This window comes from Arthrobacter sp. 05L421 (assembly GCF_056397785.1).
Window position 1 is genome coordinate 1 of record NZ_JBFTOC010000022.1, and the last position, 56,475, is coordinate 56,475.

43 protein-coding genes and 2 tRNA genes are annotated in these 56,475 nt (G+C 66.6%); 16 read left to right on the top strand and 29 right to left on the bottom strand.

All coding sequences use genetic code 11. The annotated features are described in order from the left end of the window. Positions 1-391 precede the first annotated feature (391 nt). Genes AC1DKQ_RS18955 through AC1DKQ_RS18965 form a run of 3 tightly spaced genes read right to left on the bottom strand, consistent with a single transcriptional unit; the run spans position 392 to position 8,002 of the window. Positions 392-4,126 carry a 1,4-alpha-glucan branching enzyme gene (locus tag AC1DKQ_RS18955; protein WP_476919833.1) on the bottom strand — a complete coding sequence of 1,245 codons (3,735 nt, stop codon included), beginning with the start codon at positions 4,124-4,126 and terminating at the stop codon, positions 392-394. Between the two features lies 1 nt (position 4,127). Next, complete coding sequence (gene treS, locus AC1DKQ_RS18960; protein WP_277526480.1) at positions 4,128-5,924, bottom strand: maltose alpha-D-glucosyltransferase; 1,797 nt, start codon at positions 5,922-5,924, stop codon at positions 4,128-4,130. 5 nt (positions 5,925-5,929) lie between these two features. Then, on the bottom strand, positions 5,930-8,002 hold the full coding sequence (locus AC1DKQ_RS18965) for an alpha-1,4-glucan--maltose-1-phosphate maltosyltransferase (protein ID WP_476919834.1): 2,073 nt from the start codon (positions 8,000-8,002) through the stop codon (positions 5,930-5,932). A 150-nt stretch (positions 8,003-8,152) separates the two neighbouring features. On the opposite strand from AC1DKQ_RS18965, the gene glgP reads away from it, so the two are divergent. Continuing rightward, the gene (glgP, locus tag AC1DKQ_RS18970; RefSeq protein ID WP_476886106.1) at positions 8,153-10,771 is read left to right on the top strand and encodes an alpha-glucan family phosphorylase; all 2,619 of its coding nucleotides are present in this window, start codon (positions 8,153-8,155) and stop codon (positions 10,769-10,771) included. A 6-nt stretch (positions 10,772-10,777) separates the two neighbouring features. On the opposite strand, the gene AC1DKQ_RS18975 is transcribed toward glgP, so the two are convergent. After that, entirely contained in the window at positions 10,778-11,134 is a 357-nt protein-coding gene (locus tag AC1DKQ_RS18975; RefSeq protein ID WP_476886107.1) for a barstar family protein, read from the bottom strand. Between the two features lie 22 nt (positions 11,135-11,156). Next, positions 11,157-13,271 (bottom strand): glycogen debranching protein GlgX, encoded by a 2,115-nt coding sequence (glgX, locus tag AC1DKQ_RS18980; RefSeq protein WP_476886108.1) that lies wholly within the window; start codon positions 13,269-13,271, stop codon positions 11,157-11,159. A 115-nt stretch (positions 13,272-13,386) separates the two neighbouring features. On the opposite strand from glgX, the gene AC1DKQ_RS18985 reads away from it, so the two are divergent. Continuing rightward, positions 13,387-14,190, top strand: a complete 804-nt coding sequence (locus AC1DKQ_RS18985) for a carbon-nitrogen hydrolase family protein (protein ID WP_476886109.1) — start codon at positions 13,387-13,389, stop codon at positions 14,188-14,190. Positions 14,191-14,638: 448 nt separating this feature from the next. Here the strand turns inward: AC1DKQ_RS18985 and rlmB are convergent, their stop codons facing one another. From rlmB to AC1DKQ_RS19015, 6 genes are all read right to left on the bottom strand, one after another. Continuing rightward, complete coding sequence (gene rlmB, locus AC1DKQ_RS18990) at positions 14,639-15,640, bottom strand: 23S rRNA (guanosine(2251)-2'-O)-methyltransferase RlmB (protein ID WP_476886110.1); 1,002 nt, start codon at positions 15,638-15,640, stop codon at positions 14,639-14,641. Between the two features lie 122 nt (positions 15,641-15,762). Continuing rightward, on the bottom strand, positions 15,763-17,211 hold the full coding sequence (gene cysS, locus AC1DKQ_RS18995) for a cysteine--tRNA ligase (RefSeq protein WP_476886111.1): 1,449 nt from the start codon (positions 17,209-17,211) through the stop codon (positions 15,763-15,765). Positions 17,212-17,327: 116 nt separating this feature from the next. Continuing rightward, positions 17,328-17,678: a hypothetical protein gene (locus AC1DKQ_RS19000; protein WP_476919835.1), complete on the bottom strand. Its 351-nt coding sequence runs from the start codon at positions 17,676-17,678 to the stop codon at positions 17,328-17,330. A gap of 104 nt (positions 17,679-17,782) precedes the next feature. Further along, positions 17,783-18,289: a 2-C-methyl-D-erythritol 2,4-cyclodiphosphate synthase gene (ispF, locus tag AC1DKQ_RS19005; protein ID WP_476919836.1), complete on the bottom strand. Its 507-nt coding sequence runs from the start codon at positions 18,287-18,289 to the stop codon at positions 17,783-17,785. Continuing rightward, positions 18,286-19,116 carry a 2-C-methyl-D-erythritol 4-phosphate cytidylyltransferase gene (gene ispD / locus AC1DKQ_RS19010; RefSeq protein ID WP_476919837.1) on the bottom strand — a complete coding sequence of 277 codons (831 nt, stop codon included), beginning with the start codon at positions 19,114-19,116 and terminating at the stop codon, positions 18,286-18,288. Before ispD ends, ispF begins: the two co-directional genes overlap by 4 nt. Before the next feature lie 209 nt (positions 19,117-19,325). Beyond that, positions 19,326-19,808: a CarD family transcriptional regulator gene (locus AC1DKQ_RS19015; protein ID WP_026266570.1), complete on the bottom strand. Its 483-nt coding sequence runs from the start codon at positions 19,806-19,808 to the stop codon at positions 19,326-19,328. A gap of 327 nt (positions 19,809-20,135) precedes the next feature. Here AC1DKQ_RS19015 and AC1DKQ_RS19020 point away from each other — a divergent pair, with 327 nt between their 5' ends. After that, positions 20,136-20,699, top strand: coding sequence for a hypothetical protein (locus tag AC1DKQ_RS19020; protein ID WP_476919856.1), 564 nt, complete (start codon positions 20,136-20,138; stop codon positions 20,697-20,699). A gap of 142 nt (positions 20,700-20,841) precedes the next feature. On the opposite strand, the gene AC1DKQ_RS19025 is transcribed toward AC1DKQ_RS19020, so the two are convergent. Together AC1DKQ_RS19025 and AC1DKQ_RS19030 are read right to left on the bottom strand one after the other, a co-directional pair. Further along, the gene (locus AC1DKQ_RS19025) at positions 20,842-21,522 is read right to left on the bottom strand and encodes a response regulator transcription factor (RefSeq protein ID WP_090583992.1); all 681 of its coding nucleotides are present in this window, start codon (positions 21,520-21,522) and stop codon (positions 20,842-20,844) included. Next, positions 21,519-22,751 (bottom strand): sensor histidine kinase, encoded by a 1,233-nt coding sequence (locus tag AC1DKQ_RS19030; protein WP_476919857.1) that lies wholly within the window; start codon positions 22,749-22,751, stop codon positions 21,519-21,521. Before AC1DKQ_RS19030 ends, AC1DKQ_RS19025 begins: the two co-directional genes overlap by 4 nt. Before the next feature lie 207 nt (positions 22,752-22,958). Here AC1DKQ_RS19030 and phoU point away from each other — a divergent pair, with 207 nt between their 5' ends. Next, positions 22,959-23,621, top strand: a complete 663-nt coding sequence (gene phoU, locus AC1DKQ_RS19035; protein WP_476886115.1) for a phosphate signaling complex protein PhoU — start codon at positions 22,959-22,961, stop codon at positions 23,619-23,621. 148 nt (positions 23,622-23,769) lie between these two features. On the opposite strand, the gene AC1DKQ_RS19040 is transcribed toward phoU, so the two are convergent. Next, on the bottom strand, positions 23,770-24,516 hold the full coding sequence (locus AC1DKQ_RS19040) for a phosphoglyceromutase (RefSeq protein WP_476886116.1): 747 nt from the start codon (positions 24,514-24,516) through the stop codon (positions 23,770-23,772). Positions 24,517-24,677: 161 nt separating this feature from the next. Between AC1DKQ_RS19040 and AC1DKQ_RS19045 the strand changes: the two genes are divergently transcribed. Further along, positions 24,678-25,526: a class I SAM-dependent methyltransferase gene (locus tag AC1DKQ_RS19045; RefSeq protein ID WP_476919838.1), complete on the top strand. Its 849-nt coding sequence runs from the start codon at positions 24,678-24,680 to the stop codon at positions 25,524-25,526. Positions 25,527-25,609: 83 nt separating this feature from the next. Here AC1DKQ_RS19045 and AC1DKQ_RS19050 read toward each other — a convergent pair whose 3' ends face one another. Further along, on the bottom strand, positions 25,610-25,963 hold the full coding sequence (locus tag AC1DKQ_RS19050) for a DUF2516 family protein (RefSeq protein ID WP_476886118.1): 354 nt from the start codon (positions 25,961-25,963) through the stop codon (positions 25,610-25,612). A 9-nt stretch (positions 25,964-25,972) separates the two neighbouring features. After that, a complete protein-coding gene (locus AC1DKQ_RS19055; protein ID WP_476886119.1) occupies positions 25,973-27,169 on the bottom strand; it encodes a trans-sulfuration enzyme family protein in 1,197 nt (398 codons plus the stop codon). An 87-nt stretch (positions 27,170-27,256) separates the two neighbouring features. On the opposite strand from AC1DKQ_RS19055, the gene tmk reads away from it, so the two are divergent. From tmk to AC1DKQ_RS19075, 4 genes are all read left to right on the top strand, one after another. Next, a complete protein-coding gene (gene tmk, locus AC1DKQ_RS19060; protein ID WP_476919839.1) occupies positions 27,257-27,949 on the top strand; it encodes a dTMP kinase in 693 nt (230 codons plus the stop codon). Then, on the top strand, positions 27,946-29,088 hold the full coding sequence (locus AC1DKQ_RS19065; protein WP_476919840.1) for a DNA polymerase III subunit delta': 1,143 nt from the start codon (positions 27,946-27,948) through the stop codon (positions 29,086-29,088). Before tmk ends, AC1DKQ_RS19065 begins: the two co-directional genes overlap by 4 nt. Positions 29,089-29,148: 60 nt before the next feature. Beyond that, complete coding sequence (locus AC1DKQ_RS19070; protein WP_476919841.1) at positions 29,149-30,735, top strand: alpha/beta hydrolase; 1,587 nt, start codon at positions 29,149-29,151, stop codon at positions 30,733-30,735. A gap of 114 nt (positions 30,736-30,849) precedes the next feature. Next, a tRNA-Thr gene (locus tag AC1DKQ_RS19075) sits at positions 30,850-30,922 on the top strand. Between the two features lie 395 nt (positions 30,923-31,317). Here the strand turns inward: AC1DKQ_RS19075 and AC1DKQ_RS19080 are convergent. Then, entirely contained in the window at positions 31,318-31,686 is a 369-nt protein-coding gene (locus AC1DKQ_RS19080) for a hypothetical protein (protein ID WP_476919842.1), read from the bottom strand. Between the two features lie 186 nt (positions 31,687-31,872). On the opposite strand from AC1DKQ_RS19080, the gene AC1DKQ_RS19085 reads away from it, so the two are divergent. Then, entirely contained in the window at positions 31,873-32,592 is a 720-nt protein-coding gene (locus AC1DKQ_RS19085) for a ZIP family metal transporter (protein WP_476919843.1), read from the top strand. 126 nt (positions 32,593-32,718) lie between these two features. On the opposite strand, the gene AC1DKQ_RS19090 is transcribed toward AC1DKQ_RS19085, so the two are convergent. From AC1DKQ_RS19090 to AC1DKQ_RS19100, 3 genes are all read right to left on the bottom strand, one after another. Beyond that, entirely contained in the window at positions 32,719-33,015 is a 297-nt protein-coding gene (locus AC1DKQ_RS19090) for a hypothetical protein (RefSeq protein WP_476886125.1), read from the bottom strand. 221 nt (positions 33,016-33,236) lie between these two features. Continuing rightward, positions 33,237-34,853, bottom strand: coding sequence for a cellulase family glycosylhydrolase (locus AC1DKQ_RS19095; RefSeq protein ID WP_476919844.1), 1,617 nt, complete (start codon positions 34,851-34,853; stop codon positions 33,237-33,239). Positions 34,854-35,273: 420 nt separating this feature from the next. After that, the gene (locus AC1DKQ_RS19100; protein ID WP_476919845.1) at positions 35,274-35,747 is read right to left on the bottom strand and encodes a hypothetical protein; all 474 of its coding nucleotides are present in this window, start codon (positions 35,745-35,747) and stop codon (positions 35,274-35,276) included. A 93-nt stretch (positions 35,748-35,840) separates the two neighbouring features. Between AC1DKQ_RS19100 and AC1DKQ_RS19105 the strand changes: the two genes are divergently transcribed. Both AC1DKQ_RS19105 and AC1DKQ_RS19110 read left to right on the top strand, forming a co-directional pair. Next, positions 35,841-36,914, top strand: a complete 1,074-nt coding sequence (locus AC1DKQ_RS19105; protein WP_476919846.1) for a hypothetical protein — start codon at positions 35,841-35,843, stop codon at positions 36,912-36,914. A gap of 39 nt (positions 36,915-36,953) precedes the next feature. Further along, positions 36,954-37,187 (top strand): hypothetical protein, encoded by a 234-nt coding sequence (locus AC1DKQ_RS19110; RefSeq protein ID WP_476886129.1) that lies wholly within the window; start codon positions 36,954-36,956, stop codon positions 37,185-37,187. Positions 37,188-37,267: 80 nt separating this feature from the next. Here AC1DKQ_RS19110 and AC1DKQ_RS19115 read toward each other — a convergent pair whose 3' ends face one another. The 7 genes from AC1DKQ_RS19115 to AC1DKQ_RS19145 all read right to left on the bottom strand — a co-directional run bounded on the left by AC1DKQ_RS19115 (position 37,268) and on the right by AC1DKQ_RS19145 (position 43,978). Then, positions 37,268-38,113, bottom strand: a complete 846-nt coding sequence (locus tag AC1DKQ_RS19115; RefSeq protein WP_476886130.1) for an aldo/keto reductase — start codon at positions 38,111-38,113, stop codon at positions 37,268-37,270. A gap of 159 nt (positions 38,114-38,272) precedes the next feature. Further along, positions 38,273-38,740 carry a hypothetical protein gene (locus AC1DKQ_RS19120; protein WP_476919847.1) on the bottom strand — a complete coding sequence of 156 codons (468 nt, stop codon included), beginning with the start codon at positions 38,738-38,740 and terminating at the stop codon, positions 38,273-38,275. A 7-nt stretch (positions 38,741-38,747) separates the two neighbouring features. Then, the gene (locus AC1DKQ_RS19125; RefSeq protein ID WP_476919848.1) at positions 38,748-39,425 is read right to left on the bottom strand and encodes a bacterial proteasome activator family protein; all 678 of its coding nucleotides are present in this window, start codon (positions 39,423-39,425) and stop codon (positions 38,748-38,750) included. A 172-nt stretch (positions 39,426-39,597) separates the two neighbouring features. After that, positions 39,598-39,789, bottom strand: a complete 192-nt coding sequence (locus tag AC1DKQ_RS19130; protein WP_377987145.1) for a YbdD/YjiX family protein — start codon at positions 39,787-39,789, stop codon at positions 39,598-39,600. A gap of 13 nt (positions 39,790-39,802) precedes the next feature. After that, positions 39,803-42,157 carry a carbon starvation CstA family protein gene (locus tag AC1DKQ_RS19135; protein ID WP_476919849.1) on the bottom strand — a complete coding sequence of 785 codons (2,355 nt, stop codon included), beginning with the start codon at positions 42,155-42,157 and terminating at the stop codon, positions 39,803-39,805. 133 nt (positions 42,158-42,290) lie between these two features. After that, positions 42,291-42,827 (bottom strand): PadR family transcriptional regulator, encoded by a 537-nt coding sequence (locus tag AC1DKQ_RS19140; protein WP_277526513.1) that lies wholly within the window; start codon positions 42,825-42,827, stop codon positions 42,291-42,293. Positions 42,828-42,994: 167 nt separating this feature from the next. Beyond that, positions 42,995-43,978, bottom strand: a complete 984-nt coding sequence (locus tag AC1DKQ_RS19145) for an NAD(P)H-quinone oxidoreductase (RefSeq protein ID WP_476919850.1) — start codon at positions 43,976-43,978, stop codon at positions 42,995-42,997. A 163-nt stretch (positions 43,979-44,141) separates the two neighbouring features. On the opposite strand from AC1DKQ_RS19145, the gene AC1DKQ_RS19150 reads away from it, so the two are divergent. Then, positions 44,142-44,229 (top strand) — tRNA-Ser (locus AC1DKQ_RS19150). A gap of 192 nt (positions 44,230-44,421) precedes the next feature. Here AC1DKQ_RS19150 and AC1DKQ_RS19155 read toward each other — a convergent pair. Next, positions 44,422-45,012, bottom strand: coding sequence for an endonuclease domain-containing protein (locus AC1DKQ_RS19155; RefSeq protein WP_476919851.1), 591 nt, complete (start codon positions 45,010-45,012; stop codon positions 44,422-44,424). A 656-nt stretch (positions 45,013-45,668) separates the two neighbouring features. Here AC1DKQ_RS19155 and AC1DKQ_RS19160 point away from each other — a divergent pair. Further along, positions 45,669-46,472 (top strand): VOC family protein, encoded by an 804-nt coding sequence (locus tag AC1DKQ_RS19160; RefSeq protein WP_476919852.1) that lies wholly within the window; start codon positions 45,669-45,671, stop codon positions 46,470-46,472. Positions 46,473-46,863: 391 nt separating this feature from the next. Then, a complete protein-coding gene (locus tag AC1DKQ_RS19165; protein WP_476919853.1) occupies positions 46,864-51,435 on the top strand; it encodes an ExeM/NucH family extracellular endonuclease in 4,572 nt (1,523 codons plus the stop codon). Positions 51,436-51,664: 229 nt separating this feature from the next. Here AC1DKQ_RS19165 and AC1DKQ_RS19170 read toward each other — a convergent pair whose 3' ends face one another. Next, positions 51,665-53,905 carry an FAD/NAD(P)-binding protein gene (locus AC1DKQ_RS19170; protein WP_476919854.1) on the bottom strand — a complete coding sequence of 747 codons (2,241 nt, stop codon included), beginning with the start codon at positions 53,903-53,905 and terminating at the stop codon, positions 51,665-51,667. A gap of 84 nt (positions 53,906-53,989) precedes the next feature. Between AC1DKQ_RS19170 and AC1DKQ_RS19175 the strand changes: the two genes are divergently transcribed. Next, on the top strand, positions 53,990-56,269 hold the full coding sequence (locus AC1DKQ_RS19175; protein ID WP_476919855.1) for a prolyl oligopeptidase family serine peptidase: 2,280 nt from the start codon (positions 53,990-53,992) through the stop codon (positions 56,267-56,269). Positions 56,270-56,475 lie beyond the last annotated feature (206 nt).

The following is a 56,475-nucleotide window of genomic DNA, read 5'->3' on the forward strand; positions in this document are numbered from 1 at the left end:
CACCACGGGATGGCGCAACCTGGTCAATTCAACCAATTCAATACAATAAATTGGTATCAACAAACTTGGCACACTATTGAGTTCTCAAACAACAGACACACCCGGCACCACCACAACCACTACAGTCAAGGATCGCTCCGGAGCAACTTGTCAAACTTACCCGGCCGCTTCACCCTAGTCAAATCGGCGTTCCAAACTCAGCTTGCCATTGGCTTCTGGGTTTTTGTGGCCGTTCAACTCCGGGGAGCAGCGCGGAAATAAACTCTACCACCACTTCGCGTGGCTGACAAAGCAGCCTGGAAGAGGGTGCAGAAAAGCCCGGAATCACGCGGATTCCGGGCCTCTACGGACCTGCTTCGGCGCCACCCGCCCGGTTACCCGGGCGCTCCCCCTAGCCCAGCGGCTTGAAGTACGCCGCCCCGAGCGGAGGCAGGGTCACGACGAGTGCGGCCGGCTGCCCGTCGAGGGCGTCCTTCGTTGCAATCAGGGTGCCGGCGTTCCCCACCCCGGAACCGCCGTAGCTGGCGGCGTCGGTGTTGAGCACTTCCTGCCATTCGCCGGCCGCCGGAACACCCAGGAGGTAGTCCGTGTGCGGGCCGCCGGAGAAGTTCACCGCGCAGACAAGCGGGTTGCCGTCCGCATCGCGGCGGATGAACGTCAGCACGTTGCGGTCCGAGTCTCCCCCGTTGATCCACTGGAAGCCTTCGGGTTGGTTGTCCTGCTCGTACAGGGCCGGCGTGGAACGGTAGAGCTCGTTGAGGTCCTTGGTCAGCAGCTGCATGCCCTTGTGTGCCGGGATGTCCGCCAGCCACCAGTCCAGGCCGTACTGCTCCGACCATTCCGCTTCCTGGCCGAATTCTGTGCCCATGAAGATCAGCTGCTTGCCCGGGTGGGCCCACTGATATCCCAGGAAGGCGCGCAGGTTTGCCAGCTGCTGCCACCGGTCACCGGGCATCTTGCGCAGCATGGAGCCCTTACCGTGCACAACTTCGTCGTGGCTGATCGGCAGGAGGAAGTTTTCCGTGAAGGCATAGACCATCGAGAACGTGATGGTGCCGTGGTGCCACCGGCGGTTGTACGGGTCCTCGGCCATGTACTTGAGCGAGTCGTGCATCCAGCCCATGTTCCACTTGAGGCCGAAGCCCAGGCCGCCGCCGCTCGTGGGGGCGGTGACGCCGGGGAATGCGGTGGATTCCTCGGCGATCATGACCGCGCCAGGGTGGGTCTTGTAGACGGTGGCGTTGACCTCCTGGAGGAAGGAGATCGCTTCTAGGTTTTCGCGGCCGCCATAGCGGTTTGGCTGCCATTGCCCCTCTTCGCGCGAGTAGTCGAGGTACAGCATGGAGGCGACGGCGTCCACGCGCAGTCCGTCGATGTGGAACTCCTCGAGCCAGTACAGCGCATTGGCCACCAGGAAGTTGCGCACCTCCGTGCGGCCGAAGTCGAAGATCAGCGTGCCCCAGTCCGGGTGTTCGCCCAGGTTCGGATCGGCGTGCTCGTAGAGGGCTTCGCCGTCGAACCGGGCCAGAGCCCATTCGTCCTTCGGGAAGTGCGCCGGGACCCAGTCCAGGAGGACGCCTATCCCGGCCTGGTGGAGTTCGTCGACGAGGTGGCGGAATTCGTCCGGGTGCCCGAAGCGCGAGGTCGGTGCGAAGTAGGAGGTGACCTGGTAGCCCCACGAGCCGCCGAAGGGGTGCTCGGCAACGGGCATGAATTCCACGTGGGTGAAGCCCAGCCACTTGACGTATTCGACCAGTTCCTTGGCCAGTTCCTTGTAGCCCAGTCCCACCCGCCACGAGCCGAGGTGGACCTCGTAGACGCTCATGGGCGAGTTGTGCGGATCGCGGGCAGCGCGGGCGTCCATCCACTCGGCGTCCTTGAAGACATAGGAGGGCTCAACCACGCGGGATGCCGTCAGCGGGGGGACCTCGGTCCCGAATGCCAGCGGGTCCGCCTTTTCCACCCAGTATCCATGCCGTGTCCGCAGTTCAAACTTATAGCACGCCCCTGCTACAACCCCCGGGATGAAGACTTCCCACACGCCGGTGGAACCCAGGGAGCGCATGGAGTGTTCGCGGCCGTCCCAGCCGTTGAAGTCGCCCTTGACGCGCACTGCCTGAGCGTTCGGGGCCCAGACGGCGAAGGACACGCCGTCGACGTCGCCCAGCGAGGACTTGTAGTGCTGGACATGCGCGCCCAGCACATCCCACAGGCGTTCGTGCCGGCCCTCACCGATCAGGTGAAGGTCCACTTCGCCAATGGTCGGCAGGTAGCGGTAGGGCTCGTCCATGACCTGCGGCTCGTGGTCCTTGTACGTCACTTCGAGCCGGTAATCCGGCACGTGGCCGTGCTCGAGCGGTTCCATCACGGCCACCCACACGCCGCCCGATTCGTGCGTCATGGGCGTGGTGCCCGCCGACGTCACGACAGAAACTTCTTCCGCCAGGTGCTTGACTGTCCGGATCGTGACGTGGCCGTGGTCGTCAAGGTGGGCGCCCAGGACCGAGTGGGGCGCGTGGTGTTCGCCGCTGGAGACCCTCGCAAGGGTCTCGCCGTCCACGGGCAGTGGTGCGCCGGGCCGATCGATACGTGCTGATCCTGTCATTTTTATACCTTCCGCTGCGGCTTCGGCGGCGACGCCGGAACCTGTACTACCGAGGAGACGACGCGATGCATTCACCGGAATGGGGAGCCAGTCCGGCCTGTTCCTTAATTCGTAGATGACTTCGTAGAGGGCTTTGTCGAGCCACAGCGCCACAAAGAGCGGCGAGTCGCGGTCGATGCTGCCGGGGATGACTTCGGCGTAGCCGGCCAGGAAGGCCTCGGCGCAGTCATCCACCCAGGTTCCCGGCACCACGGCACCGGGATTTTCGCGGACGGCGGCGCCGGCGGCGTAGTCGAAGGACCGCAGCATGCCCACGACATCGCGAAGGGGGACGTCAGGGAAGTTGCGTTCCGAGATGGGGCGCAGAGGCTCGCCCTCGAAGTCGAGAATGGCCCAGCGCGGCGCGGCCCCGGGCTCGCCCGGGACGGTGCTGGCCGGGACAGTACTGGCCGGAACCTGCAGGATCTGCCCGAGATGGAGGTCGCCGTGGATCCGCTGGAGCGGTCCGGCACTGGTGCCTTCGAGCCGGCCGAGGAGAGCGTCCAGCGCTTCCTCGTACGGCCCGACGGCGTTGGACGCCTGGGCCCAGGACTCGCGGACACGCTGGGCTACTCCCGGAGCGATGTCCTGCCCCGGCGCAGTTTCGGCGGCTGTACCCAGTGCCTCGGCAAGCCTCCGGTGCACGGTGGCTGTTGCGGCGCCCAGCGCGTGGGCTTCGGCTGTGAACCCGGTTCCCCGGCTGGCCGCGTCCACGGCGAGCCCCCAGGCATCGAGCCCGCCGGCGAGGAATTCGTGCGCAACAGCGAGTTCGCCGCGGGCAGGTCGGGCGGTGCCCGACGGTTCCGTCACGAGGGCGGCCGCCGGAGTCTCCCACTCACCGGTTACCCAGCCAAGGGTTGCCGGGACCTCCTCGGTGCGCCCTGCGGTCAGCGCGGCACCGATTTCAACCTCGGGGTTCTGGCCTTCCGAGAGCACACGGAAGAACTTCACGATGGCGGCCGAGCCGCCGTCGTCGACTATCACTGAACTGTTCGATTGCTCGCCGGCGAGCACCTTGACCTTGCCCGTCGCGAACGGCAGGCGGTAGCCGGACTCCACCAGGTGGCCGGTGGCATTCCCCGACGGCGTGCTCACGCCGTGACGCATGAGCTCGAGCCAGGCGGCGACGAAGGCGGCGTCATGGACGCCGTCGTAGACCCACCGGTGCGCGGCATCAGCACGGCTGCCGGGAAGTTCGCCGATCAACGCGCGCTCTGCCCCCGGCAGGGGTTCCGGCCGGAAACTGAGCGGCACCTGGACGATGTCGGTCCGGCTGCCCCCGGGAGTGGGGTAGGACACCGCAACGAGCAACACCTCAAAGGCTGCCCCGCCGGGGACACCCTCGTCCGAGGCGGTCTCCAGGCGCAGGCTGCCCGCCGGCTCGAAGGTGAACTCGGCAGTCTTGACGGGGAACCATCGCTGGCGCGGCAGCCAGGCGCCAAGCAGTCCGCTCAGGGCCGGGGCAAGTGCTGGTCGAGTCATCTCAACCCTCAATGGACAGGACGGGCATCGCCTGCGTGAACGGTGATGCCGGGTTGGAGGCGGCGGACCGGATCCGCAGCCAGAAGAAATCGTGGCTGCCCAGGGTCAGTGTCAGGGTTCCGTCCTCGCCAATGCCCGGGAACGCCTGGCCGCCGAAGACGTCCCGGAGGCCCCTGCCGGCAAAGCTTGGCACGCGCAGCGTGGTCGCGACGGGATGCTGGGAGAGGTTGAAGGCGCACAGAATGGTCTCAGCGTCCGCCCCGGCGGCGTTGCCTTCCGGGAGCTCACGCAGGTAAGCGAGGACGACGTCGTGGTCAGCCTCCACGTGCTTGAATCCGCCCAGCCCGAAGGCGGGGTGGTTCTTGCGGACGCTCAGGATCTGCCGGGTCCAGCGCAGGAGTGAACCGGAATGGGCTGCCTCGGCCTCCACATTCGCCATGCTGTAGTTGTAGACCAGCGACTGGATCACTGGCAGGTACAGCTTGCCGGGGTCGGCGGCGGAGAACCCGGCGTTTCGGTCCGGGTTCCATTGCATCGGCGTGCGGACGGCGTCGCGGTCCTCGAGCCAGATGTTGTCCCCCATGCCGATCTCGTCCCCGTAGTACAGGAACGGGCTGCCCGGCAGGGACAGCAGCAGGGCATTGATGAGCTCAATTTCGGAGCGGGAGTTATCCAGCAGCGGAGCCAGCCTGCGTCGGATACCGATGTTGGCGCGCATGCGCGGATCCGGCGCGTACCAGCCGAGCATCGCGGCGCGCTCATCGGAGGTGACCATTTCCAGCGTCAGTTCGTCGTGGTTGCGCAAGAACGTTCCCCACTGGGCGCCTTCGGGGATGTCCGGCGTGTCCTTCATCGTCTCGATGATGGGGGCCGCCTTCTGGTCACGCAGCGCGTAGTAGAGGCGCGGCATGATCGGGAAGTGGAACGCCATGTGGCACTCCGGTTCCTCTTCGGTGCCGAAGTACTCCACCACCTCCGCGGGAGGCTGGTTGGCCTCAGCAATGATTACCCGGCCCGGATAGCTTTCATCGACCATCCGGCGCAACTGGCGCAGGAATTCGTGGGTCTGGGGCAGGTTCTCGCAGTTGGTGCCCTCTTCCTCGAACAGGTAGGGAATGGCGTCGGCCCGGAAGCCGTCGATGCCCTGGTCCAGCCAGAACCGCACGACGTCGAAGAGCGCGTCGATGACCTTGGGGTTCTCGAAGTTGAGGTCGGGCTGGTGGCTGAAGAACCGGTGCCAGAAGAACTGCCGGCGGATGGGGTCGAAGGTCCAGTTGGATTCCTCCGTGTCCACGAAGATGATGCGGGCGTCTTCATACTTCTCGTCCGTGTCGCTCCAGACATAGAAATCGCCGAACGGGCCGTCGGGGTCCTTGCGCGACTCCTGGAACCACGGGTGCTGGTCGGAGGTGTGGTTCAGCGGGAGGTCGATGATCACCCGGACGCCCCGGGCATGCGCCTCCGCCACGAGCCGTTTGAAGTCGCTGATGGTGCCAAACTCGTCCAGCACGGAGTTGTAGTCTGAGATGTCGTAGCCGCCGTCGCGCAGCGGTGACTGGAAGAACGGCGGGAGCCAGAGGCAGTCCACCCCCAGCCACTGCAGGTAGTCCAGCTTGTCGATCAGGCCGTGGAAATCGCCCGAGCCGTCTCCGTTGCCGTCGGCGAAGCCCCGGACGAGCACCTCGTAGAAGACCGCCTTGCGGTACCAGAGGGGATCGTGCTGGAGCCCTGGAGCGTTCAGTTCAAAGCTCCCCCTCGGGCTGAAGTGCTGGCTCGGGTTCTGCGGGCTGAAACTCACTGGCACTACCTCCGGATGCTAAGAACGTGAACGGGCTCGACGTGCGGGTCCAGGCGGACGTAGTTGTACTCCCCCCATTCCCAACTCTCGCCGGTCAGCAGGTCATCAACCATGAAGCGGCCGTTGTGGGTGAAGTTCTCCGGGTCCAGTTCCAGCGCCGGCAAATCCAGGGATACGGTGCTCTCCCGGGTGCCGTGCGGGTCCACGTTGACCACGACGATCAAGGTGTCCTTGGTCCCGTCCGGGAGGGTCTTGTGCTTGGAGTACACCACGGTGGAAGTGTCCGAGCTCTGGTGCACCGTCAGGTTCTGCAGGTCCCCGAGGGCCGGGTGCGCGCGGCGGATTGCGTTGAGCCGGGTCAGGTACGGAGCCAGGCTGCGTCCGGATTCGGCCGCCGCGTCCCAGTCGCGGGACTTGTACTCAAACTTTTCGTTGTCGATGTACTCCTCGGCGCCGGGACGTGCCACGTGTTCGTAGAGCTCAAAGCCGGCGTAGACGCCCCAGATGGGGCTCGCCGTCGCGGCCAGGGCGGCACGGATCTTGAAGGCCGCCGGGCCGCCGAACTGCAGGTATTCGGTGAGGATGTCAGGGGTGTTGACGAAGAAATTCGGCCGGAAGTAGGCCGCCGATTCGTGGCTGACCTCCTGGAAGTACGTCTCCAGTTCCTCCTTGGTGTTCCGCCAGGTGAAGTACGTGTAGGACTGCTGGAAGCCGGCCCGGCCAAGAGCGTGCATCATGGCCGGGCGGGTGAATGCCTCGGCCAGGAACACGACGTCGGGGTGCTTCTTGTTGACCTTGGCGATCAGCCATTCCCAGAACCACACGGGTTTGGTGTGCGGATTATCCACCCGGAAGATCTTGACGCCGTGGCTGACCCAGAGCATCACGATCCGGAAAATTTCGTTGGACAGCCCGGCGGGGTCGTTGTCGAAATTCAGCGGGAAAATGTCCTGGTATTTCTTCGGCGGATTCTCCGCGTACGCAATAGTGCCATCGACGCGGGTGGTGAACCATTCCGGGTTGCTTTGCACCCATGGGTGGTCCGGCGCTGCCTGCAGCGCCAGGTCCAAGGCCACTTCCAGTCCCAGTTCGCCGGCCCGGGCCACGAAGGCGTCGAAGTCCTCGAAGGTGCCCAGATCCGGGTGGATGGCGTCATGGCCGCCCTCGTGGGACCCGATGGCCCACGGCGAGCCGGGATCGTGCGGCCCGGCGATCAGGGTGTTATTCGGTCCCTTGCGGTGCTGGACACCGATCGGGTGGATCGGCGGCATATAGATGATGTCAAAACCCATGGCGGCGACGGCGTCGAGGCGCCGCGCTGCCGTGCGGAAGTTACCGGAGGTCCATTCCCCCGTCTCGTGGTTGCGCACGGCGCCTTCGGAACGCGGAAAGAATTCGTACCAGGAGCCGGACCCGGCCAGCGCACGCTCCACCAGCAGCGGGTAGGGCTCTGAAACCGTCACAAATTCCCGGATGGGCTGGCGTTCCACCACGGCAGCGACGTCGGCGCCGAAGCCGGCGGCGAGGCGCTCCTCGGGTGACCGGGAAGTATCGGAGAGGACGACGACGGCCATCCGCAGCGTTCTGCGGTCACCGGAGGGGCGCGAGGCGTCCTCGGAGGCCTCCGCCAGCAGTGCGGCGCCTTCGGCCAGCATCAGCTCGACGTCGATGCCGGCTTCCACCTTGACCTCGGCGTTGTGGTGCCAAGTGCCGTAGCGGTCGTGCCAGGCTTCGATGACGAAGGACCAGTTGCCGGTGGCGGGCGGGGTCAAGAGGCCTTCCCAGCGGTCCGTGCCCATCCCTCGTGGTCCGCGCGGCGGTGCGAGGCGGACTCGCTGCCGCTCTTTGCCACGGGGGTCGAGCAAAACGGCGCTGACGCCGAGCTGATCGTGTCCCTCCCGGAACGCTGTGGCTCCCACGACAATGGTTTGGCCCTCGACGGCTTTGGCGGGGAACTTTCCGCCCTCTACCGAAGGCTGCACGGCGGTGATCGGAAAGCGGCCAAATCGCAGGCCATCCGTGATCAGGGCCTTGGGCTTTTGCTTGGACACGGCACTGGTTCGCGAGTTATTTGTCACAGGCTCGACGTTATCTACAAAACGGCCAGAATGCTAAGCCCCCGAACCTTTTTGGGACGTTTCCGGTTCTGGCGGACCCATAACCGTCATTTACGGGAAAGAATCTTAAAGTCGTTCCGGGGCAACGACTTGTCCGTTAGTGTTTCGCTGGTGAAGGCAATCCGCAGATTTACTGTTCGAACCGTTCTCCCGGAGTCGATCCGGCCGCTGGCCCGGCTCGCCACCAATCTCCGGTGGTCCTGGCACCGGCCCACCCGGGAGCTTTTTGAGGGGCTCAACCCCGGGATCTGGGCGGAGAGCGCCCACGACCCCGTGACTTTCCTGGGCCTGGTCAGCCGGGAAGAGCTGCAGCGGCTCGCGGCGGACCAGGATGTGGTTCAGCGGGTCCATGCCGCGGCCGACGACCTCGACCGGTACCTGGAACAGCCGCGCTGGTACCAGGGCCTGGGCGACGGCGCCCCGGCATGCATCGCCTACTTCTCGCCCGAATTCGGCATCACCGAAGTCCTGCCCCAGTACTCCGGCGGCCTTGGCATCCTGGCCGGCGACCACCTGAAAGCGGCCTCGGATCTTGGCGTCCCGCTAATCGGCGTCGGTCTCCTCTACCAGGCCGGCTACTTTAAGCAGTCGCTCTCCCGGGACGCTTGGCAGCAGGAAACGTACCCGGTCCTCGACCCGGACGGTCTGCCCCTGACGCTCCTGCGCGAGGCCGCCCCGGACGGCAACGGCAAACCGATCCAGATCTCCCTGCCCCTCCCTCAGGGCCGCCGCCTGCTGGCGCACGTGTGGCGGGCCGACGTCGGGCGCGTTCCGCTGCTGCTTCTGGACTCCAACGTTCCGGGCAACGACGAAGCCGCCCGCGGCATCACCGACCGTCTGTACGGCGGCGGCGGTGACCACCGGCTCCAGCAGGAACTCCTGCTGGGCATGGGCGGGGTCAAGGCGCTGCGCGAGTTCCAGCGGCTCACGGGCGTCCCCGCGCCGGAGGTGTTCCACACCAACGAGGGCCACGCCGGGTTCCTTGGCGTCGAGCGGATCCAGGAATTGATGTCCGGCACGGCGCCGTTGAGCTGGGAGGAAGCTCTGGCCGCCGGGCGCGCGTCCACGGTCTTCACCACCCACACGCCGGTCCCCGCGGGGATCGACCGCTTCGAGATTTCCCAGATCCAGCACTTCTTCGAGGCCGGCCTCGCCCCGGACGTCCCGGTGGCAAAGATCCTGGACCTGGGCCGGGAAGACTTCGCCGACGGCAACCCGTTCGTGTTCAACATGGCCGTCATGGGACTGCGGCTGGCCCAGCGGGCCAACGGTGTGGCCAAACTGCACGGCGTAGTCTCCCGTGGAATGTTCTCGGCCCTATGGCCGGGCTTCGACCACTCCGAAATCCCCATCACCTCCGTCACCAACGGCGTGCATGTCCCCACCTGGGTGGACCCCCGGATCTCGGCGTTGGCGCGGGACCAGTTCGGCGCCGAGGCGGAGGCGCAGGGCCGCTGGGACCTGGCGTACAACGTCACCGACGAGGACCTGTGGGCATTGCGGCGCGAGATGCGGGTGTCCCTGGTCGAAGATGTCCGGCGCCGGCTCCGGGCAGCCTGGAAGAAGCGCGGCGCGGCCGACGCCGAGCTGGCCTGGACGGACTCCGTCCTGGACCCGGACATCCTGACCATTGGCTTTGCCCGCCGCGTGCCGACGTACAAGCGGCTGACCCTGATGCTGCGGGATCCCGAGCGCCTCAAGGCGCTGCTGCTGCACAAGACGCACCCCATCCAGCTGGTCATCGCCGGGAAGTCGCACCCGGCCGACGACGCCGGCAAAAAGATGATCCAGGACCTGGTCCGGTTCACCGACGACCCCGCCGTGCGGCACCGGATCGCGTTCCTGCCCAACTACGACATCGCCATGGCCCGGACCCTGTTCCCCGGCTGCGATGTGTGGCTGAACAACCCGCTGCGCCCGCTGGAGGCCTGCGGAACGTCCGGCATGAAGGCTGCCCTGAACGGTTCGCTGAACCTCTCCGTCATGGACGGCTGGTGGGATGAGATGTACGACGGCGAGAACGGCTGGGCGATCCCGACGGCCAACAACGACGCCTCCCCCGAAGAACGTGACGACATCGAGGCGGCGGCACTGTACGAGCTGCTCGAGACGCAGGTGGCACCGCGGTTCTACGGGCTGACCGTGTCCGCCGAGGCCGGAGCCGCCGGACCGTCCCAGCCCGGCCCGCAGAAGGTTCCCACCCACTGGGTGTCCATGATCAAGCACACCATGTCCCACCTTGGCCCGGCGGTCTCCGCGGAACGGATGCTCCGGGACTACGTCAATGTGCTGTACCGGCCCGCCGCAATCGCGGGACGCCACGCCGTGGCGGACAACTACGCGCAGGCCAAGGCGCTGGCGGCGTGGACGTCCCGGATCCGGACCGCGTGGCCGCAGATCCAGGTGGAACACGTCGACTCTGTGGGGGTTTCCGAGGACCCGCAGATCGGCGATCTGCTGCAGGTCAATGCGTACGTTGCCCTGCGTGAGCTCTCCCCGGACGACGTCTATGTTGAAGTGGCCTACGGCCGGGCCGGGGACACGGACGAGCTGACGGACATCACGGTCGCGGAGCTGAAGGCCGCCGAGGACCTCGGCAAGGGCCGGCATCTCTTCAGCGGCACGCTGGTGATCGACCGTTCGGGGTCCTTCGGCTACACCGTGCGCGTGCTCCCCAAGAATGAGGCGCTGGCCTCCAAGGCGGAACTGGGCCTGATCGTCAACGCCTGATGTCCTCTAAAGGCAGACGGCGATGACGTCCAGGCTCTTGCCGGCATAGCCTTCGGCGTCCTGCAGCGTTTCGCAGATGACTGCAAACGAGAGATCTGCGCGGAAGGCGGCAGGCACCTGCCAGATGAAGGTGACAGGGGCCTCGCCGTCGTCCGTCACCGCATCCGCGACGTCGTGCAGCGAATCGTGCAGGGCATCCAGGTCGGTGCCGTACTCATCGGGAATGTCCAGAAGTTCGCCGAACCTGTCCAGGACCCCTTGCTTGGTATCAGCGGCGGGGACCACCAAGGCGCGGCGGCCGGCGTCGCCGATTTGGGCCGTGAGTTCTTCGATGGTCCAGGTCTCGGCCGAATAAATCTTCATGGGGTCCTTAATCTCGAAATAATTACGTGCGGTAGATATTGATCGTGTTGGCCTGGACGAGGTCCCGTTCACCGGAGGCAACGCGGGCGCCCTGACGCCGGTCATGGAGTTCGGAGGTGGTCACGCGAAGCTCGAAGAGCCGGTGCCCAGTTCCGTCCTCGTTCCTCAGCTGCGGCAACGTGACCTTGACATCGTCGGCGCCGCCGTTGACCACCACGAGGCCGTCCACGTGCCCATCGTCGGAGCCGAGCAGGAGCTGGATCACCCGGTGGCCGGGGTCATGCCACGTGTCCGCTGACATCGGCTTGCCGTCCACATCGAACCAGTGGAAGTAGGACTGCTTGTCTCGCGCAGGGTAATCATGCGGCTGGCTGGCCAGGAACTCCTTGCGTAGCCGGATGACGCGCTTGGTGGTGCGCAGCATCGCATGGGATTCCGTGGTGCTGGTCCAGTCGATCCAGGTAATCGCATTGTCCTGGCAGTAGGCGTTGTTGTTGCCGTGCTGGGTCCGGCCGATCTCGTCCCCGGCGGTGATCATGGGTACGCCTTGGGAAATCATCAGGCAGGCCATCAGGTTACGCCGGCTTTGGGCGCGCCTGGCGAGGATATCGACGTCTTCGGTGGGGCCCTCGAAGCCGTGGTTGTAGCTTCGATTGTCGCCGTGGCCGTCCCGGTTCTGCTCGCCGTTGGCCTCGTTGTGCTTGCGGTCGTAGGCGGTTAGGTCGGCCAGAGTGAAGCCATCGTGGGCTGTGATCAGGTTCAGCGAGGCAAGCCGGGTCCGGCCCGAGGACTCGAACAGCCGGGCGGAACCAGAGAGAGCGTCCGCGAGGCGCGCCACCGGACCGCCGCTACCGCCGCCGTCGATCGCGGCGCGGTCGGCGAGCCAGAAGCTGCGGACGGCGTCGCGGAAGTGGTCGTTCCAGTCCACCCACCCGGCCGGAAACCGGCCGGTCTGCCAGCCGCCGTAGCCGACGTCCCAGGGTTCGGCAATCAGCTTGACCCCGGACAGGACAGGATCGGCGCCCACCGCGACGAGGAAGGGGTGCCGCGGATCGAATTCGTTGGCGCTGTTCCGGCATAGCGTGACGGCCAGGTCGAAGCGGAAGCCGTCGATGTGGAACTCGCTCACCCAGTAGCGCAGGGAGTCCAGCACCAGCTGCACCACGCGGGGTTCGCCAAAGTTCAGGCTGTTGCCGCAGCCTGTGGTGTCCACATACTTGCCGTGGCCGTCGTTGCGGTAGTACTGCATCTCGCCCAGGCCGCGGAAGTTCAGGGTGGGACCGTCCGTGCCGCCCTCGGCGGTGTGGTTGTACACGACGTCGAGGATGACCTCGAGCCCGGCGGCGTGCAGCAGCTTGACCATGCCCTTGAACTCGTCCTGGACTGCGCGGGCACCGGCGGCCTGGGCGGCCGCGGTGGCGTAACCGGGGTGCGGGGCAAAGAAGGCGGCTGTGTTGTAGCCCCAGTAGTTCGTCAGCCCAAGCTGCTGCAGGTGAGGCTCGTCCACATGGAAATGGACGGGCAGCAGTTGGATGGCCGTGACACCCAGGGAGACCAGGTGCTCGATCATGGCCGGGTGGGCCATCCCGGCGTACGTCCCCTGCAGTTCCTCCGGAATATCCGGGTGCAGCTTCGTCTGGCCCTTCACGTGGGCCTCGTAGACGATCGTGTTGCGCCATGGGACGCGCGGGCTGCGGTCCAGCCCCCAGTCAAAGTCGTCGCCGACCCGGACGCTGGTGATCAGGCCCTCACGTTCGTCGACGCCCCGGCCATAGGGGTCCATCAGCAACGGTTGCTCGCCGACACCATCAAAATCTGTGGAGGGCATGGACAGCGGGAGGGCCTCGTGTTCCGGCGAAGCCCGGAAGCCGTAGCGCGAACCGGCGGGAATGCCCTCCACAATGCCGTGGTGCACGCCGTCGGTGTAATTGGGCAGGGTCTTTACCTGCCAGGTGCCCCCCGGTGCCTGATACGCAATCTCCAAGGTGGCCACGCCGGGCGCGTAGACGGCCACGTTGGCGCACTCACCCCGGGGATCGTCCACTGCCGGTGATCCGGTGTGCGGAGTGCTGATCCCCAGCGGAAACGCCCGCGAAGCGTCTACGGTGGAAGCGGTATCTATGTAAGACATAACCATTGCTTAAAGCTTAGCCGGGCCGGACAAGTGGCCCCCGTTTTCGTTTTCATGACGTTTTGCAGTGTACGGACCGCCGCACTGCATACTGTAATGAAGCGCCGACTTGGAGGTAAATGTGCGCGTTGCACTAGCCCAAATCATCACCGGCCGCGATCTGGCCGCGAACCTGGCCCTCGTGGACTCCTACGCGCGCCAGGCCAAGGCCGGCGGCGCGGACCTGGTGGTGTTCCCGGAAGCGACCATGCGGGCCTTCGGCAATTCGCTCCTGGACATCGCGGAACGGCTGGACGGTCCGTGGGCTGCCCGCGTGCGCGCCCTCGCCGCGGAACTCGGCATCGTGATCATCGCGGGCATGTTCACCCCTGGGACTGCCGGCAATGGCGCTAAGGTGCGCAACACCTTGCTGGTCACCGGCCCCGGCCTCGAGGCCAGCTACGACAAAATCCACCTGTTCGATGCCTTCGGTTTCGCCGAGTCGGACACGGTTGACGCCGGCACCGCCCCCGTCACCTTCGAGCTCGACGGCGTGACGTTCGGCCTCGCCACCTGCTACGACGTCCGTTTCCCGAACCTGTTCACGGAAAACGCGGATCGCGGTGCCGACGTGAACATTGTGTGCGCCTCGTGGGGATCGGGCCCCGGCAAGGCCGACCAGTGGAAGCTCCTGGCCCGTTCCCGCGCCCTGGACTCAACGACCTTTGTCCTCGCCTGTGGCCAGGGCGATCCCGCCAGCCAGGGCCTCCCGGTCAAGGGTTCCGCCCCTACCGGCGTCGGGCACTCCGTGGTGATCTCCCCCATGGGCGACATCCTGGGCCAGCTCGACGGCGCCCCGGGCCTGCTATTCACCGACCTCGACACCGCCGCCGTCAAGGAAGCCCGCGCCAAACTCCCGGTCCTAGCCAACCGGCATAAGTTCTAAGCCGCCCGATTTTCTAGGCCGAGGCGTCTGGTTGTGGTCACCACTTTTCTGGTCACCACCCGCGGACACCGGTGCCCTGCCGTCGCTTAGACACCTCCCGACGCCTACTTCGGCCGCTGGGCGGCCTCATCCGGCTCTGGTCGGCGATGCGCTCCTTTGCAGGACCCCGGCGCCCGCTCGAATTCAGCCCACCCCGCGCTGTAGTACTTAGAGGACCAACGGCGCTCCCGACCGACGGCAAAACGCCACCACGACAAGCAAGTAGCCGAGGGACGATGCCAACAGCAACGCGGGGTCAGATCGCGCCCATCCGAGGCCTCAGGATGGGCGCGAAGTGACCCCGCGTTGCTGTTGGCCGTTTTCGCGTTAAACGGCGACGCTCCCCCACGAGATGTGAGGGAGCGTTCCGTACGGCGCGAAAGGTGACATAGCCCCAACGAAGCTGGGACTACTCCGCGGCGCGCTGGCGGGAGATTTCGTAGAGGGAGATGCCCACTGCCATGGAGGCGTTCAAGGATTCCATGGCGGAGTCGATCGGGATCGAGACGATCTGGTCGCAGTTTTCGCGGACCAGGCGGCTCAAGCCCTTGCCCTCAGACCCTACGACGATGCATACCGGTTCGGTGGCCAGGGCGAGTGCGGGCAGCGAGACGTCGCCGTCGCCGTCGAGGCCCAGGACGTAAATGCCCATGTTCTTGAAGGCCTTGAGCGTGTTGTTCAGGTTGGCCGCGCGTGCGACGGGGACGCGGACCGCCGCGCCGGCGCTGGTCTTCCAGGCTGAGGCGGTGACGCCAACGGAGCGGCGCTCCGGGACGATGACGCCGTGGCCGCTGAAGGCCGAGACGGAGCGGATGATCGCGCCCAAGTTGCGGGGATCGGTGATGCCGTCGAGGGCAACGAAGAGCGGAGCGTTGGATACGTGGCCCTTTTTCCAGGACTCCAGAGTTTCCTCGGCGAGCTCGTAGGCGTCCTGGTACTCGTACGGCGGGATTTGCAGCACGAGGCCCTGGTGGATGGCGTCGTCGGTCATGCGATCGAGCTCGGGCTTGCCGGTTTCCATCAGCGGGATGCCGCGTTCGGCGGCGAGCTTCAGGGATTCCTTGACGCGGTCGTCCATTTCGATGCGGACGGCGACGTGCAGGGCCTTGGCCGGGATGCCGGCGCGCAGGGCTTCGACCACGGAGTTGCGTCCGGTGACAACTTCTTCCGTGGCGCGACCCTTGGGACCGGAGCGGCCGGTGCGGGCGGCGGCGCTGGTAGTGCGGCTGCCACTGGCGCGCTTGGCCTCGGATCGCTCCGAGAGCTGCTTGTTCTTGAACGCCTTGTGATAGGGGCGGTCCTCCGCCTTCGGCGTGGGGCCCTTGCCCTCAAGTGCCTTGCGACCGTGACCGCCGGTTCCGACGGAGGGGCCCTTCTTCAATTTGACCGAGCGGCGACCGTTGTTGGCCATGAGTTTCACCCTTTAAATACGCGATTCGTTGATAAGTCTGACCTCCAGTCTACTGACTCGAGTAAAATCCTCGACCGGAGGGGACGACGGCGGCTCGCTTCACCGGCCGCCGGCAACGAGGTTCAGCCGCGCTTGAGGCTCCAGCTCGCCCCGTCCGGACCGTCTTCAACCACGACGCCGGCTGCGGTCAGGGTGTCCCGGATGGCGTCGGACGCCGCCCAGTCTTTGGCTGCCCGGGCGTCTGCACGCGCCGCCAGCTGCGCCTCGACCAGGACGCCGAGGGCGGTGTTGGCGTGTTCGTCGGCCGCCGGCGTCGTGGTGGCGTTGAGGCCGAGGACCTCCACCATGGCGGTGACGCTCGCGAGTGCCTGCCCCGCGGCGTCGAGGTCCCCGTCGGTGAGGGCCGTGTTGCCGGCCCGGACGGTTTCGTGGAGCGCCGCCAGGGCCTGCGGGACGTTCAGGTCATCGTCCATGGCCGAAGCAAAAGCCTCCGGGACGGAAGCTGCGGACGTCTCCGTTCCCGCGTCGGGGAGGATCCGGCCGGCACGGGTGAGGAAGCCGTCGATCCGTTCGACGGCGGCGGCGGCCTCCTGCAGCGACGTCGGCTGATAGTCCAGAACCGAGCGGTACTGTGCCTGCCCGAGGTAATACCGGACAACGCGCGGAGGGGCGAGTTCGAGCATTTCCGCCGGGCTGACGGTGTTGCCGATGGACTTGGACATCTTCTCGCCGGCATAGGTGACCATGCCGTTGTGCATCCAGAAGTTGGCGAACCCGTGGCCGGCCGCCTGGGACTGTGCCATTTCGTTCTCGTGGTGCGGGAAGCGCAGGTCCAGTCCGCCGCCGTGGATGTCGAACTCGGTGCCGAGGTACTTGGTGACCATCGCGGAGCATTCGAGGTGCCAGCCCGGGCGGCCGGGGCCCCACGGGGAGGCCCAGCTCGCGGTCGTCGGTTCCCCGTCCTTGTAGCCCTTCCACAGCGCGAAGTCCCGGGGGTCCTTCTTGCCGCGCGGGTCCGCGTCCGGGGCACCCTGCATGTCGTCGAGTTTTTGCCGCGTCAGCGTGCCGTACTTGGACCAGGAACGCACGTCGAAGTAGACGTCGCCGGAGTCGTCGAGGGCCGGGTAGGCGTGGCCGCGGTCGATCAGCTGCTGGATGAGGGCGTGCATTTCCGGGATATGGCCGGTGGCGCGGGGCTCATAGGTGGGGCGGGAGACGCCCAGGGTGTCGTAGGCCTTGAGGAATTCCTGCTCGTAGCGGTAGGCCAGGGCCCACCATTCCTCGTTGCGCAGCGCACCGGGCTCGTCCTCAAAATCGGGGTCGAAGGACGCGGCGGACTTGGCGAGGATTTTGTCGTCGATGTCGGTGACGTTGCGGACCGCCGTCACGCGGAAGCCGCGGTACTGCAGCCAGCGGGTCAGCTGGTCGAAGGCGATGGCCGAGCGGATGTGGCCGACATGTGGCATGCCCTGCACGGTGGCTCCGCAGTAGTACAGGCTCACGTTGCCAGGTACCAGGGGGACGAAGTCGCGGACTTCGGCGGATGCAGTGTCGTAAAAGCGCAGGGTCACCGCTCCAGATTAGCCGATGGCGCTCCGCGGCCTTACTCGCGGCTCACCAACGGCTATCCAGCGGCTATACCGGCTGGCGACAGGCCCGGAGTCCGGGGGGCCTCCGGTCCGGCAACCTACTTGCAGTATTGCCCAATCTTGTTGATCTGCTCCGTGAGCTTGGCTGTCTGTTCGGCGGTCTTGGTTCCCGTGGGACTCGCCGCAACCTGCTTCATGACGTCGGCCATCTGCTGGATGGGGGCGCCCACTTCCGGCGCCACCTTGTCAGCAACTTCCTGGTAATGCTGGCCAATCTGGCCGGCCTGCTCCTTCGCGCTCCCGGAGGGCACGAAGGTGTCGGTGTTGAGGAACTTGCAGCTCTCCTCGACACTCATCTTTGGTGTGGCGCTAGGTGCCGTCGTCGAGCCGGCACAGCCACTCAGCATGGTCCCTGCCACGAGTACGACGGCGGTCAACAGCTTTTTCACGGCGGGTCTCCTGGCGATTCGGAACGGGAGGTAACGGTCGGGTCTTGCCCCTCAAGCGTAGGGGACCGGGGCCGCCAGTGTTCAAAGTGTTTAGGCTGCGGTGGCTAGCCGGCCGGGTAGACAAGCGCTGTTGCGACGGCCGAGATCCCCTCGCCCCGGCCGGTAAATCCGAGTCCGTCGCTCGTGGTTGCCGTGACGCTGACCGGCGCTGCGGCAGCGTCGCTGAGGACCCGCTGGGATTCCTCCCGCCGCGGGCCGAATTTGGGCCGGTTGGCCACGAACTGAACGGCGATATTGCCGATTTCAAACCCGTGGGCGCGAACAATCTTGGCGGCCTCGGCCAGCAGGGTCACGCCGGACGCTCCGGCATACTCGGGCCGGTCCGTACCGAAATGCGTGCCGAGGTCCCCGATCCCGCAGGCCGAGAAAAGCGCGTCGGCTGCGGCGTGCGCCACGGGGTCGCCGTCGGAGTGGCCGGAGAGTCCCCGTTCCCCCTCCCAGAAGAGGCCACCGAGCCACAACGGCTGCGGCTTGTCGTCTGCGGCGAAGGCATGGACATCGATCCCGATCCCGGTCCTAGGGATCAGCGGCGCGTTGGTGGACACGCTCATCCCTCCACCCAGCGCACACCCAGGGGGCCCTCGAGGAGCCCTTCGGCCAGAATCAGGTCCAGGGGCGTGGTGATCTTCAGCGACTGGCTGGCGCCGCGCACGGCGTGGACGGGGACACCGATCAGCTCCACGAGCATGGCATCGTCCGTGACGAGGGCGGCCTGGCCGGCGTCGAACCCCGCGGCAGCCTCGTGGGCGCGTTTGAGGGTGGCGAAGGCGAATCCCTGCGGCGTCTGCACGGCACGGAGCGACTCCCGCGGCGCCGTCCCGGTGACCAGCTCGGGGGCCACCGCTGCGCCGTCGCCGGTGGTCGGCTCGACGGTCTTGACCGTATCGACCACCGGAATCACCGGAATGACGGCCGAGGCACCGGCGCCAAGCGCCGCTGCCACCCGGTGAAAAACGGCCTCTGGCACCAATGCCCGGGCGGCATCGTGGACCAGAACTGATTCAGTATCAGGCAGGAGGGCGGCCATCGCGGCGCGGACAGAATCGGCGCGGTTCGCACCGCCGTCGACCACTGTGACGACCGGGACCTGGACGCCGTGGCCCGGCGCCGTGAGGCCGTGCACCGCCTCAAGCTCTTGCGCGAAGGCCTCGCACAGCGCCCGCAGCTCGGTGTCCCCCGGGGGGATCGCAACGCAGATCTGCTGCGCGATCCCGGCGGCTGCAACGCCGCGCAGGGCGTGGGTGAGGATACTGTCCCCACCTAGAGGCACTTTTGCTTTCGGCATGCCATAGCCAAGCCGCTGGCCGGAACCGGCAGCCACAACAATGACCGCGGTGGCGGGACCGGCTGGTGACGTATTCGTCGGTGCAGTATCCATGCGCACAAGACTACGTCCCCGCGCCCTCGACTATCCCGTTGCCCTATCAGTTGTGGCTGCGACCATATGACCCTGCCACGCTCAGAGGGACCCGAGTGATAGCGCAACCGGGGGCGGCGGTTGAAAAAAGGCAAAAAGAAGCCCCGGCGGCCGGAGGCCACCGGGGTTCGATTCTTATCTGCACCGGCCCTGCTGGGGCCGGCCCTGTGCTAGGAAGCCAGGACCTCGTCGAGAACGCTTGCGGCCTTCTCTTCATCAGTCTTCTCAGCCAGTGCCAGTTCCGAAATCAGGATCTGGCGGGCCTTGGCCAGCATGCGCTTCTCTCCGGCGGAGAGACCCCGGTCGTGATCACGGCGCCAGAGGTCGCGGACGACCTCTGCTACCTTGATGACGTCACCGGAAGCAAGCTTTTCCAGGTTTGCCTTGTAACGACGTGACCAGTTGGTGGGTTCCTCAGTGAACTCGGCCCGCAGCACATCGAACACGTGCTCCAAGCCTTCTTTGCCCACTACGTCCCGAACCCCAACCAGGTCAACGTTTTCTGCTGGAACTTCAATGGTCAGATCACCCTGAGCCACCTTGAGCTTGAGATACATCTTCTCTTCGCCCTTGACAGTGCGCATCTTGATTTCTTCAATTTTCGCTGCACCGTGGTGAGGGTAAACTACTGTCTCGCCGACCTCAAAAACCATGTGGACATTCCCCTTTCCCGCAGACCAGTTTATCACGATTAAGGCATACAACTGGCATCGAAAGGTGCCGAGAACCGCATGAATCCGGGGAAAATGGCCTCAATCCACCCCCTCAAACCCCTTGACGAATGCGGATAATAGTGCCTTTGGCCTTAACTGCCAAGAGGTTTCCGGCCCCCGCCAAGCGAGCTCCGGCCGCGGGGAGTGGCACGCGTCTGCGCGCTTATGTGTAGGCGCCGAGTCCTTGTTTGAGGCCGATTGCGGATAGGCTATGGCTGAATAATGTTCCAAGACTCTCAAGGAGTGCGTGACGTGCGTTTCACTGCGATGAACCGGGGCCAGCGCGGCAAGCTGGCAATGGCTACGGCTGCACTGGGCATTGGCCTGCTGTCCGTGACCGGCTGTGGCTACATCAACCCCCAGCAGACCTCGGAGCAGTACTCGGCATCCGACGGAACCCGCACTGATCTCGGAGCGCTGGAGCTGCGCAACTTCATCATCGTCGCCGACGGCGAGGACAAGCCGGGCCGCGTGATCGGCGCCGTGTACAACACGTCCTCCAAGGACGTTGTGCTGACCATCAAGGGCGCGGCGGGATCGCAGGCCGAAGTTCCGGTCAAGCAGAAGTCCTACACCCTGCTCAGCGACTCCACCGCCCCGGCGATCCTGAGCGCCGCCGGCGCCAAGCCGGGATCCGTGGCCGAGGTGACCATCTCCGAGGACGGCACCAGCCAGGACGCCAAGTTCAAGGTTCCGGTCATGGACGGCACGATCGCCGACTACAAGAAGTACCTGCCGACGCCGGAGCCGACCGCCACGGACGCGGCGACGTCGCCTGAGACGGCACCTGCGGCCGAGACGCCCACGCCGAGCAGCACTGCCGGCCACTAGCTTCAACTGGATCCAGCGCAAAAGGAGGGACACCTGCGGGTGCCCCTCCTTTTGCATGTCGCCTGGATGTAGCTGCCTGGTCTTAGACGTGCCCGGGACCTTCAGCTGCCCGGCCAGGCCGCCGGGCAGCTGAACTCCGGCTTTAGGGCTCGAACTTGTAACCCAGCCCGCGAACGGTAATCAGGTAACGCGGCGCGGAGGCATCCGGTTCGATCTTGCTGCGCAGCCGCTTGACGTGGACGTCGAGGGTCTTGGTGTCCCCCACATAGTCGGAGCCCCAGACCCTGTCGATCAGCTGACCGCGGGTCAGGACCCGGCCGGAGTTCCGCAGCAGCATTTCCAGCAGCTCGAACTCCTTGAGCGGCAAGGCGATCTGCTCGCCCCCGACGCTGACCACGTGGCGTTCGATGTCCATCCGGACCGGACCGGCCTGCACCGTACTGGAGACGAGTTCCTCCGGTTCGCTCTGGCGCCGCAGGACGGCGCGGACCCGGGCCACGAGCTCCCGCGAGGAGTAGGGCTTGGTGACGTAGTCGTCGGCTCCCAGCTCCAGCCCTACCACCTTGTCGATTTCCGAGTCCTTGGCGGTCAGCATGATCACGGGCACCCCGGAGCGCTGCCGGAGTTGGCGGCAGACCTCAGTGCCCGACTGGCCCGGCAGCTGCAGGTCCAGGAGGACGAGGTCGGCGCCGTTGCGGTCGAATTCGGTGATGGCGTCCAGTCCGTTGTCCACCACCTCGACCTCAAACCCTTCTTTACCCAACAGATAGGACAGGGGGTCGCTGAAGGACTCCTCGTCCTCGACAATCAGAATCCGGCTCAAGCGGTAGCTCCTTGCTCATGGACGCCGGCGGCGTCACGTCGTTGCGGTCTGGGGTCCCGACCGGAGGTGTGGACAGCGGGCTTGCCGGCGTCGGAAGCGTCGCCGTCGTCCTGCCCTTCCATCTCGGGAAGTCGAATGGTGAACGTGGAACCCTGGCCGGGCTGGGACCACAGGGTCACCTCGCCGCCGTGGTTGGAAATGACGTGCTTGACGATGCTCAGGCCAAGCCCCGTGCCTCCGGTCTGACGGGACCGGGCGGCATCCACCCGGTAGAAGCGCTCGAAGACACGCTCCTGGTCCTCGGCGCTGAGCCCGTCGCCCTGGTCCGTCACCGAGACCCCCACGAGGCCGTCCTTGACCCGGATGCCCACTCCAACCTTGGTGTTCTCCGGCGAGTACCGGATGGCGTTGTCGATCAGGTTGCGCAGGGCGGTCACGAGGAGGTCCTGGTCGCCGTAGACCATGGCATCAGCGTGCCGGCCAACCACCAGCTGGATGTTCTTGCTCTCGGCCGGCAGCTGGGAGCGGTCCACGGCCTCGTTGACCACCGTATTGATGTCCACCGGGCGGCCCTGCTGCGCAACGTTAGCGCCCTGAAGACGGGAGAGCTCAATAATGTCCTGCACCAGGGCCGCAAGTCGGGTCGATTCCTTGTGCATGCGCTTGGCGAACCGCTTAACCGCTTCGGGGTCGTCAGCGGACGATTCGAGTGCCTCAGCCAGGAGGGAGATCGCCCCAACGGGTGTCTTCAGTTCGTGGGAGACGTTCGCGACAAAGTCGTTGCGGACTTCCTCGGTGCGGGTGAGTTCGGTCCGGTCATCGGCCAGCAGCAGGATGTATTCCTCCGTAATGACGGCTGCCCGGACCTGGACAATAATCGTTCCCTGGCCGAGCGGGCCGCGCGGCAGCTCCAGTTGCTTTTCGAGGATGACACCGTCCCGCCGCACCTTGGCCGTCAGTTCCAGCAGCTGCTGGTGCACCACTGTGTGCCCGCGGACCAGACCGTAGGCATAGGCGGCGGGGCTGGCGCGGACCACGCCGTCGATCGCATCCACCACCACAAAAGCGCGGCCGAGGACGGCCAGCACCTCCGCGGCGCCCTCGGGCAGGGAGGGGTCGTCGACGTCGACGTCGACAATGTGCCGCTGCTGCTCACTCACCCGGAACGCGAGAACGCCGAACATGCCAAACGAGAGGCCGATCAGGCCGGCGATCACGCCGATGAGCATTGGATCCACGGCTCCAGCTTATGCCGTGCCACGGGGCCGAAACCGAAATCTCCTGCGATTCGGGCCCCGGTTCAGCTAACGTTCACCTATTGGGGCGTAACAGTTCACCGGATACTGAAAGAGTTGAGCGTTGGAGCGCCGGTAGGTGAACCGAAATAGGCCCGCCACTTCGATTGCAGGCAATATTTCCGAGGAAAGGACGCACACGTGCGTAAGGTTTTTCAGGAGGAGCTCGCCCAGGTAAGGGAACAGCTCGTCGAGATCTCAACGCTGGTCACAGAGGCCATCGACAAGGCCACGACAGCCTTCGAGGGCGCCGATATCGACCTCGCCGAGGACGTGATTGCCGCTGATGCCCGCATCGACTTCCTGCAGAACAGCCTCGACGAGCGCGCCATCGACATCCTTGCCCTTCAGGGTCCGGTGGCGAGCGATCTGCGCATGCTGGTCGGTTCACTCCGGATGAGCGCCTCGCTGGAGCGCATGGGTGACCTCGCCCGCCACCTGGCCCAGCTGGCGCGTCTGCGTTACCCGGCGTCGGTGGTCCCGGACCAGCTGCGCGAGACTTTTAAGAGCTTCGCGGAGCAGGACCTGCTGATCGCCCAGAAGCTCACGGAACTGCTGGCCACCCGCGACCTTGGCGTGGCACGGGAGATCATGAAGGCCAACAGCGCCGTCAACGACCTGCACCTGAGCGTTTTCAAGGCGATTGCGCGCAGCGACTGGCAGGAGTCGCCGGCCACCACGGTGGACGTTGCCCTGGCCAGCCGCTACTTTGAGCGCTTCGCCGACCACGGCGTCTCCGTTGCCCAGAAGGTCACCTACCTGGTCACCGGAGCGTGGCAGCCGAACACTACCGAACACATCTGACGCCGGCTGCGCGCTGACGCAACTGCACTGACGCAACTGCACTGATACAACGACGGCGTCCGGTCACCTTGGGGGTGGCCGGACGCCGTCGTTTGTTCTTGCGCTTTATGCCTCGCGCTTGCTTTTGCTTCTTGCCCTGCGGTGCCGCCTACTTCTTGCCCTGGTTGGCGACTGCCTGGATGGCCTCGGCCGCGGCCTCGGGGTCGAGGTAGGTGCCGCCCGGGTTCAGCGGCTTGAAGTCCTCATCCAGTTCGTAGACCAGCGGGATGCCGGTGGGGATGTTCAGGCCGGCGATGGCCTCGTCGCTGATCCCGTCGAGGTGCTTGACGAGGGCGCGGAGCGAGTTGCCGTGGGCTGTGACCAGGACGGTCTTCCCGGCCTTGAGGTCTTCCTTGATGTCCGATTCCCAGTACGGCATGAGTCGGATCAGGACATCCTTGAGGCATTCGGTGCGCGGGATGGCGTCGCCAAGGTCTGCGTAGCGCGGGTCCCCCACCTGGGAGAACTCGGAATCGTCGGCCAGGGGCGGCGGCGGGGTGTCGTAGGACCGGCGCCACAGCATGAACTGCTCCTCGCCGAATTCGGCGAGGGTCTGAGCCTTGTCCTTGCCCTGCAGGGCGCCGTAGTGGCGCTCGTTGAGCCGCCAGTCGCGCTTGACGTCGATCCAGCCGCGGTCGGCCACTTCGAGGGTCATGTTCGCCGTGTTGATGGCCCGCTTCAACCGCGAGGTGTAGAGGATATCGGGGAGGATGTTGTTCTCCACGAGCAGCTCGCCGCCGCGTACGGCCTCGGCACGGCCCTGGTCATTGAGGTCGACGTCCACCCAGCCGGTGAAGAGGTTCTTGGCATTCCAGTCGCTGTGGCCGTGGCGCAGCAGAATCAGCTTGTAAGTCATGGTTTTTATCCTAGCCGAGCGGTTGGCGGCGGCGCCGTGCGTTACACGGCGTGCGCTTCACCACAACGCGGGGTCACATCGCGCCCATCCCGCGGCCTGTAATGGGCCGCAAGTGACCCCGCGTTGGCGGGTAGGAGTGCGTTGGAGGATAGGCTTGGCCGGTGGTGCAGAAGGCTGAACGGGTGCTGTCCCCCCGGAACCAGGGCGGAACGAGAAGCGGCGCGCGTGGTGGCAGGCCCGTGGGCAACGTGACCCGTGGAACCACGAACCCCAACCGGATGCGACGGGTGGACCGCTGGCTGACCGGGCCGCAGGCCTGGCGGCTGCGCGCTGCGGCCCATCCCCTCGCCGTCGACCTCGGCTACGGCGCCTCGCCGGCCACCGCCGTCGAACTCTTCGAACGCCTCGCCGCGGTCCGCACGGATATGCAGGTGGTGGGCATCGAAATCGAACCGGAGCGTGTCCGGCAGGCCCAGGCACTGGAACGGCCCGGCCTGATGTTCCAGCTGGGCGGCTTCGAACTGCCAGTGACCGGAAATCCCGTGCTGGTCCGCGCCTTCAACGTGCTGCGGCAGTACGAGGAAGCCGACGTGCCGGGCATCTGGCGGCTGGTGCAGGACCGTCTCGCGCCGGACGGGCTGTTCATCGACGGCACGTGCGATGAAATCGGGCGGCGCTCCGCCTGGGTGGCGCTCGACGTCGAGCGGCCGCTGAGCCTGAGCTTATCCATGCGGTTCGGCGCCTTCGCTCTGCCCTCCGACGTGGCCGAAAGGCTGCCAAAAGCCCTGATCCACCGCAATGTGCCCGGCGAGAAAATTCACGCCTACCTGCAGGCGATGGACAAAGCCTGGCTGGACGCGGCGCCGCTGGCGTCGTTCGGCAGCCGGCAGCGCTTTACAGCAATGTGCCGTGCGCTGCTCGACGCCGGCTGGCCCATCCAGGACGGCCCGTCCCGCTGGCGGCTGGGCGAAGTGACGGTCGGCTGGGAAGCCGTGGCGCCAAGGACTTAGCTTGCGAGCTTAGGGGCGGCGGGTGGGCCCACGCCGGCAGGGTTCCCAAAACGAGCTTGCGAGCTTTAGGAACCCGGCGGGGACTACCAGGGGCCGTAGGGGCCCATGTTGCGGCCGCGGCCCGCGTCTTTGACCGCGGGACGGACGTCGGCAAGGTACACGGACGCGGCCGTCACGGCCGCAAGGCCGAAAATGCCGAGCGAACCGGCGCCGCCGCCGCTACCAAGCTGCGCGAGCAGGGAGAACAGGCCCACGGCGAACGCGCCGCCGGTCAGGGCCAGCCAGAAGGTCTTGGTCCGCTTCGATACGGCCTCGAACGCGTTGGCCTTGTGCCGGAGGCAGTCGAAAAACGCCCATGCCTCCAGGGCAAAGGCCACGACGGCCAGGACCAGGTAAACCCCGGATTCGACAAAGTAAATGAGTATGCGTCCGTCCACTCCCCCAGCCTAGCCGTCCAGCGAGCGCAATGCCTGTTCCAAATCGGCCCAAAGGTCTTCGACGTTCTCAATGCCCACGCTCATCCGGACCAGATTCTCCGGCACGCTCTCCGGCTCGGCGGTGTGCCGGCGGCGGCGTTCGATCAGGGATTCCACCCCGCCCAGCGACGTGGCGGGGAGCCAGAGGCGCAGGGCGCGGATCATCCGGTCCGCGGCTTCCGCGCCGCTGCTGCCACTGTCCTGCCCAACTACCGGAGCCACCTCAATGCACAGGATGGACCCGAACCCCTTCATCTGCTCCTTGGCCCGCACGTGGCCAGGGTCCGAGGCCAGGCCGGGAAAGCGGATGCCGGCAACCCGCGGATGGCCGTTGAGCCTTTCGGCCAGGACCTGGGCCGACGCCTGCGAACGCTCGATCCGCAGCGCCAGGGTCCGGAGCCCGCGGAGCGCCAGCCACGCCTCGAACGGTCCGGCGATCCCGCCGTGGATGGTGCGGTGGTGCAGCAAGGCGGCGCGGAGATCGGCGTCGGAGGTGACCAGCGCACCGAGCACGACGTCGGAATGGCCGGAGAGGTATTTGGTCACCGAATGCAGCACGACGTCGGAGCCCAGGCTCAGGGGCTGCTGCACCAAGGGCGTGGAAAAGGTGTTGTCAGTGACGACGATCGCGCCGGCCTCATGCGCCGCGGCGGTCAGGGCCCGTATGTCCGCGACGCCGAGCATGGGGTTGGTGGGACTCTCCAGCCACAGCATGCTGGCAGCGCGGCCGCCGGCCGGGGCAAGCGCGGCCACGACGGCGTCGGTGTCCGCGATATCCACCGTCCGCAATTCGAGGAAGCCCTTGGCCGCCAGTTCGGTGGCCATGGTGACCGAACCCGCGTAGCTGTGCGACGGCATCACGAGCACGCCCTGGGCAGGCACCAGGGACAGGGCCGAACTCACGGCGGCGAGTCCCGAGGCGTAAAGCAGGCCCGGCAGGTCCGCGCCTTCCAGCCGAGCCAGCGCCTCTTCGAAGGGGTCCCACGTGGGATTGGAATACCGGCCGTAGCCGCGGTCGCCATCTCCCAGCGGCCCAGTGCCAAAGTAGGTCGAGGACAGCACTAGCGGCGGGTTGACCGGTTCGTCGCGGGTGCGCGGCGGGCGCCCTGCCGCCACAACCAGGGAATCCGGCGAAAGCGTGGCGGCCTGCTCTTCAGAAAGACTCATGGGGACAGGGTACGTTGGCGCCCCGCAGGGTACCCAAGCCGTTACGCCGGACACGGAAGTGCCGGTGATTGTCGGTACTCTTGAACAGTGACTACCCAGAGCCCCGGAGCGTCCCCTCAACAGTTGCCAGGCCCGTTGCCCGGACTGTTTATTGCCTTCGAGGGCGGAGACGGCGCCGGCAAGTCCACGCAGGCGGCTGAACTCGCCAAAGCGCTGGAATCAGGCGGCTTCACAGTGCTGCGGACCCGGGAACCGGGCGGCACGGCGATCGGCGAGAAGCTGCGTTCGCTGGTGCTGGATCACGGCCATGGCCACATCGACGCCCATACCGAGGCTCTTATTTTCGCGGCGTCCCGCGCCGCGCACGCAAGCCAGGTGATCCGGCCCGCCCTAGAACGCGGCGAGATCGTGCTCACGGACCGGTACATCGACTCCTCGGTCGCCTACCAGGGCGCCGGCCGCGGCCTCGGGACGGAGGCAGTCCGGGACATCAATGCGTGGGCGACATCGGACCTGCAGCCGGACCTGACGGTACTTCTCGACGTCGAGCCCGCCGTTGGCCGGCAGCGGCGCACAGCCGGCGAGGCCGCCGAAGACCGCCTCGAGTCCGAGGCCGACGAATTCCACGCCAAGATCCGGGCGGCCTTCCTGGACCTGGCCGCGGCCCGGCCCGACACCTACCTGGTGCTGCCCGCCCGCCTGCCCGTCGCCGAACTCGCCGCCCGGATCTTCGAGCGCGTCGAGTCCCTGCTGGCCATCACCCAAAGCAGCACAGCATGAGCGTCTGGGACGACCTCCAGGGCCAGGACGCCGTCGTGGCCCAGCTGCGCCAGGCTGCCCAGGGTGAGGGGCTGACGCACGCGTGGCTTTTCACCGGGCCGCCCGGCTCAGGCCGTTCCAACGCCGCGAAGGCCTTCGCCGCCGCCCTGAACTGTGACCAGGAGGACGTCAGCCTGCGGGGCTGCGGCGAATGCCCTGCGTGCCTGACCATCCTGGGCGAAACCCATTCCGACGTCGCGTTCGTGCGCACGGAGAAGGTCACCATCACCATCGATGAGGCACGCGAGCTCGTGTCCACCGCCGGGAACCGGCCGTCGTCCGCCCGATGGCGGATCATCGTGGTGGAGGATGCGGACCGGATGGCCGAGCGGACCACCAACGTGCTGCTCAAGGCCATCGAGGAACCCACGCCCCGCACAGTCTGGATGCTCTGCGCGCCCTCCCCCGCCGATGTCCTCGTGACGATCCGCTCCCGCTGCCGGGCGGTGGCGCTGCGGCTTCCGCCAGCCGCCGCCGTCGCGGCCCTGCTGGTCAAGCGCGATGGCGTGGACCCGGCGGTTGCCGAGCGCGCCGCTCGAGCCGCGCAAAGCCACGTCGGGATCGCCCGCCGTCTGGCCCGCGATCCGGAGGCCCGGGAGCGACGCCTTGAGACGGTGCGGTTTCCGTTGTCCCTTCGCGGCGTCACGGCGGCGGTCATGATGGCCGAGAAGCTGGTCAAGATCGCCACCGAGGAAGCCAACAGCTCCAATGACGAGCGCGACGCCGCCGAGAAAACTGCACTGCTGGCCACCCTCGGGGCGCCTGAAAGCGGGACGTTGCCGCCGGCCATGCGGAGCCAGGTCAAGCAACTCGAGGACGACCAGAAACGCCGCGCCAAGCGTTCCGTCACCGATTCCCTTGACCGCACTCTGACGGACCTGCTGTCCTTTTACCGGGATGTCCTGATCATCCAGATGGGGAACGCAGTGGAACTTGTCAACGTTGAACTCAGAAGCGAACTCGAAGACTTCGCCTCCCGTTCCACCGCCGAAGTGACTCTTGCCCGCATGGACGCCGTCAACAAAGCCCGCACGCGGATCACCACCACCAACGTGGCTCCGCTGCTGACGATCGAGTCGATGGCTGCCAGCCTTATTTGACGGCCCCGGCCGCACCAACAACATCAACGCTGTCGTTCCTATCCTCCAAGGAGAACCCGCATGAAGCCTGCTCGACCCCAGCCCGCAAGATCCCGATCCCTGGCGATCGGCGTGCGGGCCGTCGGCGCCATGGCACTGGCCATCACACTGGCCTCATGCACCCTTTTCGGCGGTGGAGGCGACGGCGGGTCCAGTGCCGCGCCATCGGTGGCACAGGGGAAGGCGGACCCGTCAATTGTCGACGCCGCGCCAGCGGAACTGCGCAGCTACTACTCCCAGCAGATCGACTGGAAGCCGTGCGAAGGGGACGGCTTCCAGTGCGCCAAGGTCAAGGTTCCGTTGGACTACAGCAAGCCCGACGGCGACCGCATTGAGCTTGCCGCCATCAAGCTCGCCACGACAGGCGAAAAGAAGGGCACTCTGCTGGTCAATCCGGGCGGCCCCGGCGGCTCGGGTTACGACTTCGTCAGGGACGCGGCCAACACCAACATTTCGGACAAAGTCCGGTCCGCCTATGACATTGTGGGCTTCGATCCCCGCGGTGTGAAGCGTTCCGCCCCGGTCACCTGCCTCACGGACAAGGAACGGGACGCGTCCCGCGCCAAGAGCTACGCCCTGGACACTGACGCCGGACTGGACGAGGCCCTCGCCGACAACAAGGCCATCGCGGCCAAGTGTGTGGAGAAGACCGGCCCGGTCCTGGCCCACATCGACACCATCAGCGCCGCGAAGGACCTCGACATCCTGCGTGGGGTGGCCAACGACGCGAAGCTGAACTACCTCGGATACTCCTACGGAACCCTCCTGGGCTCCACCTACGCGTCGTTGTTCCCGGACAACGTGGGCCGGCTGGTCCTCGACGGCGCCATTGACCCGTCGCTGAGCTACGAGGAACTGACCCGCGGCCAGGCCGCGGCCTTCGAAAAGGCCCTCCACTCCTATGTTGCCAAGTGCCAGCAGACTTCCGGATGCCCGCTCACGGGAAGCGTCGAGGCAGGCGTCCAGCAGATCCATAACGCCATCACCGCGGCCGAGGCGAATCCGCTGCCGACGAAGGACGGCCGGAAGGTCTCCGGCTCGACGTTTGTCAGCGGCCTCATTATCCCGCTCTACAACAATGACAACTGGCCAATTCTCACCCGCGCACTTGCGACGGCCCTCACCGGCGACGGCACGGGCATGCTGCAGCTCGCCGACTTCGGCGCCGACCGGGACCCCAGCGGCACGTACACCTCGAACAGCACTTTCGCCTTCAACGCCATCAACTGCCTGGATTATCCGATGGTGTCCGACACCGCTTCCATGCGCGCCGAGGACCAAGAGCTCCGGAAGGCATCACCCACTCTGGGTTACTACTTCGCCTACGGCGGCAGCAATTGCAAGGACTGGCCGTACAAGAACGTCCGGACCCCTGCCCCGGCGGAGTACAAGGGTTCGGCCCCGATTGTTGTTGTGGGTACCACCGGCGATCCGGCCACCCCGGTGCAATGGGCCAGCGCCCTGCGCAAGCAGCTCGGGAACGCCTCGCTGCTGACCTGGAAGGGCGAGGGCCACACGGCCTACGGCCGCTCCAACAGCTGCATCGGCAACGCCGTGGATGACTACCTGGTGGATGGCAAGGCCCCGGCGGACAACACCGTCTGCTAGGCCCGCCAGGGAGCCGCAATGCGGACCCAGACGCTCATTTTGACCCGGACGCCGGGACTCTATTACAGTTGTCTCTTGCATGATCCGCCCGGTTCGCCGGGCATTCATGTGGTTGCTTCCTTAGCTCAGTTGGTAGAGCGTCTCACTCGTAATGAGAAGGTCGCCAGTTCGATTCTGGCAGGAAGCTCTGACGGCAAGCCAAGGAAACCCCCGGAAATCAATGATTTCCGGGGGTTTCTTTCGTTTTCATTGACAACGGCGTCGACGTATCTTTCTTTTCCCGGCAATTTCGAGCCTTTGCCGGGGTCTTCGTCAGTAGGCTGGGCCGTTGCTACTCATGTGGTTTGAGTGCGGATCGCACCACAATGATGGCAGCGCCGTACTTGCTGTCCAGTTCCCGCTGGATGGTGCCGTCATCGTACGCAACCAATATGACCAGGTAGCCATTCTGGATCCCTGATAGGAGGATGGGCTGGCCACCTGCAGATTGAAGATCGCGTTGAATCTGCGCCCAGGCAAAACACCGGAGGGTGACACAGGGTTCGTGACCTCATGCGCGGCGGGCTGCGACCGCTGCCCGTATCAGTCTTCGTGAGGGTCGGTACGGTCTGGCTCGGCGTTATCCTCGGCCTCCCTGTAGCGGATTTCGGCGATCTTTTTCCGGGCGTCCTCCCGGACATCGGAAAATCTGATGACGGGCCAGTCGTAATTTGCAATCAGGTCCGTGAGGCGCTCGATGATGAGGCTCCCCTCGAGCTGGTCATCGATATAGGCCAAGGTGACAGGAACGGCCCGTCCGATGTCGGCGATGACTTCTCCTTGCCCGGGCGTGGCAAAATCGGGCCGGCCGGTTGTGGTGGTCAGAAATGTCCGCTCTTCAGCGTTGAGATAGGCGATCCTTTCGATCCGTGTGACGTTCAGGGCGTCCGTGGATGTCTGAAGAATGCGCATGCTCAATGCCTTTCTCGCTTTTGCTGTCAGGCTACTCCGGCGCCGTCCTCATCGGGAGACGCCGGCGCGGACTCATGCGCGCTGACTCATGTCTGTCACGGTGGGCTGAGGCCCTTGCCATCCCCTCGGCCGTTCGGGATGATGCCTAGGCGCGGTGCTTTAGCACCTATGCCGAAAGGGGCGCCGATGCTGCAGGCATTTGGCTGGGGTCTGCTTGCCGGGTCCTCGTACTTCTTGGGTGGACTGCTCGCCCTGCGGTGGCGCGTTGGCAACAGCGTCCTGCTCGGCATCCTGACCGGGCTCGGTGCAGGCGCCCTGCTCTCGGCCGTCGCCTATAAGCTCGTCGCCGAGGCCGGGCGGCTGGCCGGCGGAAGCGGTTATGTCGGGGTGGGACTGATCGGCGGGGCCGTGGCGACGGCGTGGGTGGTGACGGGTGCCGTGCCCGGCCGTCGGCTGTCCGAACCTCCCGTCCACGAGCCCAGGTTCCTTGTGATCGGGCTGTCCGTGGTCGCCGAAGCGGTTGTTATCACCGGGGCGCTACTTGGCGGCTACGGCATCAGTGCCGCGGTGCTTGCCGCTGTCTTCCTCTGCGGCGTGCCCGAGGCCATGGCCGACACCGGACCGCTGCGCAAGTCAGGCATGACCACCCGCCGCGTCATGTCCGCCTGGCTGGCCATGACGCTCTTGTGCGCCGCGTCGGTGGCCCTCTTCACGGTGCTGCTGCAGGCAGCCCCGCCCGAGGTGGTGGCCTTCGCGCTGGCCTTCGCCGGCGGCGGCGTCCTGACGAACGTAACGACCCGTATGGTGCCGGAGGGGCTCCGGGACGCCGGCGCCGCCACCGGCATCGCGATCGCCGTCGGATTCGGCCTCTCGTATGCCCTCGTGGAGATCCTCGGCGGGCACTGAGGTCACGGCCGGTTTCATCCCTCGGCTCTCCCGGGACCGGCATGACGCAGGAGACATCATGGCCACGGCCTTCCTCGGGCTTTGGAGGCGCCGCGACACGGTGCGGGTCGTGGAGGGGCGCTACAGTCAGGCGCTGGACCCCGGGGTGAAGTAATTGTGGACGTCCAGATACTTCACCGTAGGTGGCGAGGGGATGCCGGCCTCGGCAGAGTAGGGGCCGATCTGGTCCTTCGCGAAGGCGTCGTAGAGCTCCTTCGACTGCCAGAGGTCGGTGACGAGGATCCCGTCGTCGGTGGCGGCCACCCAGTGTCCGAGGGCGCCGGCCGGCGCGGGCCCTCCCGGCGTAAGGCCCATCTTGCCTATGACTTGGTCGTACTGCTCCAGCGTGGCACCGGCGAATTCCATGATGACTGCGACGGCCATTTTCTTCTCCTCACAGGCGGCAGGCCGCAAGGCAACGACCTGCGATTGGTTTGATACGGCATGGTCTACGCCGGAGCCGGGCAGCCGTCAATACGCCGCGGGTTGAGGGCATCGTGAGCCCAGCGGACCGCCGTCAGGACCGCCGTCGAAAGTTCACAAGCACGCCATTTCCCCCAAGCAAGCGCCTAGTCAAAAAACATGCCGCGGTCTTACGCGGCATGCTACTTCAGCGTCAGCACCGGGTTGACTGGGGCTTTTAGCGAATCCACCTGCAGGCCCACGGACAGCTTCTGGCCGGCGGCGATCTTGGTGGCCCAGTCCGAGCCGCCGCAGGTCACGGACACCTTGGGGACCACCGTGCAGTTGATGCCCCAGGAGTTGGCCACCCTGGTGACGTTCGGATCGGGCCAGCTCACGCTCCAGCTGGGGGCCGCCCGGAGCCCGGTGACCTCGATGTTGGCCACGTAGCCGCCGGTCCACGAACTGCCGAGTTTCCAGACCGCGCTGATCGACCCGCCTGTCGTCGGCGCGGGAGACACCGTCGGCGACGGCGACGCGGCGGCAGTAGGCGTCGGGGAAACCGACGGCGAGGCAGTGGCGGTCGGCGACGGCGACGGCGTGCCCTTCAGGATGGGCGCGAGCGCGGTCAGTTTGGCGGCCTCCGGGGTGCGCCAGTCCGCCTGGACGAGTCCTCCAGTGATTCCGCTGTTCGGATTGAACGACCAGTACGCGAAACTCATGGCATTGGTCCCGAGGTAGGAGACGATCTTCGCCATCCACTGCTTGTCGGATGTGGTCTGCAGCGCGGTTCCGAACTCGCCGAGCAAAACCGGAGCGATGCCCTGCTTCTGGATGTAACCCCAGTTGGCATCCCACACGGCTGGCAGGTTGTTGGGGTAGCTGGGGTCGCTGAACCACTTCTGGGCATACAGCGACGCCGGGTAATCGTGCGGGGAATAGACCACGCGATTGGGCGTGGCCAGGGTGACCGGCTTGTTCTTGACGTCGGCCAGGCCGCCGCCCCACCAGGTGGAGGTACCGTTGCCTTGGTTTTCAATGCCCTCAATGATGATCAGCAGATTGGGGTTGGAGGCAAGGACGGCGTTGCCTCCACGAGTGGACGCAGCCTGCCAGTCGGTGGCGGCGGCCCCGCCCCAGGTCGCTGCCCCGGCGGGCTCATTGTGGAGATCGGCGCCGATGACGGTGGGATCGTTCTTGTACCGGGTGGCGAGCATCTTCCAGTCGGCGATCCACTTCGACTCCGGGTATGCGGAGGTGTACCAGAGCGGGGACTGATCGGCGGAGGAGGGCCGGTGCCTGTCCAGGATGATTTTCAGGCCGTTGGCCTTGGCGCGGGCGATGACGGTGTCCATCAGGACCAGGGGCGTTTTGCCCTCAAGCGCGTAGGCGCGGTTGGCCCAGTAGTTCAGGTTGCCCTTGATGGAAGTCGCTGCGAGGCACTCGTTGGAGAAGGGCAGGCGGACCGTGTTGAACCCCATCGACTTGATGTTGACCAAGGCGTCGTCGATGGTCAGGGTCCCCCAGAGGCCGTGAGGCATGCAGTCAGGGGTTTCCATGCCGAACCAAGACGCGGCCTTGATGGTGTACGGGGCGTTGTTCGAGTCCAGGATCGTCCCGCCGGAGGTGTGCAGCCAGCCGGTGGGCGCCGGAGTCGCTGCCGCTCCCACGGCGAGGGGCGCGCCGCCCGTCGCTGCCGGCGCCGAGACGGCGAGGACGGAAAGCGCGAGCACGCCCGCCAGGGCGGAGCCGAGCAGGGCCGCGGCGGCAGGTTTGAGCCGCTGGCCGGTGTGGCGGGGCGGGTTCGAGAATAGCTTCACAGTTCCTCCGTGAGGGCGTGGGCGGTTGCCAGGTTCGCCGGAAGCGTCGCTGGGAGCAGTAATGGCCGGCTGCGTCAGGGCCGTCCGGCCTGAGCCGGGAAGTGCCGTCGGCGCCCCTTTGGCTGTTCCCCGGGGGCGCACAGAATTTCTACAGCTGTGAGCTCATGGTTGTGAAGCCTTTCAATCCGTCATTGTGGGTCCCCCCGGCCCACACAATGCGGATCGGCTCTCAAAAAGTACCAAGCCGCAGGCAAGAAATGACCCACTTTGGTTAATATTTCCTTCCGCGTTTTCTTCCTTGCCTCGGCCCGGCAACAGGGGCCTGACCTGCGTATTGTCCTTTTTCCAGGCCGTCCGCAAGCTTAGGGCTGCAGGGACACAGGCTGGCGTCGCCGGCTCACGGGCCCGCGAGGAGCGGACCTAGCGCGCCCAGACGGAAGCTGCACCCGAATGTCCCGTGATGATGCTCTGGTAGATGAAGAAGGCGCCTGCCACGGCGCCGGCAATCAGGAACGCCACCCGGACGGCCCTGTTGCGCCGAAGTCCGCCGAGGAACACCAGGCTCCGGCCGAAGGGCTCGTAGGTGACCACCAGCATCGCCGCGACCAGGACGAAAAAGATCACGGAAACGACCTTGAGCACATCGCCCTGCTGGGCGTGCTCGTGAATGAGGGCCGACGCCGGACGTGCCTTCTCCAGCTGCTCGCCTGCCTGCGCCGTCAGCAATGTCACCGGCACCAGTCCCAACGACAAGACGCATAAGGGCCAGGCCAGATAGGTCCCCCAGCGCGGTGCCACGGCGTATACAACGGCGCCCAAGCCTGCGATCGGCGCGAGCACCACCACAGCGTGGACGAGAAGGACGTGGGCCGGTAGCCCGCCAATTTCGATCAAGTGAGCATTCCTCCGCAACCTGGCGCCGGCTGGTCTCATGAAGTGGCCCCGAGCTGGGCGTTCGTGGCGGGGCCGGACTCCTATGATTCTTGCATGGGAACGCGGGAGTTTGAGGGCATTGCAGGGCCGCTGTATGCATTGCCGTATGGCGAGTTCGTGGCGGCAAGAACGGCCGCGGCCAAAGACGTCGGCACCGTTGACCTGACTGCGGCCGAGCAGCGTGCCCTGGCGGCCGATGTCCGAGCCCTGCCGAAACCGTCGGTGGCGGCGTGGGCCGTGAACATGATGGCGGCGCACAGCCCCGAAATCCTGCGCGAGCTTGCCGGCCTGGGAACATCGATGCAGGCTGCGCAGGACGCCTTGGATGCCGCCAACCTCCGCCGCCTCGCACAGGAGCGGCGCCGGCTTCTGGCCGGCGCGGTAAAGACGGCACAAGCCCTGGCAGCCGAGCATGGACGGGCCATCAGCGCCGCCGTGGCGACGGAAGTGGAGCAGACCTTGCGTGCCGCCACCGCCGACCCCGGGGCCGCAGCGGCCGTGCAGAGCGGCTGGCTGCTCCGGGCACTTTCGGCGGACGGGGTCGACGTCGTCGATCTCGCCGGCGCCGTGGCTGTCCCTGGGAGCCACGCGCCCGCGGCAACCGGTACTGGAACCGCGCGGGGAACGGCCACCGTCCGCGGGACAGAGCCGGGGACCGGCGCCCCCGGGACCGAACCGGCGGCAGTCGCTCGCGGGACCGAACCCCCGTCGCGGACCGCACCTTCGTCAATGACCGCATCCGACAGCACTGGCGGCGGAAAGTCACCGGAACAGCCCCGCCTCCGGGCTGTCGGGAAAGCACGGGTGACGCCCACGCCGTCGGCGGTGGAGCGGGCGCGGGCCGGCCTGGAGGCGGCCGAGGAGGCCGCAGCGGAGGCCGACGGGGAAGCACGCGGCGCGGCCGCGGAGTTGGCGGAGGCGATGGCGGAAACCACCCGGCTGGCCGATGAGGCGCGCGACCTCCGACGGCGTCTGGACGCCGCAGAGGCCGGGCTCAAGGGAGCACGGAAACGCTCCGAGCTGGCGGCGGCCCTGGCGCAGCAGACGGCCCGGGCCGCGGACCGGGAACGCCGCAAGGAAGTCCTGGCGCGGGAACGGGTGTTGCGGCTTGGCAACACGCCGGAGTAGTGAAGTCTTACTGTCGGAGGTCGGTTGCACACTGGAATCATGGAGAACAACCAGAATTTCCAGCACAGTTTCGAACCGGATTTCAACGGCGCACAGGACGGCGCACTGTATTTCGCGGTCACCTACCTGGACACCGACTGCGGCCGGATCCGGACCGAGAGCTTCGATGACGCTGCCGCTGCGGACCGCTTCGCCAGCCGGTGCATCGCGGGCGAAGACGGCTGGGCCGTCGTCGATGCGATCCCGGCGAAAGAGCACCGAGCCGCCGCATAGGCAGCACGGAGGGCCTCCACCCGTCCGGGTGAAGGCCCTCCGCGAACGTCGGCTGGCTGCCGGCGTCGTGGGATTGTTGCTTAGGCGAAGTCGGAGACAGCCGGGTCCGGGCCGATCCGGCCGGCGTCTTCGGCGGTACGGTCCAGTCCGTTGATGGCCTGGATGTCGGTCTCGTCGAGGGTAACGTCCAGTGCCGCGTAGTTCTCGCGGATTCGGGACTCGGTCACCGACTTCGGGATGACCACGTTGCCGATGGCCAGGTGCCACGCGATGACAACCTGAGCCGGGGTGGCGCCGTGCTTGGCGGCAATCTCGGAAATGACGGCGCTCTCCAGAAGCTCGCCGCCCTGGCCCAGCGGCGACCAGGCCTGGGTGAGGATGCCCTTGGACGCGTTGAATTCGCGCAGTCCGGCCTGGCTGAAGAACGGGTGCAGCTCGACCTGGTTGATGGCCGGAACCACGCCGGTCTCATCGATCAGGCGCTGCAGGCCCTCCTTGGTGAAGTTGGAGACGCCAATGGTCTTGACCCGGCCCTGCTTCTGGAGCTCGATGAGGGCCTTCCATGTGTCGACATATTTGTCCTGCTTGGGCTGCATCCAGTGGATCAGGTACAGGTCCAGGGTTTCGAGGCCCAGCCGCTCCATGGACTCCTCGAACGCCTTCAGGGTGGACTCGTAGCCCTGATCCGCGTTCCACAGCTTGGTGGTGATGAAAATTTCCTCGGGTTTGAGGCCGGAACGCTCAATGGCGCGGCCCACCCCTGCTTCGTTGCCGTAGATCTTTGCCGTGTCGATGTGGCGGAAGCCGGCCTCAAACGCCTGCACAACCACCTTTTCGGCTACGTCATCTTCAACCTGCCACACCCCGTAGCCGAGCTGGGGGATGGTGTTGCCGTCATTGAAAGTCAGTTCCGGTGAAAAAGTCATATAACTATCCTGCCAACATCGGCGGAGTCCGGCCAGTGTTTGAGCGAAGCTAAGCTAGGCGCGTAACCGGGAATACCGGGAACACCGGGATTACAGGGACTATCAGGACTGCTGGCAAAGCCGGAGCCAGCCACCGCCGACGCCAATGAGCGGAACGGCTCAGGCGGGCCTCGACCCGGTGCCGTCCGCCTCGGCAAGCCGCCGCTCGGCGTCGTGGACCTGCTCCAGCACGGAATCGGCGCGCCGCCGCACCGACGCAGCCCCCGCCGGGACCGGGCCAACGGCGAGCCGGAGCATCGCGGCCGCCTCAGCCGTCATCGCCAGAGAATTGCCCGCCGTCGACAGTGCCCGGTGAACCCCTGCCAGCGGCCCTGGGATATCCAATCCATTGCTGGGAAACCGCCGCTGGGCCTCCACGCAGACCTGCCGCACCCGGGGCGCGAGAGCGGAGAGCTGGTTGGCGATGTCGACGAGTTCGCCGTACAGCGCATCGTCCTCGACCCCCTCGAGGACCTGGTGGTAGCGGTCAAGTCCGCGGTTGAATCGGTCATGGGCGCGCCGCCAGAGGCCCTTGCCGAGTTCGGCGTCGTCCTTGCGGCCTTGCCGTGCTGCGCTGAAGAAGCCCAAGGTCGCGCTAGAGGTACTGGCCCGGGCCGTGGTCCGGGTCCACGGGTTCAGGGGCCTCCGAGGAATCCGCGCCACGGCGCGGCGACGCGGCCCGGACCGGTTCGCCGTTCTCCCCGATGACGACACCCGGCGCGATCACTGTTCCCGGCGGCAGCTGGCGCAGCTGCATCTGGGCGTAGGCGTGTTCCCTGGCGGCGTGCTGCGCCGCGATGGCCGTCTGGATGCCGTGGAAGAGCCCCTCCAGCCAGCCGACCAGCTGGGCCTGGGCTATCCTCAGTTCCGCGTCGGAGGGGGTGGCGTTCTCCGAAAAGGGAAGGTTGATCCGTTCGAGCTCCTCAACGAGCTCCGGGGCCAGTCCGTCCTCGAGTTCCTTGATGGAACGGTCGTGGATTTCGGCGAGCCTGACGCGGGCCTTGTCGTCCAGGGGTGCGGACTTCACCTCGTCCAGCAGCTGCTTGACCATGGTGCCGATCCGCATGACCTTCGCGGGTTGGTCCACGAGGTCCTGTAGTTCGCTTCCGCGGGGCGGCCGGGGTCCGGAACCGTGTCCACCGGCGTGGCCGGCCGGCGCTGCAGCCGGTGACGCCAAGGGCGTGCCGGGCCGGGCGTCGTCCAGGGGCGTGCCTTCCACGGGGACGTCGTCGGCCGGTTGGGCGCCGGGCTGAGTGTCATGCTGATCGCTCATGGCTTCATACTCTCACGCGCCGGGCGACGCGGACCCGGCATCCGCCGGAAGCGGAAAGGGCGGCGTCGGACACTCTTGTCCCAACACCGCCCCTCCCCCAGCCTTGCCGGACACCTGCTCACAGCAGCGCCACTCAGGAGCAGAGCTCAGCAACACCGCTCAGCAACACCGCTCAGCAGCACCGCCCCTGCGGACTGGTGTCCTGCCGGTCTGTCCGGTCACGCCAGAACTCCCGCTCCGTCAGGGGCGGCCCGGTGTGCCCAGAGGCCTCATGGTGCTCCAGGTACTTCTTGTAGGCGTCGGCGCCCAACACTCCGCCGAGGTACCCGGCAAACCCGCGGAACCCGGCAAGTACCGCGTTCACGTCCGGCTCCGCATCAGTGGTGCCCGGACTTTTCGAGCCGTTCTCCGGCCGGGTGCTGGTTCCACTCGGTCATGAGGTCGCGCTCCGCCGCCGTGGGGACAAACCCAGCCGGAGCGAAGACACGGGAGGCCCGCGCGGGGTCTTCGTTCTCGGCGTTGGGGAGCCCCGCCGCCGAGTTCCGCAGAGCCTTGATGGTTGCCATCACTGCAGTGATGATGACGACGATGCTCAGCACCACGAAGATGATCGACAGCCACCCCTGGACCATGGTGTTGCGGACCACGGCTTCCATGGCGGCCTGGGTCTTGGCGGTTCCAAAGGACGTCTTGCCGTCCGCAAGAGCCTTGGCGAAGGCTGCGTTGTTAGCGAAGTAACCCACCGCCGGAACGGGCGAGAAGATCTTGTAGAAGCTCGCCATGATGGTCACGACGGCGGCGAAAGCCAGCGGCACCGCCACGATCCACAGGTACTTCAGGGCGGTGCGCTTGGCTGCAATGGCCAGGCAGACCGAGAGGGCGATGGCCGCCAGCAACTGGTTGGCGATGCCGAACAGCGGGAACAGGGTGTTGATGCCGCCCAGCGGGTCGGTGACGCCCATGATCAGGACCGCGCCCCAGGCCGCCACCATGATGGCCGTGCAGAGCCACGCGCCCGGGCGCCAGGAGTGCTCCTTGAACTTCGGGACGAAGTTGCCGATCGAGTCCTGGAGCATGAAGCGGGCAACGCGGGTGCCGGCGTCGACCGCCGTGAGGATAAACAGTGCCTCGAACATGATGGCGAAGTGGTACCAGAACGCCATCATCGCGGTGCCGCCGATGAACTGCTGCATGATATGCGCCAGGCCGACGGCGAGCGTGGGCGCGCCGCCGGAGCGGGACACAATGCTTTGCTCCCCCACGTCCTTAGCCGTCTGCGCGAGATCGCCGGCCGTGATGTTGACGCCGGACAGGCCCAGGCTGTTGACCCAGGCGGCCGCCGTCTCGACCGTTCCACCGGTCAGCGCCACGGGGGCGTTCATGGCGAAGTAAATGCCGCGGTCAATGGAGATCGCGGCCACGAGGGCCATGATCGCCACGAAGGATTCCATGAGCATGCCGCCGTAGCCGATCAGGCGCGTCTGGCGTTCCTTCTCGATCAGTTTCGGTGTGGTGCCGGAGGCGATCAGGGCGTGGAACCCCGAGAGCGCGCCGCAGGCGATCGTGACGAACAGGAACGGGAACAAGGCGCCGGAGAAGACCGGACCGTTGTCGCGGCCGGCGTACTCACTGAACGCCGGCACAGTGATCTCGGGGCGGACCACGATGATGGCCAGCGCCAGCATCACGATCACGCCGATCTTCATGAAGGTGGAGAGGTAGTCGCGGGGGGCCAAGAGGAGCCAGACGGGGAGGATGGCTGCGATGAAGCCGTAGATGATGAGGCCCCATGCGATGGTGACCTTGTCCAGGTGGAAGAACGCGGCACCCCACTCGGTGCCTGCAACAGCACCGCCGCCAATGATGGCGGCCATGAGCAGCACGAATCCGATCAGGGAGACCTCCATGACCTTGCCCGGCCGGATGAAGCGCAGGTACACGCCCATGAAGAGGGCGATCGGAATGGTCATGCCTACCGAGAAGACACCCCACGGGCTTTCGCCCAGGGCGTTGACCACCACCAGGGCAAGGATGGCGACGATGATCACCATGATCAGCAGGGTCGCGACGAGGGCGGCGGTGCCGCCGATCACGCCGAGTTCCTCGCGGGCCATCTGTCCCAGCGACCGGCCTCCGCGGCGCATGGAGAAGAACAGGACGAGGTAGTCCTGGACGGCGCCGGCCAGGACGACGCCGATGATGATCCAGATCGTGCCGGGAAGGTAGCCCATCTGGGCCGCGATGACCGGGCCCACCAGGGGTCCGGCGCCGGCGATGGCGGCGAAGTGGTGGCCGAACAGGACGTTGCGGTCCGTGCGGACGTAGTCCTTGCCATCGGCCTTGTATTCGGCCGGGGTGGCGCGCCGGTCGTTGGGCTTGGCCAGGTAGCGCTCAATGACCTTGGAGTAGAAGCGGTAGCCGATCAGGTACGTGCAGACCGACGCGAACACAAACCAGATGGCGTTGACGGTCTCGCCGCGGATGATAGCGAGCATGAACCAGGCGACGCCGCCCAGTAGCGCGATGGCCGCCCACAGCGCGATCTTGGCCGGCGTCCAGGTGCGGTCCGCGGAGTCGCGGACAGACTCATCCACCGACGTCGGTGGGAGGGACGGATCCGGGACGATCCCGTCGTCGAGTTGTACTGTTCCGTGCGTGCTGCTGCCCTGCGCGCTGCTGTGCATGTCGCTGTTCGTGCTGTCGCGTTTTGTGCCATCTGGCATTGTGCCCATGTCTCCTCCTTGAGAAACCCAGCTGGGCAGTCCACCGGTACAGAACTGCCCCCCGCACCCTACCAATGCGGCCGCCCTCCGGCGGCCGTCCTGCGCCCGGCGGCAGGGTTCGCGCGACGAGCGGTGCGCCAGGCTACCCCTGGAGGTTGCTGAGCTGCATGAGGCGGGCCTCGCAGAGGTCCAGCCAGCGCACTTCGGCTTCGGTCTGGAAGATGAGGGAGTCCAGCACCAGGAGCCTCGCGGTGTCGGCCGGGCGCTGGAGCGCGGCCGTGTCGCGGCGGGACTTTGTGTACTCCTGCAGCGCCCGGATGGACACGGCCCGCTGGGCCTGGATGATGGCGCCGACGTCGGTCCCGGGGATCGTGAGGCCGACCGCGAGCTTGATAGCCAGTTCATTGCGGGGCGGGTTCGCTCGGGATACCGGGGCCGCGAACCAGTCACGGACTTCTGCCTGGCCGGCCGTGGTGATGCTGTAGATGACGTGCCCGTCGCCGTCGCCGCCGTCGTTGCGGACCAGCCCGTCGCGTTCCAGCCGGTCAAGGGTGGTGTAGACCTGCCCGATGTTCAGCGGCCAGGAGGAACCCGTGCGGTCCTCGAATTCGGTCCTGAGCTGGTAGCCGTAGCGCGGGCGGTCCTGCAAGAGGGCGAGGAGACTGTGACGGATAGACATGGCGCTCCCGGAGGTCACGAAACCACACAGCATACACGCGCCCCAAGACGCGTGTATACCGCGTATGGACCTACGCTATCGCTTTTACTGCCCCTGCCGCAAAACAACGCATGCTCCGGACGGAATAAGTAGCTCCCGGCCTGCGGTTTAATCCAGCCGGTGCCCTGCTACATGACCAGCAGGACCTTGCCCACATGGTCGCCGGAATCGAAGTACGTGTGCGCAGCGGCCACCTGGGCCAGCGGGAAGGTCTTGGCCACGAGGGGCCTGATCCTGCCGTCAGTGAGCATCGGCCACACGGCGTCGCGGACGGCGTTCATGATCACGCTCTTTTCCTCGACCGGGCGGGGACGCAGTGCGGTGGCGATGATGGCGGCCCGCTTCCGCAACAGCTGCCCAAGGTCCAGTTCCGCCCTCGCACCGCCCTGCAGCCCGATCACCACGAGCCGCCCGTAGTCGGCGAGCGCATCGATGTTCTGCTCGAGGTATCTGGCTCCGACGACGTCGAGGATGACATCTGCGCCTTTGCCGCCGTTCTGCGCGCGCAGGCTCGCCGGGAAGTCTTCCTCCGCGTAGTTGATGGCGATGTCCGCACCGAGGAAGGCCTTAGCTGTGCCGACCTTTTCCGCGTTCCCCGCCGTGGTCGCCACCCGGGCGCCAACCGCCTTGGCCAGCTGGATGGCCATGGTGCCAATACCGCCCGTGGCCCCATGGATCAGGACCGTTTCGCCCGGCTGCAGCTGCGCCGTCATGATCAGGTTGGAATAGACCGTCGCCGCGACCTCGGGCAACGCTGCCGCCGTGACCAGATCCACGCCGTCGGGGATCCTCAGGACCTGCCCGGCAGGAACGGCCACTTGCTGGGCATAACCGCCGCCGGCGAGCAGCGCCACCACCTTGTCCCCCACTGAAAATGCCTTGGTTACCCCCGGGCCGAACCCGGCAATCCGGCCGGAGACCTCCAGCCCGGGGACCTCGGAGGCACCCGGCGGCGGCGGGTAGAGCCCTTTGCGCTGTTGGACATCGGCACGGTTAAGGCCCGCGGCCACGACGTCGATCAGCACCTCGCCGGGGCCGGCCACCGGGGCCTGAACCTCACGGACTTCCAGGACCTCGGGTCCGCCGGGCTCTGAAATGTAGACAGCCTTCATGGAGCACTCCCGATTCCTAACTGGCTCCGCGCACGTTCGCCGCGATCGCCAGGTCCGATCAACATCACTCCCCAGAATATGGCGGGGAACGGCACGCGTCCGCAAGCGCACCGTCTTTATGGTTTTTGTTGCAGCCGACTGCCTATGAAAGACTACTCGTTAGGGAAGGTTGTCCGAGCGGCCGATGGAGCTGGTCTTGAAAACCAGTGTGCGGTGACCCCGTACCAAGAGTTCGAATCTCTTACCTTCCGCGAACAATGCCCCCGTTTCCTGCATTTCATGCCGGAAACGGGGGCATTTTTGCGCTGTGGCCGCTGCCCCTTTGCGGTTTCGGGGGGCGGTCGCATTCTGGGGGCAGATCAGGGCGCATCCATCCCCGGTATTCGCCCTGATCTGCCCTGCAGCCGTCTGCCTACCGCCATGAGCCAGGAGCGCGGAGGACCTCAGCCGGGCCACCCCTGTGCCCGCAACGCCTGCCGCACGCGCACCAGCACCCAGGCCTCACCGGCCCTGACATCCACGTTGCTGAGCACAAGTTGGCGCCACCCCGCGCCAATAGTGCGTTCGGCACGGAGCGCGTCTGCCTGATGCTGGGCTGGCGTCAGGTGATGTCCGCCGTCGTACTCAACCGCAAGCTTGTAGTCCGGGCACCCAAGGTCCACCCACAAAGGGAGTCCTTGCTCGTCGATCAGCACGAAATCCGGCTCAAAGCGCGGCAATCCGGAGCGGCCAAAGAGCAGGCGCAACCGTGTCTCCGGCGGTGAATCGACGCCCACCCGCACCAGCGTGAGCGCCTTCCGGAGCAATGGAAGACCGGCCGCGCAGCGCTGGCGTGCTGTGTAGTCCCGGAGATCCGTCAGGGGAAGCTGCGCAGTTTTCGAGTGCGGCCAGCGGAGATGCTCACACACCAGGCCGTCGGCAATGACCACGAGGTCCTCAAGGGTCAGGTGGCCGGTTCCGGCCAAGTCCAGCAGGGTACGGGCCTCGCTCGTCACTGGCACGCCCGCACGGCGCACGACGTCGGAAGGGTCCAAGGTCGCGCGGTGACCGACCACCCCCTTTCGGCGGGGAGCAGCGGATCCATTCCGAGTCAGGTGAAGCAAGTGGGCCGACGGCGGAAGGCGGGTCCCCAACGCGTCAGGCATGCGGAAAGCGTGGATCTGGGCCGCGGAATAGAAACTCACGGCATCCGGCGGACCCAACTGCGTGTACGGCCGGGCTCGGGCGAGCAGCGACTGCCCCTGGGTTGCCGGAACCCTGATGCCGCGGCTGGGCACATGGAGATCACGAGCCTTGATCCGTCCGGGTGACAGGCCGTGGAGGCGCCCCTCGCCGATCGTAAAGGAACCTGCCGACAGTGCGCTAGGCAGGGGTTTAGCCGTCGCCATTGGACCATTAGGCCACATTGAGCACCCGCGCGTTCCCCGTTATCCACAGGCTCGGTGGCCGACTACGAGCGCCGCAGGGGGCAAGTTCATCTGACGGGCAGGTCAGGGCGGACCCGGGACCCGTATTCGCCCTAATCTGCCCGCCAACGGCAGCTCCCCCTGCCGGGCCATTGAAAGTGTCGGTGCCCCGTCATAGTCTCTCTGTGTCTCCACCACCAAGTCTCCAACCCCTTCTCCACCACCCACCAGAGCCCGGCGGCCGCACAACGATGCCCGTGCCGCCGCAGAGAGCAGGAGCCCTCATGCCTACACCCGACCACTCCAACGGCGCACCGTGCTGGATCGACCTCATGACATCCGATGCCGAGAAGGCCAAGTCGTTCTACGCGGCGTTGTTCGGCTGGACCTACCAGACCGGCGACGAAGAAAAATACGGCGGCTACATCACGGCCTGGAAGGACGGCAAGTCCGTGGCCGGCCTGATGCAGAAGCAGGCGGATCAGTCCGCCTGGCCGGACATGTGGTCCACGTACCTGCGCTCGGAGGATGCCGCCGCCACCGTCAAGGCCGCCACGGAGCACGGCGCCCAGGTCTACATGCAGCCCATGGAGGTTCCCGAGCAGGGCAGCATGGCGATGATCGCGGACGCCACCGGCGCGTCGGTCGGCGTCTGGCAGCCGGCTGAAATGACGGGCTACGAACTGGCGGCCGAGCCCGGCGCCCCGGCCTGGCACGAGCTCCACACCAAGGATTACGCCGCCGCCGTCAAGTTCTACCAGGACGTGTTCGGCTGGGACACCGACGTCATGTCCGACACTCCGGAATTCCGTTACACCACACTGGGCGCAGGCCAGGCGGCTAAGGCCGGGATCATGGATGCTTCGGCCTACCTCCCCGCCGAGGTCCCGTCCAACTGGCAGGTCTACTTCGCCGTTGAAGATGCCGATGCCTCCATCGAGAAGGCCGTGGCCCTCGGCGCCACGGTGATCGACGGGCCGGACGACACCCCCTTCGGACGGCTTGCCACGCTGACCGACCCCACCGGTGCCATGTTCAAGATCGTGGCTGATACCGGACAGGGCGATCAGCCCGCCGCGGACGCATAAAGGAGCGGGGCCGGAGGGCCCGTCCCACCTAATTACAAAAATTGTTGTAAGAAATACCGGCCAGACCCTTTCCCAAGGGCTACTGGCCGGTATTCTGCTGTGGAGCGTCCGGTGGAGGCACCCGGCTGCCGCTCACCTGCAACACCAGTCACCATTGCCCGGGGCTTTCGAGCCGCTCCGGGAAGGCTGCGGCGCGTCTCGCTGGGGGACGTCCCGCCGAATGCACGTTTATTCCATGCGTTGTTCATTCACCCCTGTTTGGATGGGCCCGGCGCGACTTGACCAGGAGTTCAGGCCGGCCACTTTCCGCTGCACCCTGCGGACGCACTGCACCCTGCCTTTAACGGCACCCTGCCCCCTACCCGGGGCACCCTAATGAGAGTTAGAGCGGATGAAACCAACACCCTGGAAAACAGTGCTTGGCACAGCCTTGTCGGCGGCGCTTATCGCGGCTCCGCTGGCGGCGGGGCCGGCCAATGCCGTGGAGGCCGCCCCGGCGGCAACCGGAACCTCGCCGGTGGTCATTAACGAGGCCTACCTCAGCGGCGGCAGCTCCGGCGCGGCCTTTAAGAACAAGTTCGTCGAGCTCTACAACGGCTCCGATGAGCCCGTCTCGCTGGAGGGCTGGTCCCTCCAGTACCGCTCCGGCACCGGGACCGGGACGCCGAGCTCGGTGGCTGCCCTGACCGGGAGTATCCCCGCCAAGGGCTACTACCTGCTTAAGGGCGGCAGCAACGGCACGGCCGGCGCGGACCTGCCGACCGCAGACGCCACCGCCACCGGTTTCAACCCGGCCGGGGCTGGCGGCACGATCGTGCTGGCCAGGCAGGCCGGCGCGCTCAACCCGCTGCCGACCGGCTCAGTCATTGAACCGGCCAATGTCGCCGACCTGCTCGGTTACGGCACCTCCAACACGTTCGAGACGCAGGCGGCCGCCGCGCCGTCGGGTAATACCGACGTCAAGAGCCTGAACCGCAGCAACGGCGCGGACACCAACAACAACTCCGCTGACGCCACGCTCAACGCGGCCATCACGCCGAAGGCCGCCAATGGCGCCGCCCCCGCTCCTGTCGACCCTCCCGTGGACCCGCCTGTGGATCCGGGACCGGGTACTCCCCCGGCCGCCAAGACCATTGCCGAAATCCAGGGCAACGGCGCCGCGAGCCCGCTGGCCGGATCAGCGGTCACCACGCGCGGCAGGGTCACTGCCACGTTCCCCACCGGCGGCTTCGCCGGCTACTACGTCCAGACGCCCGGCACGGGCGGCGATCTCACGCCAGCCAACCACGCGGCGTCGGACGCTGTGTTCGTCTACTCGCCGTCCACGGTCGGCTCCGTCAGGATCGGCGACTACGTCGAACTCACCGGCGCAGTCAGCGAATTCTTCGGCATGACCCAGCTGAACGTCACCGCGGCGGCCGATCTGAAGAAGCTCACCGAGGCCGCCCCCGAGGTCAAGGCCACCGGCTTCGCCCTCCCCGCCGACGAGGCCTTCCGCGAGTCCCTCGAAGGCATGCTGCTCACCCCGCAGGGTCCGGTCACTGTGGCGGACAACTTCTCGCTGAACCAGTACGGCGAGATCGGCCTGGCCGGCGGCAGCACAGCCCTGGCACAGCCCACCGCCGTCGCGCCCTTCGGCTCCGCGGAGTACACGGCCACGGTCGCGGCCAACGCCGCCCGCGGCATCAAGCTCGACGACGGCGCCACCACGAACTTCCTCAAGGACGCCGCCACCAAGGCCCAGGTGCTCCCGTACCTGACCCGGGCCGATCACGTCCGGGTCGGCGCGCCCGTGACGTTCAAAACCAACGTGGTGCTCAGCTATGCGAACAGTGCCTGGAAGTTCCAGCCCCTGACCCAGCTGACGCCCGCCAACGCGGACACCGTCCAGCCGGCAAGCTTCGGCGCCACCCGGGCGGACACTCCGGCCGCCGTGGGCGGGAACCTCAAGCTCGCCTCCTTCAACGTGCTCAACTACTTCCCCACCACGGGCGACCAGGTGGCGGGCTGCACCTTCTACCCGGACCGGGACGGCAACCCCATCACCGTCAAGGGCGGCTGCGACGTCCGCGGCGCCGCGAACGCGGAAAACCTCAAACGGCAGCAGGACAAGATTGTCGCCGCCATCTCCAAGTCCGGGGCCGACGTCGTCACCCTGATGGAGGTCGAAAACTCTGCCCAGTTCGGCAAGAACCGGGACGACGCGCTCGCCAAGCTGGTGGATGCGCTCAACATCGCCACCCCGGGGATCTGGGATTATGTCCGTACGCCCGCCAACGCACCCCCGCTGGCCGATGAGGACATGATCCGCACCGCGTTCATCTACAAGAAAGCTGCCGCGGAACCGATCGGCGAGTCCATCATCCACAACGACACGGTCGCTTTCGCCAGCGCCCGCAAGCCGATGGCCCAGGTCTTCAAGCCCGTGGGCGCCGCCGATGACAAGAAGTTCATCGCGATCGCCAACCACTTCAAGTCCAAGGGTTCCGCCGCCACACCGGAGGACACCGACAAGGGCCAGGGCGCCTCCAACCTCGCCCGCACCGCCCAGGCCAAGTCCCTGCTGGCGTTCTCCGACGAACTGCAGAAGTCCAAGGGCACCGACAAGGTCTTCCTGATCGGCGACTTCAACTCCTACGCCAAGGAAGACCCGATCAACGTCCTCACGGGCGCCGGATACGTCAACCAGGACGAGAAGGCGAAAAACGCCGACGGTTCTGCCAAGCATTCCTATCTGTTCGGCGGCCTCGTGGGCTCGCTGGATCACATCCTCGCCTCGCCGGCGGCCAACGCCGCCGTCACCGGCGCGGACATCTGGAACATCAACTCCGTGGAGTCCGTGGCCCTGGAGTACAGCCGCTACAACAACAACGTCACCGACTACTACGCTCCGGACCAGTTCCGCGCCAGCGACCACGATCCGGTGGTGGTGGGCCTGAACTTGCCCGTCACCCCGGCCAGCGTGGAGCTGAACTTCCTGGGCATCAACGACTTCCACGGCCGCATCGATTCCAACACCGTGTTCTTCGCGGGGACCATCGAGAAGTTGCGCGCCGCCGCCGCCCCGGGCGCCACGGCGTTCATTTCGGCCGGCGACAACATCGGCGCCTCCTTGTTCGCCTCGGCGGTGGCCAAGGACCAGCCGACGATTGACGTGCTGAACGCACTGGACCTGCGCACCTCCGCGGTGGGCAACCACGAGTTCGACGGCGGCTGGGCTGACCTGCGCGACCGCGTCACCGCCGGCGGGACCAACGCCAAGTTCCCGTACCTGGGCGCCAACGTCTATGCGAAAGGCACCACCACCCCGGTCCTGCCGGAATACACCGTCCTGGACATGAACGGCGTCAAGGTCGCCGTGATCGGCACCGTCACGCAGGAAGTGCCCTCCCTGGTCACGCCCTCGGGCATTGCGGACCTTGAGTTCGGCGATCCCGTCGACGCCATCAACCGGGTCGCGGCAAAGATCAAGGCGGACAAACTCGCCGACGTCATCATCGTGGAGAACCACGACGGCGCCGGGTCAGGCGCGCCCGACGGCGCCACTTTGGAGCAGGAAATCGCCGCCGGCGGCCCCTTCGCCAAGATGGTCCAGAAGGTCACCCCGGATGTTGCCGCGATCTTCAACGGCCACACCCACAAGCAGTACTCCTGGGACGCGCCCATCCTGGATTCTGCAGGCCAGCCCACCGGCAGGACCCGCCCGATCGTCCAGACCGGAAACTACGGCGAGTTCATCGGCCAGATCCAGCTGACCATCGACACCAAGACCATGTCGGTGACCGGGTACAAGGCCGGCAACGTCCAGCGCACCACCAGCGCCGCGCAGCCGGCTGCCGACCTGGTGGCGCAGTACCCGCGGGTCGCGGCCGTGAAGACCATCGTGGACAAGGCCCTGGCCGAAGCCGCCGTGGTCGGCAACCAGCCAGTCGGGAAGGTCACCGCGGATATCACCACGGCGTTCGCCGGTTCCCCGGCCGTGCGCGATGACCGGGCCAGCGAGTCCACTCTCGGCAACCTCGTGGCGGACTCCCTGGTGGATGCGCTGAAGGCGCCGGACCTCGGCTCCGCCGAAATCGGCGTCGTCAACCCCGGCGGCCTGCGCAACGAGCTGTACTACGCGCCCGACGGCACCATCACGTACGCGGAGGCCAACGCGGTACTGCCGTTCGTGAACAATCTGTGGACCACGTCCCTCACCGGTGCCCAGTTCAAGACCCTGCTGGAGCAGCAGTGGCAGACCAACCCGGACGGCACGGTTCCCAGCCGCGCGTACCAGCAGCTGGGCCTGTCCAAGAATGTGAACTACACCTACGACGCCGCCCGCGCCGCCGGTGACCGGATCACCTCGATCCGGGTCAACGGTGCAGTGATTGACCCGGCAAAGTCCTACCGGATCGGGACGTTCAACTTCCTGGCCACCGGTGGCGACAACTTCCGCATCTTCAAGGAAGGCGCAGGCACCAAGGACTCAGGGCTCGTGGACCGCGATGCCTGGATCAAGTACTTGCAGACCCACAACCCGGTCTCGCCCGACTTCGCCCGACGCTCGGTGGCCGTGGTGAACACGACGGCGGCCGAGGTCAAGGGCGGGGAATCCATCACCCTGGCCGTTTCGAAGCTGGACCTCACCTCGCTGGGCAGCCCGGTGAACGTCTCGCTGCGCGTCGAGTTCACGGATGCTGCAGGTAAGGTGACGTCCCTTGGCACGGTACCGGTGAGCGCCGGCGCCGCCAATGTGAGTGTGTTGGTTCCGGCCGGCGCCGCCGCAGGCACGGGCACCCTGGCGCTCACCGCCGTCGAATCCGGCACCGTAGTGAAAGCGGCCGTGTTGGTCGCGGCCAGCGTCCCCGTCCCGCCAAAGTGCACGCCTCCGGTCAAGCCGACGAAGTGGTACGACGTCTTCGGCTGGATCAAGTATTCAATTGCATGGATCCAGTACCAGAAGTGCCTCAAGGGCTAGGCGCGTAGCACCGCATCAGTGGACATGCCCTCCCCTGGCCCGCAGCACTGGACATAAGCACCACGTGTCCAGTGCCCGGCCCCAAGGAAGGGCATGTCCGTTTTTGCGAGGCAGGCTAACCACGGGTCATGTCCATCCTTGGCCCGCAGCACTGGACATAAGCACCACATGTCCAGTGCCCGGCCCCAAGGAAGGACATGTCCGTTCCTGAGAACCGGTCGAGGGCGGGCTAATGAGCCAGGATGTCGCGGGCGATCTCGTCGGCGTCGCGGAGGGTACGCTGTCCGCTGCGGTAGACGGGGCCTGACTTCGGCCGGGCCTCGGCGGCAATGGCCGTTCCCCATTGCGTGGCGGAGAGCTGGAGCCCCAACACGTAGAGTCCCGGCGTCACGGACCCGTTGGCACCCACCGGCCGATACGGATGCGGGACGACCTCCAGCCCGGAGGTCTCCACCGGGGTTCCCTCCACGGTCATCATGAGGCGCGGCCGCACCAACCCCTCGGCGAGCAGCTGTTCCAGCAGAGGCGAGGAATTGACGGCTACCCGGTTGGCCGGTGCCAGGGCCTCGATCATCGCCGTCGCGGACACCGCACCCGGCACGGCGCTCTCCGTCCGCGCCCTCGCTGAGCCAGGGCCCCGAACACCGGCGCTGTGCATGCCCGCGCCACCCACGATGCCGCTGCCAGCGCCAACACTCGCGCCGACCGCACTCGCGCCAGCGGAAGCCCCGGCGCCAGCACTAACAGAGCCCACGCCCACACGGTCCAGTCCGGCCCTGTCCAGTCCAGCGCTGTCCAGTCCGGCCCTGTCCAGTCCAGCGCCCTCTGACCCTTCGCCCAGGGTCTCATCGGTTTCGCCGCCCACCCAGGGCGACGCCGCCGTGAACGTCCGGGCCCGGCGGTCCACGCCGAATTTGGGGTCCGGACCCACAAAGCGTACGACTCCCGCCCGAGCCAGCGCCGCGAGCTGCTCAGCGCGCAGCGCCGGCGGCCCGCTAGCCAGGCCTTCGACGAAGGATTCGAACCAGCCGCGGAGGCCCGCGACCCAGGATTCGTCCGTGATGCCGCTGTCGGCCACGGCGGTCTTCAGTACCGCCCGGCCGTGGTGCAGCGCGCCGATCGCCATCTTCACGGGGTCGTCCTCGCCCAGTGCCGAGCGCAGGGCGTCGTCGAGAAGGTAGTCGACGACGGCGGCGTCCAGTTCAATCCGGGAGCCAAACGAGCGCCGGGCCAGGGGCGCCGCGAGACCGAGCAGGTCCAGACGGTGGGCTGCCCGGACATGGACGGAAATCACCGATTCCGCGGCGTTCTCCCACTTAGCGGTCGAGTGAGCGTGCGGCCGTAGGGCCTCCTCCAGGGCGCGCAGGAACTCGACCGGCCCGGTCAGGATGGCATCGGGCTGCGAGCGCGCGAGGGTCGAGTAGTAGGCCCAGATCGCGTCCCGGTGCAGCAGCGGCCAGAGGTCGAAGTCGAAAGAGGGCCGGATTCCGGATTCGGCGAACTTCGCGATCGCGTCCTCGGTGCAGTACCGCAACTGGACCTCGCCCGGGTAGTAGCCGGTAAGCGTCGCCTTCGCCCGGTACGGGGTTCCGCGGCGCGAGGCCGCGATGATGAGCGGCTCGCGGCCGGATGGCAGGTACGTCAGTTCTGTGTTGCTTTCCCCGGCAACGAACCGGCCGCCGCGCCCTTCCGTCAGCTGTCCCATCACGTCGAAGAAGTTCAGGCCCATGCCGCGCACCAGGACAGGTTTTCCGGCCGGCACCACGGACCAGTCGACGTCGGCGGGCGCCGCAGGCGGGACGTACAGGAGTCCGAGTTCCTCCGCAGCGGAGAGCAGCTCCCGCTGTTCGGCGTTCAGCCGTGCGTCCAGATGGCCCATGGCAAGCACCACGGAGTCGACGGTAAGCACCGTCCCGTCGTCGAGCACGACGTCGAACCGCACCGACGATTCCCCAGGGGCGGCGTCCGCCGGGTCGACCGGCTCGGCGGCGGCGTGACGGACGGAGGTCGCCGTCGCCGGGTGGAAGTCCACGCTGACGCCGGCTGGCAGCACGGAGAGTAGTTCTTCGAGGGTGGACCGCAGGTAACGGCCATAGAGGGCCCGGCTGGGGAAGTCCGCCTCGCCGAGCCTGGACACCTCGTCGCGTTCCTCGTCAGTGAGTGCTGGCTGGGGGTGGCCCTGCTGGAGTTCGCGCCACTGGTCGAACGTGTGCCCGGCAAGTGGCGGAGCAAGTTCCGGGTCCTCGGGGACCAGGGTGGGATAGAAGGATTGTGTGTTCATCAGGTACAGCCGCGACTGTCCGGGCTGCCAGACGTGCCCCGGGCCCGCCGGGTAGGGGTCGATCACGTCGACGTGCAGGGTTCCCGCGGCGCCGGCGGAGGGCCAATTGGCGAGGAGCCGTTCCAGCACGCTCGTGCCCCGGGGACCGGCGCCTATCACTGCCGTCCGGATGCTTCGCGATGTGCCCACGGCATCCAGCGTATCGGCAACCCGGCCGCTGGCTTGACGCCGGCGTGACTTGCTACTGCCGCACCGATGTTCTTGGATTGAGAAATGACCACCACAGAAGCTGATCACCCGTCCGCGTCCGGCCAAGCCAGCGGCGCCCTCCCGGCGGCAGGGACTTCCCCCGAACCCGTCGACGAGAACATCTGGCTGGAGGACATCTACGGCCAGGAGCAGCTGGCGTGGGTCCGTGAACAGAACGCCCGCACCGAGGAGCTCCTCGAAGATACCGAGTACGCCGCCCTGGAGGGCAGGCTCCTGGAGGTTCTCGACTCCACCGACCGGATCCCCATGGTGGGCAAGCACGGCGAGTGGTACTACAACTTTTGGAAGGACCGGGACAACCCCAAGGGCCTGTGGCGCCGAACCAGCTGGGACAGCTACCGGGCCGGGACTCCAGAGTGGGATGTCCTGCTGGATGTCGACGCCCTCGCCGCTGCCGAGGGCCAGGACTGGGTCTTCCACGGCGCCAACTTCCTCCGTCCGGGCCCGGGTGAACCGCACCGGCGGGCCCTGCTGGCCTTCTCGCCCGACGGCGGGGACGCGAACCGCCGCAGGGAGTTCGACGTCGAGGCCCGCGGCTTCGTGGACCCGGCCGACGGCGGATTCGACCTCCCGACCGGCAAGGGCAACGCGTCCTGGCTGGACGGGGACACCCTGCTCGTCGCCACCACCGCCCAGGACCTGCCACGGACCACCTCGTCCTATGCCCGGACCGGGGTGAAGCTGCACCGGGGGTCTTCCTTGGCGCAGGCAGAGCAGATTTTCGAGATTCCCGAGGACCACATGATGGCGATCGTGGCCCACGACTCCACTCCGGGCTTCGAACGCACATTCGCCGTCGACTGGATCAGCTTCTTCGAGAAGAACACCTCCGTGCTGCGCGACGGCCAGTGGCTACAGATCGACGTGCCCGCCGACGTGAACCTGAGTTCGCACCGCGAATGGCTCCTGTTCCGCCCGCAGCGTGACTGGACCGTCAACGGCACCACGCACCCGGCGGGTTCCCTGCTCGCTGCCGGGTTCGAGGACTTCCTCGCCGGTTCCAGGGACCTCGCCGTGCTCTTCACGCCCGATCCGCACACCTCACTGCAGTCCTGGAGCTGGACCAGGGACTTCCTGCTGCTGAACCTGCTCCGGGACGTGTCCTCGGAAATCCACGTCCTGGATCCGCGGCGCCCGGGGACGGACGCCGCGTGGGAGGCCACCGTGCTGGACGCCTGCCCGCCCCTGCACGACGTCAATGCTTTCGCAGTGGATGACGAAGACGACGCCGAGGGCTCGGACGATGACGGCACCGGCGGCGACGCCTCGGTGGCCGAGGGCGAGGCTCCGGGAGCAGGGAACGACTTCTGGCTCGTAGCCACCGGCTTCACGACGCCCACCACCTTGACCCGCGGGACCCTTGGACGCGATGGTGGCTCCGTCACCAGTACGCACGAGGTGATCCGGACTTCGCCGTCGTTCTTCAACGAGGCCGACTACGAAGTCCAGCAGCACTTCGCGGTCTCAAGCGATGGGACGAAGGTTCCGTACTTCCAGGTGGCCGCCAAGGACCTCGTGCTGGACGGCCAGAACCCCACGCAGCTGTCCGGCTACGGCGGCTTCGAGATTTCGCGGACTCCGGCATACAGCGGGGCGATCGGCCGCGCGTGGCTGGAGCGACGGACTGCGGAGTCCAGCGGCGCCGTGGGTGAGGCCCCGCACCGCCGCGGCGGCGTCTACGTGGTGGCGAACATCCGCGGCGGCGGCGAGTACGGGCCGGCCTGGCACCGCGCCGCGCTGCAGGGCAACCGCCACCGCGCCTACGAGGACTTCGCCGCCGTGGCGAAGGACCTGATCTCCCGCGGCGTCACGTCCCGGGAGCGGCTCGGCTGCGTGGGCGGCTCCAACGGCGGACTGCTGGTGGGCAACATGCTCACGCAGTACCCGGAGCTGTTCGGCGCCGTGTCCTGCGGGGTCCCGCTCCTGGACATGCGCCGGTACACCAAACTCTCCGCGGGCTATTCCTGGATCGGCGAATACGGCGACCCCGATGTGCCGGAACAGTGGGAGTTCCTGAAGACGTTCTCCCCGTACCACCTGCTCAAAGACGGCGTGGACTACCCGGAGACGTTTATCTGGACGGCCACCTCGGATGACCGGGTGGGCCCGGTCCAGGCCAGGAAGATGGCGGCCCGCATGCAGGCCATGGGCATCCCCAATGTCTGGTTCCACGAAGCCCTCGAGGGCGGCCACGCGGGGGCCTCGGACAACCGGCAGGCGGCTGCCCTGCAGAGCCGCAGCCAGCATTTCCTGTGGCGGGCCCTGGCCGGCCGGGAGGCCTGATCCCGCACCCCCGAAAGCAATGGGCATCGCGGGGTCACTTAGCGCCCATCCCGACGCGGCAAAGTCAATCAGTGGGAGCAACGCAGGGGGTTAGGCTGCGTGCAGCAGCTGGTTCAGCCGGTTGGCTGGGGTTTCCAGGTTCAGGGTGGGCCGGGGCCGGCGGTTGAGTTTCGCGGCGACCTGCCGGAGGTCCTCGGGGGTGTGAA

Bases quoted from the DNA above. Each gene is read 5' to 3' on its own strand.
- AC1DKQ_RS19135 (WP_476919849.1), bottom strand. From the start codon at position 42,157: ATGGGCACAATGCCAGATGGCACAAAACGCGACAGCACGAACAGCGAC.
- AC1DKQ_RS19175 (WP_476919855.1), top strand. From the start codon at position 53,990: ATGACCACCACAGAAGCTGATCACCCGTCCGCGTCCGGCCAAGCCAGC.
- AC1DKQ_RS19020 (WP_476919856.1), top strand. From the start codon at position 20,136: ATGAACCGGGGCCAGCGCGGCAAGCTGGCAATGGCTACGGCTGCACTG.
- ispD (WP_476919837.1), bottom strand. From the start codon at position 19,116: ATGGATACTGCACCGACGAATACGTCACCAGCCGGTCCCGCCACCGCG.
- AC1DKQ_RS18975 (WP_476886107.1), bottom strand. From the start codon at position 11,134: ATGAAGATTTATTCGGCCGAGACCTGGACCATCGAAGAACTCACGGCC.
- AC1DKQ_RS19070 (WP_476919841.1), top strand. From the start codon at position 29,149: ATGAAGCCTGCTCGACCCCAGCCCGCAAGATCCCGATCCCTGGCGATC.
- AC1DKQ_RS19090 (WP_476886125.1), bottom strand. From the start codon at position 33,015: ATGGCCGTCGCAGTCATCATGGAATTCGCCGGTGCCACGCTGGAGCAG.
- AC1DKQ_RS19165 (WP_476919853.1), top strand. From the start codon at position 46,864: ATGAAACCAACACCCTGGAAAACAGTGCTTGGCACAGCCTTGTCGGCG.
- AC1DKQ_RS19115 (WP_476886130.1), bottom strand. From the start codon at position 38,113: ATGACTTTTTCACCGGAACTGACTTTCAATGACGGCAACACCATCCCC.
- AC1DKQ_RS19125 (WP_476919848.1), bottom strand. From the start codon at position 39,425: ATGAGCGATCAGCATGACACTCAGCCCGGCGCCCAACCGGCCGACGAC.
- rlmB (WP_476886110.1), bottom strand. From the start codon at position 15,640: ATGGCCAACAACGGTCGCCGCTCGGTCAAATTGAAGAAGGGCCCCTCC.
- AC1DKQ_RS19055 (WP_476886119.1), bottom strand. From the start codon at position 27,169: ATGAGTCTTTCTGAAGAGCAGGCCGCCACGCTTTCGCCGGATTCCCTG.
- AC1DKQ_RS19015 (WP_026266570.1), bottom strand. From the start codon at position 19,808: ATGGTTTTTGAGGTCGGCGAGACAGTAGTTTACCCTCACCACGGTGCA.
- AC1DKQ_RS19105 (WP_476919846.1), top strand. From the start codon at position 35,841: ATGGGAACGCGGGAGTTTGAGGGCATTGCAGGGCCGCTGTATGCATTG.
- AC1DKQ_RS19080 (WP_476919842.1), bottom strand. From the start codon at position 31,686: ATGCGCATTCTTCAGACATCCACGGACGCCCTGAACGTCACACGGATC.
- ispF (WP_476919836.1), bottom strand. From the start codon at position 18,289: ATGAGCGTGTCCACCAACGCGCCGCTGATCCCTAGGACCGGGATCGGG.
- AC1DKQ_RS19030 (WP_476919857.1), bottom strand. From the start codon at position 22,751: ATGCTCATCGGCGTGATCGCCGGCCTGATCGGCCTCTCGTTTGGCATG.
- AC1DKQ_RS19160 (WP_476919852.1), top strand. From the start codon at position 45,669: ATGCCTACACCCGACCACTCCAACGGCGCACCGTGCTGGATCGACCTC.
- AC1DKQ_RS19065 (WP_476919840.1), top strand. From the start codon at position 27,946: ATGAGCGTCTGGGACGACCTCCAGGGCCAGGACGCCGTCGTGGCCCAG.
- AC1DKQ_RS18955 (WP_476919833.1), bottom strand. From the start codon at position 4,126: ATGACTCGACCAGCACTTGCCCCGGCCCTGAGCGGACTGCTTGGCGCC.
- AC1DKQ_RS19145 (WP_476919850.1), bottom strand. From the start codon at position 43,978: ATGAAGGCTGTCTACATTTCAGAGCCCGGCGGACCCGAGGTCCTGGAA.
- AC1DKQ_RS19040 (WP_476886116.1), bottom strand. From the start codon at position 24,516: ATGACTTACAAGCTGATTCTGCTGCGCCACGGCCACAGCGACTGGAAT.
- AC1DKQ_RS19140 (WP_277526513.1), bottom strand. From the start codon at position 42,827: ATGTCTATCCGTCACAGTCTCCTCGCCCTCTTGCAGGACCGCCCGCGC.
- AC1DKQ_RS19110 (WP_476886129.1), top strand. From the start codon at position 36,954: ATGGAGAACAACCAGAATTTCCAGCACAGTTTCGAACCGGATTTCAAC.
- glgX (WP_476886108.1), bottom strand. From the start codon at position 13,271: ATGGTTATGTCTTACATAGATACCGCTTCCACCGTAGACGCTTCGCGG.
- AC1DKQ_RS19085 (WP_476919843.1), top strand. From the start codon at position 31,873: ATGCTGCAGGCATTTGGCTGGGGTCTGCTTGCCGGGTCCTCGTACTTC.